The organism is Haloplanus sp. (assembly GCF_028275055.1).
GTDB lineage: Archaea > Halobacteriota > Halobacteria > Halobacteriales > Haloferacaceae > Haloplanus.
The window spans coordinates 1-57671 of sequence record NZ_JAQCNJ010000077.1 but is presented as its reverse complement, the minus strand read 5'-3'; the positions used below and the strand labels follow the sequence as shown (position 1 = coordinate 57671).

The window sequence follows — 57671 nt, the reverse complement described above, 5'->3', positions numbered from 1 at the left end:
CGTGCCGTCATCTGCGACGTAGAACCCACCTGACAACCTGCCGACAGTGATCGTAACGCCACCTTCCCGGGCCGCCTCCTCGCTTCGACCACGAGACCGGTCCTGGGCCTTCGGAGTTCGTTCCCCCCGATTTTCGTCCGTGTTCGGCGGGGGCGATTCCGCGTCTCGTTCGACCGATTTTCGGGGTCGTGTTTGTGCGTCCGTAGCGTCGCGCCCCGCGTTGTCACCGGGCCGTGTTCCGTTGTCGGCGGCGTTGTGTTCGACACTGTTTCGGAGCAGATTCTCAAACAGCCTTCGAACGCGGTCGGCGTCGGCGGTGACGGTCGGGAGTGATCCGGTGAGTTCCAGCGTTGCCCCATCGGTGTCGACCGATTGCCATGCGTCCGTCGCTGCGGTTTCGATCGAGACCTGCTCCGATGGGTCAACGACGGTATCCCCTCGTGTGAGAGTGAGCACGTCGCGAATGATTCGCTCCATCCGATCGTGTGCGCCGGCGACCGACTCGAAATGCTCCGCGTCTCCCGTCTCTCGTGCCGCTCGGAGGTGCGCCTTTGCGACATCCAGCGGGTTCCGAAGGTCGTGACTGATCACGCTACTGACCTGATCGACGGCGGGCATCTCCTCGACAGTGGGACACTGCTGCAGATCCGAAAAAACGAGATAGCCGGCGTCTCCTTCCGAGGGAATCACCCGCACAAAAAACGTCTCCCCGTTTTCGGCCCAATCGAGGTAAATCCCGACACGGTCGCCCCGAACGAGGTGGGTTATCGGATCCTGATCGCCGGTCGTAACACTACGACTGAACTGTTCGAACACCGTCGAGACGAACGCGTCGGGTAAGCTGTCCCCGAATCGTCGCTTGAAGACCTCGTTCGTCGTCGTGATGCGGGCGTCGCGACCGTCTACGGTGTATGCGAGAACGGGATCCGGAAACGCGTCTACCGGGATCGCCGCGGTACACTCGTCGGTCATCGATCCTCCGTAGTCCTCCCGTACGGTCGTCGCGGGATCACCGGCCCAAATGGCCGGTGGGGGCCCCCCCGGTGGGAACGGAGTCGAACGCGACTCATACGTTTCCATTGGTTCGGACACGTGTTTATTATTCCCCCTTGCCTCTGACTCAGAAACATCTCCGTGGACTCTCGCGGCCCCCGCTTCCGAGGTTCTACGACGTATCCAAACACGAGACACACCGATGTTGTGCCTCGGGCGATGCGTCTTCTTTCGTGTTCTTCATGTGTGCGGGGGGCAGTACTGTGTACGTCGCCCGTTTTCGGGTGGGGTTCGGGGCCTGAAGGTTTTGGCGACCATGGAGCGTCCGTTCGACTTGAGGTGTGCTTTCTCCACCTATCCGAAAAATAACACCCGGAAAACCGGGTTCGAATCCGCTGTCGCGCGAAGGGTGTAGGGCTTTGGGATGCAGGCGTTGCGGGCGTGAACACAACGCCATCGTAATGAAAAACCGGAGTCTGTTTATAGGTTCCCCCCAAATTATCACGATTGGTTTTTCATTTGGCATCCGAAGCCCTGGACACCCTTGTCAGGATCGCTGTGAAGTGAGGGGTGTCGGGCTTTGAGATGCAGGCGTCGCGAGTACAAGCACAACGCCACGGAAACGAAAGGTAAGTGGACTATTATACGTTTCCCTCGGATTATCAGAAGTGGTTCCGTCTCAACTGGCCTGCCGAACCGGGCTCGGGAGGGCGGCGATGATCGCCTTGCTCCGTACGAACGCACACTCGAGTTAGCGTCGGTCGGTTACGTCCTCAAGAATGCCTTCGAGGTAGCTGCGTTCCCCCTCCTCGGTCAGTGTAATCGTCGCCCGAACGGACCGCCGGTTCCCATCCAAGGTTTCGAACGCGAGTAACTCGTTTTCCACCCGCCCTGTCTCCCGAAGGCGGTCGAGTAGGTCGTTACGGTCCGACTCGTCGATGTACAGTTCCTCTACACCCACGCTCCGGAGTTGCGCACGGGACTCCACCCCGAAGATATCCGTCGCCGCCTCGTTCGTATCGATGATCTCTCCGTCCATCGTCGTTCTGAAAACACCGACAGGGAGGTTCTCGACGAGTCGCTCGTACCGTTTGAGTTCCAGTTCGCGTTCCTTCCGCTCGGTGATGTTTTCTGACACCGCCATCACGTGGGTGGGTTCCCCACCGCCCGTTCGGACGGGAACCGTCTGGACCCGATAACACTCGTCGTTGTACTCCTGTTCGAACGCCCGCCTCTCCCCGGCAAGCGCACACTCGAGATGACAAACGAGTTCGTCGGTGATTTCGGGTGGATACCGGTCGTGCGGCGTCGTCCCCCGCAGTTCATCGGACGACAGTCCGACGTTTGGCAGTTCGCTTCCCCCGGCACGGACGACCCGCAGATCCGTATCGTACAGAAACATCGCCCCATTCGGGAAGTTGTCCACAAGTGCTTGGTACTGACCGTCGACCTCCCTGAGTTCCCGTTTGCGCTCCTCCTGTTCGGTAATATCCTCGAACTTCGAAATGATCGTTTGCACGCTGCCGTCCGCATCGGTCACCACACGATTGTGCCACTTACAGAGTCTCGTCTCGCCGTCCTGCCGGACGTTTCTGTTGACGGCGTGGGTGCCACCATCAGCGTCGAGGAGGTTCTCCACGACCGTCCCCACGTACTCACGGTCCTCCTCGGCGACGATGGTCTCCCACGGTTCGCCGCGTAACGTCGCTTCCTCGTATCCGAGGATCTCTTCTGCCCGTTCGTTCAGACGCTCGAAGCGGAACTCATCGTCCCACTGAACGGCCCCGAGCGGTGATTCGTCGAAAAACAACTCGAGTTGCCGTTGCTGCCGGCTAACGGTCCGCTCGCTTTCGATCCGGTCGAGTGCTGCCACGAGGTTCCCCGCCAGCAGTTCGCCGACCGTGAGATCCTGTTTGTCGAACGCGGCCTGTTTTTCTGAACCGGCGATCAAAACGCCGTAATCGGCAAGCGGGAGGTAGACGTGCCCTCTGAGATCGGTTTCTAGGTCGTGGGCGTCCGGGTCCTGACGTGCGTCTTCGACGACGGTCGGCTCCCCACGCCGATAGACGCGCCCGGCGATGCTGTTGGCCACAGACAACGAGGGCACCTCATCGAGGAGTGCTGTGAGGTCGTCGGTCTGTGCCACTGGCGTCAACGTGTCGTCGGCCCCACGGAGGTGGACGGCATTCGCCCGGAAGCCCAGAACGTCCTTGGCGGCCCTGACGCCGATGTCGGCAACCTCCTGTCGGGTTTCCGCTGTCAAAAGCTTTTGTAGGGCCCGGTTCAGTTCGGTCAACCGCAGTTCGCGGGTTTTCTTCTCGGTGATGTCCTGTATGTATCCGCGAACGACGCCATCGGATTCGGCCCCGTCTACCCGCTCGCCCCGTGCGGTAACCCACCGTTGTGCCCCTTCGGGCGTGATGAGTCTCACGTCAACCTCGTACGGCGTGCCCGTTTCGAGACAGTCGGTGAATCGGTCGGTGAGTCGGTCACGATCCTCCGGGTGGAAGCGCTCGAACGCTTGCTCCGGAGTTGGCTTCACGTCCGGTTCGAGCCCGAAGATTCGATTGGCTCCGTCGGTCACGAGCGTTTCGGCGTCCGAGTCGTACTCCCACGCGCCCACGTCGGCCAACTGTTCCATGTCCGTCATGAGGTCACGGGTTTGTGACAGCGTTCGTTCACGCCTTCTCCGCTCGGTAACGTCTTCCTGTGTCCCGAGATACCGGACGAGTTCGCCCTCGTCGTCGTAGATGGGGGTGATGGTCAGCCGGTTCCAGAACTCTGTGCCGTCCTTTCGATAGTTGCGCAACTCCACCGAAATCGGCTCCGCGGCATCGATGGCCTCGCGGAGTGCGGTAACCTTCTCGGGGTCGGTGTTCTCGCCTTGGAGAAACCGACAGTTGCGTCCGAGCACTTCCTCGGAGCGATAGCCGGTCATTTCCTCGAACGCGGCGTTGACATAGACCAACGGCTGGTCAGGCCGTTCCGGGTCGGCCAGCGTGATTGCGACGTTTGCGTCGTCGACGGCCTGCCGGAGACGGCCGAGTTCGCGTTCGCGTTCCCGACGGCTGGTGATGTCGCGGATAGCCCCACGGATCGCCGTCGTGTCCCCGTCGGTCGTCGCCGGCGTGTACGTTATGTTCAACAGCCGTTGCTCGTCAGCATCCGGGTGCCGGTAGCGCCAGGTTCCTTGTGTCTGCTCGCCCGTCCGGAGTGCTCGCTCGATGGCCCGTTGAATACCCTCCCGGTCGTCCGGGTGGTAGTACTCCAAGCCCTTCTGATGATCGTAGCTCTCCTGTTCCGGAACGTTCAGTATCCGACGGGCGCCGTCGGTCAGGATAACCTCATCAGCCTCAACGTCGAGTTCGAACCCGCCGGTGTCGCCGAGAACCTCGGTAAGACGCATCAACTCGTCTTTTCTGTCGGCTCGTTCTGCCTCGCGCCGTGCTCGGACGGCATTCCGGATCCGGTTGGCCAGCAGTTCGTACTGTTCGGTACCGGTCTGTTTCTGGAGGTAATCCGTGACCCCCGCGGAGATAGCGTCGCTGGCGACGGCCTCACTGCCCTTGCCGGTAAACAGGATAAACGGGAGGTCTGGGAACTCCCGTCTGACAGCCTGCAGGAATTCGATCCCATCCATGCCGGGCATGTTGTAGTCCGAGACAACGCAGTCGGGTTGGCGGTCGTCGATGCACCGTAACCCCTCGTCGGCGCTGACTGCAGTCTCGACACGGAAGCGGTCGTCCTCGCGTTCGAGAAACGTCCCCGCCAAGTCGGTGAACCCCGGTTCGTCGTCGACGTGGAGAACGTGGATCTGCTGTCGCGAACCGGACGACATAGTAGACATGTGTGTAACTGTAATCAAAAAGCTGTTGTACCGGAATCAGAACTGAAATTGGATTTAACTGCCCCGGGTGAACGACTCGGAACTGACCGTCCGGGGTGTGCGAGTGACCCCACTCACACCGCCGTCCATCGAACCGGCAGAGACGGGTGGCGTCGGACCGGTCTTCTCGGCACCGTATGGCCCCGTTAGGACGGCTCCCGCGGGTCGGGGTGTGTGACCGCTCTCGTTGTCGCCGGCGCTGTCTCCGCACGCGGCGACGCGGTTACGGGCCCCGCAGGCCGGTGTCAACGAGGGCGGCCCGGTTCGCGCCGGTCGGGCACCGTGATACGGACGGTCGTTCCCGCCGCCGTCTCGAACGACAGGTCTCCGTTGAGGTTGTCCACACACCACCGGAGTTGCCACAGACCGAGCCCTCTCCCGTGCCGAAGACGGTTCTCCGTCTCGATCTCGATGGGGATGAGTTCCTCCTCCGGAATCCCGCTCCCGTCGTCGGCGACCGTAATAACGCACCCGTTCGGTTCGTTCTCGACGGTGACACTCACCGCCGATGTCGCGTGTTCGAGCGCGTTCTCCAGCGCGCTCTCGACGGCCATGACCACGCTTTCCTTGTCGGTTTGCAGGCGCATCTCTCTCGGAAGTTCGGTCGTCACCGTTACATCGCTTTGCTCCGGTTTCATCGCCTCGACGGTCTCCCCGAGTGTCTCGGCAACGTCGATTTCCGTCGGCGTCTCATCCTTCGACAGGATCCGGTCCACCTGTCGTGCGCGTCTCCCGATCTCGGCCAGGTCGTCGACCGTTGTGATGATTCGCTCGGCGCGGCCGTCGGTCGCCCGGTCCGCGAGCTTCTCTGCGTGGCTTCGGATCACGTCGAGTTGGTTGCGGAGGTTGTGGCGCAAAATCCGGTTGAACACCTCCAGACGCTGTTCCCGGCGCCTCCGCCCGGTGATGTCCCGTTGAATCGAGATGGTTCGTTGTTCGCCACCGATGACGGCCGGGGTAACCTTGACCTCGAGCCAGACACGCTTGCCCCCGCTGGTCTCGCCCTGCCACTCCAGTGTCTCCGGCTGGCCGCTCTCTGCGACCCGCTGGTGAATCTCGCGGCCCCGTTGTTCCGTGTATCCCTCCTCGGTGATGCTGAGCCCCGAGACGCCCCGCTCGCGAAGTTCGCTGACGCTTTCGTGGCCGAACATCTCCAGATAGGCCTCGTTGGCATCGAGATACTCCAACGTATCCGGGTCGAACACCGCTATCGCGTCCTGCACACCGTTGAATATCTGCTCGAACTCCTGTTCGCGACGCCTGCGCTCGGTGATATCGCGGTTGATGGCGACGTAGCGAAGGTCGCCACCGAGTTCTACGGTCGTGCCGGTGACTTCGAGTTGCCGGCGTTCACCGTCGGCTGTCTCGACGGCCCACTCGGTCCGTTTCGGTTCACCCGTCTCGACCACCTCCCGGATGAACGCCATCCCTTTCTCGACGGTGTACCCCTGTCCACTCGGGGTGTACTCCATAACACCGTTCTCGATGATCTCCTCGCGGTCGTGTCCCAGTAGCTCACAGAACGCGTCGTTGGCGTCGAGTAGCTCTCCGGTCTTTGGATCGTGGACGCTGATCGTTTCGTTGACCCCGTTGAAGATCTGTTCGTACTCCCGTTCCCGGCGCTTGCGCTCGGTGATGTCCCGATTGATCGAGATGATCCGTTCCGCTCCGCCGATCGTGCCTTTCGTTGTCACGACCTCGGTGGTCCGGCGTTCGCCGTCTTTCGTCTCCACCATCCACTCGTATGGGCCCTTCTGACCCTCACTCATCACCTCCGCGATAATCCTCTCCGCGTACTCCTCGGTGTAGCCCTCCTCCTCGACGCTGACACCCGGCGTCCCCATCTCGAGTATCGTTTCGCGGTCGTATCCCACCAGTTCACAGAACGTGTCGTTGACGTCAACCATCTCGCCGGTCCGGGGATCATGGACGGTGATGGCATCTTGGACGCTGTTAAATATCTGTTCGTACTCCCGTTCGCGACGCTTGCGCTCGGTGATGTCCCGGACGCTTGCGAGGACGCGTTCCCTGCCGTCAAGTTCGATCACCGCGAGATCGACCTCAACGGGGAACGTCTCACCAGTCCGGTGTCGGTTACGCCACTCGAAATGTTGTGGACCTTCGGTACGCCCTCGCCGGATCATCTCTTTGGCCGCCTCGGGCCCGTAGGCGTCCTTCTCGGTCATCACGGTCCCGATCGGTTCGCCGAGCAGTTCCGACCGCTCGTAGCCGTTCATCTCGCAGAACCGCTCGTTCACGTCGACGATGGTGCCGGTCTCCGGGTCGTGGACGACCAGCCCCTCCGAAACCTTCTCGAACAGGGTCCGGTAGGCCTCCCCGTGATCGGACCCTTTTTCTCGGGTCCCCGCTGGGGTGCCCTCGGTGCTGAGCCGTTCGACGGCGAGTTCGCACTGCGCGCTCGCTGTGGTCCGTGGAAAGACATCGACCGCCCCTGCCTCGATAGCGCGGGCAACCGTGCCGTCGTCCTTTGTCGCCTCGCTCAGGACGACGACCGGAAGACCCGCCCGCTCGGTGAGACGCTCAACGACGGCTGCCGCGTCGGCCGTCCGGCCGTCGACGACAGCCCCGTCGAAACCGTCGGTGTCGCGCTGTATCGGACCATCGGTGACCGGTTCGACGCGCTCCGCGCTCGACACTACCCCCGTTCCCTCGACTGCATCAACGACCGCACTGCCAAATGACTGGTCCGTTGTTGCAACCAGTAGTTCAAGCTTGCTCCCCCCGCGGCTTCCGTTCATGCAAACAACCTGTTAAGTGTTGCGAACGTAATTAATACCACGGGACAGAACGCCCCCGACCGGACGATATGCCACGGGAGACGGGGGGATGAACCGTGTCGGACGGCGTCGTCGACCGTTCAGGTCTCGTCGGGTGTGGCCTCCTCGAAGACTACCGCGAGGGCGCCAGCCAGCAACGCCAACACCAGCCAACGCGCAACCGCGCGGGCGTCACGACGGCGGGCGCTAACGACCACCGCGGTCGTAAACCCGCCGGTGCAGGCGCCGGCCAAATACGCGACCGTACGGCGCGGATGGAGCGACATACACGTTTGTTCCGGCGCCGGCGACATATGGTCGTCGGGTGGCTTGTGACTCGTGACCCTCCTCCCTCGGTCCGAGTCGCCGGCGGACCAAGCGAGCGGCGAGACCGTCTCGACTGTGAGTTTCAAGCCTTTGGGCCTCGTCGTTTGTGATTCCGGGGCTGTCGCCGGGATCCAGGCGCCGCGTTCGCGCTACCCGGCCGCGATCACAGAACCCACCCTCGCGACCGACAGTTACAACGGTCTTTTCGCTCCGTGGTCGCGTTGTCTGCCGGTCGTAGCGAGGCGTCGCGCTCCGTGTCCCCGCGCCCTGAGCGGCGTCGCCCGTCGACGGATAGATCACGCCGATTTTACCACCGAAGCCCTTTCGCTCGGTCGTGAACCACGTTCCAGACGCGGCGCTCGACGCCATCGATGACTTCGGCGAGGGAGTGCTCACCGGGACGCCACCGCCGTTTGCCGTCCGACTGCGGTCCGACCTTCGCCTTCGTGTTCGTCCACAAGCCGACGGCACCGCCTGCTGTCGGTACGAGACGGAACATACGGAGGCGCCATCGACGTTGCGTGACCGGGGATCGTTCGTGACAACCATTCTCGACGGGATCGACGGGCGATTCCGAGCGTGGGGGATCGACCCCCCCGACGCCTACGTGTACGCGGAGACGGTCGACGGCTGGCACCGCTACGAAGGGGTGCTCCGGTGTCCGTGATCGGCGTTCCGGCGCCGGGAACCGAGTCGGGCGGGGCGGTTCGCACCGACGGCCGCCCCCGTGTCGTCGCCCGCCCATCGCTCGGCCGGGTAGCGTTAGCCTCGGCTACGGACGAACCCAACACCTTTGTAACGGGTCCGGATCTCTCACCCCGTGAAACATCCGCGAATCGGCAACGCTCTTCCGATTCCGGCAGCGTTTAGCCCGTCAAGCCCGTGGCTCACATAGACGTGGAACCCTCCGACGCGGAGTCAATCGACACTGCAAGCGCGACTGTTACGGTCGGCGACGGATTGTACGACACCGAACACGACCGGGTTCTGTGGGTGTCACGGATCGACGGGTCGGGAGTGACGATCGAGCCGGCGACCGAGTACGAAACCGAAACGCAGGTCGGCTGGCCGCCCGGCGGGCGCTCACGGATTATTACCGCCGGAACGACACTCGCCCCGGCGGAATTCATCGAACTCATCGATACAGGTCGATTCGAAGTTGCACCCCGGTGAGCCACGGACAAGCCACGAACGGGGCACCACCGACCCACCGTGACACCCTGTGAGACAGACAACGGGTGACGAGACCGGACCGGACCGGATCGGGCTCTGAAACGGGACAGGATTGTGGGATACCCGCGGTGACACCGGCTCCGTGGCCGGTCACGACAGAGCGCTGCGAGAACACGATAGACTCACTCCAACTGCCGGTGTGGCCGCCGAGCGAGTTCGTGTGCACGGCGGTTGCGTGCGCGGGGAACCGTCCGATAGCTCACCTGTGGGATCGGATCGACCATCGTCTGGACCGTCTCAACGCGCCGTCGGAGGATGCCGTCGTTCGGCTCCGTTGGATGGTCAGGATCGACCGCCTCAACCGGTGCAACAGCATCACCGCGAACGTGTAGGCTGGCAACCGTCCGATGGTCTGAAACGTTTGTTACCGCACGAGCGCCCGCGACGAGGGCCCGGTACTCGACGTGAGTGCTAGAGACGAACGTCGACAGCGACCGCGATCCCTCGACGATCGGTTCGTGGGCCGAGATCACGTAGCCGATTGCCGCGGTGGCAGGGGTTGCGTTCGCCGGCCCGTACAGAACGCTCCCATCGAACGAGAGAACGAGCGAAAGGCCGAGATCAGCCATCGGTTGGACCGTCTCAGCAACCCGACAAAGCGGGTTTGAAACCCTGTCGCTGAGTCGCAAGCCAAGAGGGTCGCACCGGTTTCTGTTGCGGATGCATACCGGACGTTACGGTGCCAGTCGGATAATCACCGTGGCGTGGAGTGCACCCTCCCGACATCGGTTCGTCGCGCTCCCGAGCCCCGTCCCACGCCGACCGGCGGTGTCCGGATGTGGCCGGACCTGACGCTACACGCCGGGGCCCAGGGCCGCGATATCGGCACACACCGTCGCCAGCGCGTCGGCGGGATTCGGATCGCTGTCGGCTAGGTGTGTGTAACTGTGGTCCGGAATGGCCGCCAGTGCCGACGCGACAGCCTCACTGTGTGTCTCGACACCCGGCTCTGTCGGGTCGGCCCCACACCAGACGTCTCGAACGACCGTCATCGAATCGATTCGCACCTCCAACCTGTGCGGCTCGTATCGGGCTAGCAACTCGGAGAGGCCAAGCCGGAGCGCGACGTACTCGGCGGCGTTGTTCCCCGTTCGAGACCCGACGGGCCGTCCCAGACGGGCGAGTCGGTCACCTGCAGCGTCCACGATAACAGCACCCGCACCCGCGGGGCCGGGGTTGCCACGCGAACTGCCATCGACGTAGAGAACGAGTGGGCCGTCCGCCGGTTCCGGAACAGGCGGCCGCCCGAGGTCCGAGGCCAACACCTGCTTGAGTGCACGCCGCAGTTCGTCTCGGGTAGTCGTCGGCTCGAACAGGCCGCCATGACCGGAAACAGCGCCGTCGATAGCGTCGGTCGCGGCCGTTATCTCGTACCCGACGGTCCCGAGTACGTCGTCGACGAGCACCGCCAGCGGCGACAACCGCTCGCGTGCGAGGGTGTCGTCGGTCATGTGCCTTCCACGTTCGGCGCTCGGGTCCGGCCACCCCCGTCTCCGTTCGACTCCCCTCGGTGGTTGTACACCGACATACTCGTTCTCGGTGGGGGAGGGAAATAATACCTGCCACCAAGACGGAGCACCGCCTGGTTACTGGCGCGTGGATACCACTCCCGACACGGTCTACCGCCGGGCACGGTCAGCTACGCCGTGGTGTCCCGCCACCGTAACGAGTTCTCGTTCAGTTTCTCGACGACCGGCCGCCCGTTTTCTAGCATCCGGTTTGCGATTTCGATGGCCTCTCTCAGCTCCTCGGCAGACAGGTTCTCGTAGGCCGGACGCCCGTCGACGTGGCTGTACCACTCGTCGTTGAACAGATTATCGAGGACAACACGTCCGAAACAATGGTCGAGATGGATCGGCCACCCGTCACTGTTCCGTGCCTCCTCGGGTAGTTTCTCGTTCACCAGCCGGTCGTACGTCTCACGAAGCGCGGAGATGTCCGTTCCGTCCAGCCTTTCTTGAGTCATATTGTGGTTTGGATACGGACTCGAACCGTTTTATCACTTCGTCGCCCGCCGACCGGTCGGGAACACGATCAGTGCCGGTGTCCGGTGAGCGCCGCCGGCCGTAGTACCCCCACCGCCGCACGGACACCCGTCGCGAGCGGCTGATTGCGAGGGTTGTGCGAGTGGTGTCATCGGATCGAACCGTGTCTCGATCGTATCGGTACGACACGGCAGTTATCAGACGAACCGTTCATCGGCGAGGACATCGACCTCAACAGCCTCCTCCGAGAGAGTTAGCTCCTCACAGAATGTCACGAGATCCCGGTACATTCCGATGTCCTGTGAGAGGTCGGGTGTGAAGCAGTTACACGTCGCCGCTGCGGTCTTGTCCATCAGATCCGGGTTCTCGTCCCGAAGCCCGGGATATCGCTCGAAAAACAGGTCCACTGCCGTTTCGCTGTTCTCGACAGTGTCCTCGACACCGCGTTGTGTAGCGTCGACGAACCGCTGCACCTCGTCGGTGTTGTTCTCGATTTTCCTATCGGCGGCGGTGAGAATGAGTTGATTGAAGTCGGGAACCCCGTAGTCAGCAAGTTCCCACAGGGCAGCATCGAAGCCACGGTGACGACTCTCGACGATCTCGAAGTTGTAAAACGCGAGAAAGGCGATATCGGCGTCGTCAGTCATCAACGCATCGGTGTGGTAGAAGCCGTTGTCGATCGGCTCGATCGCATCGGCCGTCAGGTCGCCACCTGCTTGTCGAGCCATGTACGCGACCATCTTCCGACCGCCGGGACCCGGCGCTCCGGGATAGTTGAGTCGGACACCAGGCGTAAGATCGGCCGGTGACTCCCACCCACGATCGGTCGGATACTGGATCCCACCCCGAGTGTGCAGAAAGGTCGCGATGCCCGTGACAGGGACGCCCTCCGAGCGCTCGGGCACCAGGTGAATCGGCTCGGTGATGGCGTAGTCGAGTTCATCTTCGGCCAGCATCTCCAACGTGTCGTAGTGTTCTGGCGGCTCCCAGATGTCGAGTTCCAACCCCACATCCTCGTAGTAGCCACGCTCGTCCGCGACAACGAACGGAATGTGGTCCGGATTGAGAAACCACTCGAGTCCCAGCGTGATTGTGTCCATATTCGAACTCCGTATTACAGAGTAATATAAGTTGGTCATAACAGCAGACAACCCCATGACCGTCGTAGGGGTCAATCCCGCACCCACGCGGTGAGTTACAGCGGTTCAAGGAGAAAGCCCACGGCTTCAGCCGTGGGATGAATCCGACAACAACCGAAACAACTACGCCGGTTCATATCGTCGGTTGTGCTACCGAGTCTCGGGTAAGGATATGCACGCCAGCGGGGCGGTAAATGAAGCCCGCTATCCGAGTCGGGGGCCGTACTGGCACGGCCCACAACCCCACCGAACGACGCGAGTGGGGAACCTTCCGAAGTCGGGGCACGGTCTGTGACCGTGGAACCCCGCGACTTCAGTCGTGGGAGGATGTCAGACGAGCGGTGGAGCCGTCGATAACGCCACCGGGGCACGACGCTGAATCTGCCACGATCACCGGTCGCTTGACTTTCCGATTCGGATTCGGTGCTTCGCTCACCCCGGTGGAACCTGTAATAGCACACCGCGTCCGGCACGAACCACCACCGGAGTCGTCTGTGGACAGGGCTACCGACTGCTCACCCGCGCCTGTCGACCCGGAAATCCGTGTCGTGTGTTGTCCGGGACACCGGGTGTGATGGCTCGGCAGATTGGCGGTGACCGCGCTGTGCGGTGACAGGCCGGCCGCCACGGGGGCGACCGGGAGGACGGGATCAGGACTCGTCCGACCGAGACGCGGTCGGAACGTGTCCAGCCGCCCCCGGTGTGTCGACGTGGAAGTCGGGGTCGGCCCGTACCCCGATGCGAGAGAACTGGTCGCGGATGTGTGACTTGGCAGCGGCGACCGCCCGCTTGCGTTTCTCGAATCCACGCACCGTCGGTCGCTCGAAGGCGACCCGTATCGTCCCCCGGTCGGTTTCGAGTCGTTGTCCGCCGGACTCCACCTGATAGAACGCGTCACACACCCACACGTAGGGAGCATCGACCGTCGGCGCGCCGTCGTACGACGGCGGGCTCTCGTCCGGTTCGTACAGCGTTCCCGTCGTTCCGGTGCCGCCGGCCAGCCCACAGATGAGCAACATGATCCGTCTCTGTCCCCAAACGGGATACTCGTCCCACGGAGTTGTGGCTGTCGACTCGGTCCGATCGAGGGACTCTCGCCCGGAGGCGGCTCCGCCGTTTGTCGGGGGTAGAGAACGGGTCGTTCGGCCGCCCCCCGGTTCGCCGAGACGGATATGTCCACAGAGAACCAACGCCGACGCGCATGCGCGATGCCATCACGGTGGAGATTTCTGCCCATGGGGCCGGACGGCTGAAGCAGTTCGGCATCCGAAACGTCGCCCGATTCCGCCGATTCATCCGCGACGCCGACGGGGACCTTTTCGACCGGAAACACGAATCGAAACTCATCATCATCGACGACCACGGACACGCCGTGGCTGTCGCGGACGACGCCGGGGTCCGTACAGTCATAACCGTACTCCCGCCTCCGGAGACGTCGTGGTCGGACCGTGTCAGCACTCACCCGGACCGCTACGACACCCTCGACCCGGACTGAGCGCCGCGTTGTTCCACCCACGGACCGGTCGCAGGAAGCGACACCGGCACACGCACGCCACCTCTCCGACCCCGACCCAACACCCCCCTCGACGCCGAGCCGTGCCTACCACTCTCGACGGGCCTACGCCGTCTCTGATCCGCTTTCGCCAGAGAACCGCCGGGTAGCTCCGTCTCGACTGCCCGAACCGTCTTCGCCGTCGGGTGGGTGGCTTCTTCCCCGTCGGTCGGCCGGTTCGTGAGGTTTTGGACGCGACGGACACGCCTTGGAATCGGCTGACGGTCGTGGTCGAACGTCTCATCCACGGACTGGACGGGGGACTGACGCCCGGCCGGCCGCGGACGGGTAGGGCCACCGTTCCCCGTCACGGACGGGCGATACTTGTCCGTCGGCCGCTATGTTTCGTCATGCCCCTTTCGAAGACGTACGTTCACGTTCTATCGACGGACGCCGACGAACTCATCGACTTTATCGAGGACGCCGAATCGTCGTTTCTGGAGTTGGGACTCGCTCCGGACGTGAGTCGACCGACCGAACTCCGGTTTTCCGACGCGGATGACTGGGCACGGACACGGCCGGCGACGACGTCCGGGGACGGATGGCTTCCGTATCTCACCCACGATCTGCTCGATGCCGTCGGTGCCACGGCACCCGCAATGCTGCAGTACGCCGGCATCGCCGGGAGTGCCGTTGTCGGTCGTGTCCTCAGGGAGACGACCGACGCACATACCGGTATCGTTCTCCAGTCACACACGTACACACAGGCACCGGCAGAGTACACGGTCTACCGGTACGAGACAACGGCAGACGAGTACACACGCGCCGCACACGGCACCTACGGGTAGCCGGTTCGTGGTCGGTATGCAGTCCCGGGGACGACCCGCTCCCGACTTCTCGATCCCGTCGGTCTCCGATCGGCCCGCTGTCGGGTTCGGCGAACGTCAGTCACCGACGCCGTCGCTCAGAGGTCGGTCCCGCTCCCAGCCACCCGGGTCATCGGACCTCCCGGCGAAACCTCTCGCTGATGACTCACGTGGACCGTATCAGAGGTCGCCGTCCGCGGCCATCTCGCGGAGATCGGTAACACGGTCCCGGATGTCGTCCATATCACCGGACTCCTGCTTGTTGTCGACGTGGCTGTACATCAGCCCCATCCGATGATTCGAACGAAGAAGCTCCTCGTTGCGGTCGAGAAAGTCCCAGTACAACGCGTTGAACGGACAGGCCCGGTCGCCGGTGTCTTTGGTCTTGAAGTAGTGACAGTCGCTACAGTAGTCCGACATGCGATCGATGTAGTTGGCAGAGGAGACGTACGGCTTCGTCGCAAAGACACCGTGGCCGTACTGACCCATTTCGACGACGTTGGGCGTCGTCACCCAGTGGTAGGCGTCGACGTACGTCGCGTGGAACCAGTCGTTGAGTTCGGTCGGCTCGACACCCCACAGCGTCGCGAAATTGGCCAACACCATCAGCCGTTGGATGTGGTGTGAGTAGCCCCGGGTGTGGACATCGTCGACGGTCTCGGATAAACACTCCATGTCGGTGTCGCCGGTCCAGTACAGGTCCGGAAGCTCGTGTGTGGCGTCGAGTTGGTTCGTCGTCGTCAGTTCCGGCATCGCGTGCCGGTAGACGTGACGCATGAACTCCCGCCAGCCCAGAAGCTGTCGGATCGACCCCTCGACGGAATTAAGCGCGACCCCATCCCGTTCGTGGGCCGTCTCGATTTGCTGGATAACCTCCACAGGGTGGAGCAGTCCGAGGTTGATCGCGGCCCCGATCAGCGCGTGCGACATCGCCCACTCCTCGCTCCGCATTGCGTCCTGGTACGGCCCGAACTCCGGGAGCCGCTCGGTAATAAAGTGTTCAAGCTGTCGGCAGGCCTGTCGTCGGGTGATCGGCCACGGGAACTCGCTCATCTCGGTGCCGCCCCACGTATCGAACTCCTCTGTAACCCACGCCGCCGTCTCGACGGTGGTGTCGGCGTAGTCGTGGTCCAACACCGGTGGAGCGTCCCAGTCGTCCGGCGGAAACTCCTGGTTCTCGTCGTCGTAGTTCCACTCGCCGCCGACCGGGTCGTCGCCGGTCATCAGGACGCCGCTCTCGCGGCGCATCCAGCGATAGAACTGCTCGTGTCTGAACGATTCGGTCGTCTCGGACGGATCGGCATCCGCCCACCCGTCGAACGCCGCTCGGGTGCTAACGAACAGTTCGTTGTCGACGAACCGTACGTCACCCCCTGCCTCCCCGATCAGTTCGCGAAACCGTTCCGCGGAACGGTAACTCGGCGACCGCATCGAAACGAGCGTCGTCTCAGGATTGCCGGCAAAAAACTCTGCGAGGCCCGCTCCGAATCGGTCGGTCTTGATGTACGTCACGTCGTACCCCTCTCGGCGGAGCCGGTCTCGGAACCGGCGCATCCCGGCAAACACCAGCGTGAGTTTGTGGTGATGGTACGGCATGCGCCGCGCGAAGTCGTGTGCCTCGATCATCAGCACCTGCGATCCCTCCGGCGCACGAGCGAGTGGCCCCGACCTCGTGGTGAGCTGTGTCCCGAGGATCCACGGCACCTCGTTCTCGGCTATCGTGTATGTCGGGGGGTCCCCGACGATTGGCTGATCCATACGACGCGTTCGCACCAAGCACACAAATGCCTCACCACCACACCCGACGTAGCCTACCGAGAAAACGCCTCACGGATCGACGCCGTCTAAGGGACCGATAGCCGCCGTCGGCGTTGTTCTCGAGCGTTCTCGCCTCTGTCGGACGAGACGTTCTCTCGATGGCCGTCGGCCGAGACGACACGACACACTCGAAACGGCCCACCGCACGCGGCCCTTTTGTATACGCCGGCCCCACAAACCGGTGTGGCTGACGACATTAGAGCGTTACACCGAGCCCTCATCGAACTCCACGGACAGCCAAACCGCGCACACGTCAGAGACGGTGTCAGACAACTGCTCACGACCGTGCTCAGCCAGAACGTCGCGGACGAACAGACCGCACAGGCCGCCGAGGACCTGTTCGATTCGTACCCGGACTACCGGTCCATCGAGACGGCGGCTCACGACGAACTCGCGGAGACCATCGCCGTTGCTGGACTCAAAAACCGGAAGGCCGCCCGGATCCAGCGGGTGCTAGCGAAAACGCGTGAACACACGGGCGGAGAGTACAGCCTCGCCTTTCTCGAGAAACTGTCGACCGACGACGCACAGGCGTGGCTCACCGACATCAAAGGCATCGGCCCGAAAACGGCAAACGTGGTTTTGAATTTCGGGTTCGAAAAGCCGACGTTTGCGGTCGACACCCACATCGAACGGCTGTCGAAGCGGTTCGGGCTGATAGACGCCGCCGTGACCACCGACCGTGCACACGAGATTCTCAACGACCGCGTCCCGGACGACCTGAAGTACTCGCTACACGTGCTCATGATCACACACGGCAAGGAGTACTGTACGGCGCAGTCACCGGACTGCTCGAACCCGGTGTGTGCGACCTACTGCCGGTGTGATGCGTGTCCCGAGACGGCCTGATCGTCGTCGACGTTCACACCGGCCCGGTGTGTCCGCCGCCACCGGTGCCTTCGGCCACGTAGATTTGGGTGCCGGTCGCGCTCCCGCATGTGGCCGCCCGGTTGGCGTCCCGTGCCCGTCCCCGCTGGCTCGGACCGTCCGAATCCCACGAGGCCGCCTCAGACGGAGTCCGCGTCCGACGCCGAAAACGATGTCAATGATACCTGTTTGTCGGCCCCCGACTCGGGAGTCTCCTCGGGGGCCTCCAACGGTTGTGACCGCGAGGATAGCGACGCTCGTCGGGCGATTTCGGGATCCTCCAGCGCCGCGAGGGCGTCCGGTTTGAGTCGTTCGTACTTTTTTACGGCGCGCCTGCGAGCGGCCTCGTACTCGACGACCGGGTACGGATAGTCGTCACCGATAACGACACCCGACGACTCCTGGACGTGAACCGGGGTTTTCTCGGGTCGAGCGAGGTGTTCGGCGGCCAGCGGGCGGAGTTCGGGGACGTATCGCTTGATAAACGTCCCGTCAGGGTCGTTGTCCCGGACCTGCTTGATCGGATTGTAGATCCGCATCAGGTTCGTCCCGACGGTGCCGGCCTGTGACTGCCACTGGGTGTAGTTGATCGCCGGATCCGAGTCGACGAGATGGTAATGGTAGAAGTCCGCGCCGATCCACCACGGTTGCTGGAGAAGGTCGGCAAAAACACTCGCACACATCGCGCGCATCCGGAAGTTGAGCCACCCGGTTTCGGTGAGACACCGCATCGAGGCATCCACCATGGGAAACCCCGTTTCGCCACGCTTCCACGCCGTGACCAACTCGGGGTCGTGGCTCTCCGACCGAATCCCCCGCAGCACCGGATTGACCGCCTCGGTCATCCAGCCGCTCCAGTCCTCGAGTTTCTGGTGGTAATGTTTGTTCCAGAACAGCCGCGAGACGAACATCTCCTTGCCGGCACCGTCCGGGGCGTGTTCCTGAACGTACCGGTACACCTCCCGCACCGAGAGCGACCCGAACCGCAGATACGGCGAAAGCTGGCTCGTCCCGGTGCGGGCGTCGGTCGGGGCCGAAATGTTACTGGGGTAGGCTTCGACGTGGTCGACAAAGGCTCGTAGCTTTCGAACCGCCGGACCCCGACCGCCGGTCGGGACGTTCGATTTTGTCGGCATCACGTCGTATGCGTCCGCAACCGCATCGATGGTAACCTGTTGTCCGGGGGATTCGAAAGCAACCGTCTCGGGGTTCCACGTCGGTGGGTCGGCCTCAAGCCACGTCTCGACGCGGTCACTCCAGTTCTCACGGGTCCAACTCTGTCCCCTGACGAGACCGTCACCGTCGACGAACGTCGCGTCGCACCGACTCGCGGCACGGTCGTCTCGCTCCGCGCCGTACGCGGCCGTCGGGTCGGCGGTGGCGACGACATCCCAGCCGGCGTCGTGAAGTCGGCCGAGAACCGCCACCGCATCGCCGTGTGCGAGCCCGAGCGACCCCCCAACCGCCTCGTAGAGCCGCCGAAGGCTCGCAAGCGACTCGTGGAGCACCTGAATGCGGGAATCGCACGCGAGTCCGTCTGGCCCGTAGAACGCGGGGTCGAAAACGAACACCGGCATCACCGTGTCGTACTCGCGGGCGGCGTACGCGAGGGCCGGATGATCCGTTATCCGAAGGTTGCGACGGTGCCAGAGCACACACCCCGTCTCGTCTGGCGGGGCGGACACGGCATCCGCCGCCGGAACGGTCGGTATCGGCGGGGAAGGCACGGTGGACAGTATCGCCTCCACCAGAAAAACAGTTCCTGTCCGCCCCACCCCGTGTCCGTCCCGAACCGGCCGAGACCGGCCCCTCGTCAGCGAACCCGAGCCACGGCGTCTTCCTTGCCCCCGGCCTCGATTACCACGTCCGACCGCCGACGGAGCCACGCCGGCAGGTCGGCGACGTATTCGGCGTGTGCCTGTGGTCTGGTGGCCTCGTTTCGAAGACACGCCGGTTCGGAGTAGTGTGTCGCCGGCCGCACCTCGCCCCAGGTTTCGGCGGCCAGTTCGAAGCCCTCCCGGTATGTCAACTCCCGGTCGGTGAAAGAGTGGTGGTGGTAGTCGAACAGAACCGGAACGCCGGTTCCCTCGACGGCGTCGACGAGTTCGGGCACTCCCCAGAGCCCGGATGTGTCGTCGTTCTCGACTGTGAGGTGCTTGCGTGCACGCACGGAGAGGTCGTCGATGGCCGCCCGAAATCGCTCGGCTGTCGCCTCCTTGTCGCCGTAGGTCGCCCCGATGTGGACGTTGATGCCGTAGTACGGCGTTGCATCGAGACCCAGCAGTTCGAACCAATCGGCGTGGTACTCGATGGCGGTGATAGAAGACGCCCGGGTTTCCGCGTCGTCGCTGGCGAGCCGACACCAGTAGTCGGGATGAAAGGTGAGTCGCATGTCGTGGTCTTCGATCACCGCCCCGCAACGGCGTGCGGCCTCTCGGAGGGCCTCGTAGTCCGGGAGCGCTTCGAGTTCGAACTGTGAGTTCCACGGCACCAGCTTCGACGGACACCGATAAAATCGGATCCCGTTGTCCGTGTTCCACTCCAACACCGTGTGGAGGTCCCGCATGTTCTGAAGCGCAAGCTCCGAGGCGTACGAGAGTCCTCGTTCCTCGAAGGTGGCTTTCCGCATGCTTCGGTTACACCGAACCGGCGGGTCACGGTCACGGAGGGTGTGGTTCATGCCTGGATATCCCAACATCAGCGATCAGCGCTCGCAAGGGTGGACGGTATCATGAGCGTTGGAATCGGATTCGTCACGACCGGAGTTGCCGTCGCCATCCGTTCCGACATCGGACTGTCGGGGTGGTTTGGGGTTAAACATTTCTCCACGTCGAACGACAGTACGCAGATGCCCGGCCTCACGGTCACCTCGCGGCGCGCCGCGAACCCGGAGTCCGCTCACGCCAAATTCCCGACTCCGTACAACGGGGCTGTCGTCTCCACCGCCGGGAACTGCAGCGCACCTGTTCCGGCGGTCCGTAGCAACGGATGTCGGTCGTAACGGACACCGCGAACGGGGTGGCCTCCGGACCGATGGTCACTCCACGGCGGCGGTATCCAATCAGAACCGTTGGCTCGGTCGGAAAGCGCCTCCCGACCGTCGTTCGAAGGCCGGTTGGGGTGGCTTACTCGCGACGACCGAGTGTCGGTCACGGATGACGAGGGACCGAAAATTCGGCTCTGCACAAGATTTACGCCCACCCCGCGTTCTATCCCGAGTCGGAGGGGACTTGTCACACGCTCCCTTCCTTCCGTGACGACCGACGATCCGGTGTTCGAAACCCACAGCGGTGATGATACCGACCCCGTCGGTGGTTCATATGGTTCCGCTCCTGACCACCGGCCGTCTGTCGGTCGATTGCCGATCCGCGTCGACCGGTGTGGCCCCGGCGGGCAGGACGGGGCAGTCGTCAGACCGGTGGTCGCAGACACAGACGAGGCCGTAAGAAAGACCCACGCCGACGATCATCAGACATCCTCCGGGGCATGGAGACGCGTACGGCGAGGTCGACCGATTCGACCGCGGCGCGTTCCTGCCGACCCGCGGTTCGGACGCGATCTACGCCGAACTCCGCGAGGAGACCGGCGCCACGGACCTGCCACCTGGTGTCGGCACGACGATCACCGGCCAGCCGGTGTTCGAGAACGCCGCGTTCGGACTGATGTTGCCCGAGATGATCATCCTGTTCGCCGGCGCGTTCTCGCTCATTTTCCGTGTTGTCTACCTCGTGATGCGCGGACGCCTCGCCCGTGGCCGGGAGGTGGTATAACCGGCCGCCCAGCACCGACCGATACCGGGTTCGGATCCGAACGACCGGCGAGTGCATGGTAGCGGATCGCTCGGTGTGGAACGCCCAGTTGAGGCCTCCATGCCCGGGGGCGTGACCGGTCCACGGAGACAGCCCACACAGGCGGGCCACCGGCTGCTGGTCGCCCGATCATGGCCGTCCACACGAGAACCCCAGGCTCCGTGGCGCGGCCGGAAACTCCACGAGTTTATTTCACGCTATGGCTGGTCGGAAGTCTTGAGGGGCATACTCAATGCTACTCGACCACGCTGAGCGACCCGGAACCCTGTTCTTTCCGTCCGAGAGCCATCCTTGGCGGGAAACGTGAGACCGGACCAGGGTCACCTGTCGGCGGTCGAAACCGAGGTTTCCGACCGTTCGTACTTGTCCTCGAACTCCTGGATGAGTTGGCCCATCTTGGCGTACCAGTCGTTGAGCATCCGTTGCATATCGTCCGCAATCTGGGATGGATCCGTTGGCAAGTAGACGTGGTAGTACCCACCCTGATCGTAGTTGATCTGATTTTTCTCGATAAATCCCGTTTTCAGCAGCCGCTGAACGGCCCGATAAGCGGTCGAGCGCTCCCGATCGACCCTGTCGGCGATTTCGTCGACGGTTAATGGGTCGTCGGCCTCGACGAGCACCCGGAAGCACTCCTTGTCGAGTTCCTTGAGGCCGTGGAAACATTCCAGCAGCCCCTCACACCGCATATCCTGGCGGAGCTGCTCGGACATCGAATCCGGCATTATGCACGTGTATACACCCCGAGCCGATAAAAACATTTTTGTACAGGTTGCACAACTCCGTGGCGGACCCACCCGCCGAAGGACGAGAAGGTCAGACGACCGGGTTGTTCATCCATCTTGACCTCGGCTCTCGACGGTGGGTCGATGCTCGTTTCGCTCCGGACCGAGCGGCACGGCACTCGTTCGCCTCGGTGCAGCGATCGGTACGACGGCCCGCGTTACATCTCCGGCGATGATCGGTCTCGGCCGACGATCACCTGCGTGATGAACTGCCGTCGACCGTCGATGCCACGGTCCGAGCCCGGGCTTGGACCGAGGGCCGGCAGCTCCGGCGGAGCCTTGACACGGCCACCGCCAACGTCACCGACGATCACACGAGGGTCATGACGATCGGTGGCCCGGAAGCCCGGTGGCTTGCTCTCACGAGCCAACCGCCCCGTTTCTCGCATCGGTTCTCTGCGAGCCGTCGATGGACCTGTCGGACTGCCGAACCACCGTATCGGTCTCTATTACGCCGGCGTTTGCGTGGCTGACACGCCAACCCGTGACCTCGGTGACGAATCGACCGCCGTCCGAACAACGCGAGGAAACGTTCGCGGTGAACCGAACCGATATACGCGCGTCCCGTCGAGTGATATCACGGAACATGGAGGGACCCCCTTTTCCCGCAATCGTGGGGCAAGAGGAGCTGAAGTCGGCGTTGTTGCTGAACGCGGTCAACCGCGACCTCGGCGGCGTTCTGATCCGGGGCGAACGCGGCACCGGCAAGAGCTCGGCGGTCCGGGGACTCCGGCGTGTTCTGCCCGAGATTCGCGTCGTCGCGGACTGTCCGTTCAACTGTCACCCGGACGACCCAGACCGACAGTGCGAGGCGTGTCGAGAACGGACCACTCCCGAGGTGGGACGGATACCGACGCCGGTCGTCGACCTACCGTTGGGTGCGACGGAGGACCGCATCGTCGGGACGCTCGATGTCGAACGCGCCGTCACCGAGGGTGTTCAAGAACTCGACCCAGGGTTGCTTGCCCGCGCCAACCGCGGCGTATTGTACGTCGACGAGGTGAACCTGCTTGACGACCACCTCGTCGATCTGTTGCTCGACGCCGCCGCGAGCGGCGTCAACCGAGTCGAACGCGAAGGGTTGGCGGTCGAACACCCCGCGGAGTTCGTTCTCGTCGGGACGATGAACCCCGAGGAGGGCCGGCTCCGACCACAGTTTCTGGATCGGTTCGGTCTGCGGGTCGACGCGAGTGCGCCGACCGACCCTGAGGCCCGGGCGACGATAATCGAGGTGGCCGAAGCGGTCGACCGCAATCCCGAGCAGGTACGCGACCGGTACCGGGACGAGGAGCGCCGCCTGCGCGAGCGGATCGTCGCCGCCCGGGAGCGATACGACGACGTGACTCTCGGAGCGGAACATCGGCGGAAGATAGCGGAACTCTGTGTCGCGGCCGGCATCGAAGGGAACCGCGGCGACATCGCAACCGCACGGTGTGCGCGGGCGATGGCCGCGCTCGACGGCCGAACGAGGGTAACGGAGACGGACCTCCGGCGGTCTGCCGAACTCGCCCTCGCACACCGCGTCCCCGACGGCCCGTTCGGCGACGATGTCGACCTAGACGACCTCGCCGGCGATCAGTTCGGCAGACCGGAAGCGGGTAGCGACGGCGACGACGGCGACGACGACGAGGACGGCGAGCCTCGGAACGCCTCGGAGCCGTCGAGTCGCCGTCGAGGCGGAAGCGAGAGCCGTCAGGAAACCGGCACCTCATTGGCGGGACGACTCCGCGATTTTTTGTAACGGCGGCCGACGGAGACGAGACCGAGGGCGAGAACGAGGAGGACGCAAGCGACGACGAGGACTCGCCGGGGAACCCCGAGGGCCGCGATGCGGACGACGCAGACGACACAGAGAGCGCCGACGGCACCTACCTCGACCCCATCGGCACGGAGACGGCGGGAGCGGCCGAAACCGACCTGCTTGGTTCCGACCCGGAGGTGCCGTTCCTCGACGGTGACACGGCGCGTATCGGCGGCGACGACGGTGCACCGACCTCGACCGGCCGGTACGTGCGGGCGCGGCGGCGACACCCTGGGGACTGTGGCAACGATATCGCAGTCGACGCCTCGCTTCGGGCCGCGGCGCGGCGCGGCGAGACGGTGATCGGGACACAGGATCTGCGGGTGAAAGGACGGGACAGCGAGACACCGGCGCTGGTGACCTTCGTCGTCGACTCGTCGATGAGCATGCGCGCCCACGGCGACATCCGGACGGCGACGGAGCTGGCGACGGCGGTCCTCCGGCGGGCGAACCGACGGGACGACTACGTCGCCGTCGTCGCCTTCCGCGACGAACAGGCCGACGAGGTCGTCCCACCGACGGACGACCCCGCGGTCGCCACGCGTCAACTTGAGGACATTCCGGTCGGGAACCGGACGCCCCTACCCGCCGGTCTCCTGGCCGCCTACCGACTCGTTGAGCGTGAGCGTGAATCCATCCCGGCTCTGCCGGCGGTCGTCGTTGTTCTCACGGACGGCCGGCCGACGGTTGGAATCGCCGGCGACCCCGTCGATGAGACCGAACGTCTCACCCGACGGCTCGGCGCCGCGGATGTCGACCTTCTCGTTCTCGACCTGGATCGTGGCACCTCCGGCACCGACATCTGCCGAACGATGGCGGCCAAAGCCGGCGGCGAACACGTCCGGATCGCCGAGGTACCCCCGCCCGACCGCGCCCGTCTCGTCGCCGAGACGGTCGATTCGCTCCGTCGATGACCGGGGAGTACGCCGCCCGGACCGAACGAAGACCGCCCGAGCCGACCAGCGGAGTCGTTCCACCCCCGACTCGGACGCCCCGAACGCACAGCCCGTTCGAGCGACCCCCTGTGTCGGGCACCGACGTCATGAGACCGGCCCGAACGACGTAACCTGTGCCGGACGGAACCACCGACCCCCGCTCACTCCCTCGTTGAGTCCAACCATCTTGCGGAGACCGGCTCTCTCACCGGGGCTGCGACCAACCGATAACACCCCTACTATCGGGACAGGTTGGACGCTCCGACAGGACGACAGGAGGCGGTCGTCGGACCGCTCCGACCACCCGGCGCCCGTGGCGGTCCGGGGGAGTCACCGTTCTCGGTGGTCCGAACCGTCGGGGTTGGCGACTCACACGGGCTCGTAGATGCGGATCTCGTCGGGGGTCATGACCGTCGGATGATCCTAGATAATGGTCGATACCCGGCATAGCTTTTCCGAGTGGAACATGCTCATGTTGATCGGGCAGTCCTTTGTCCAATCTTCGAGCGTCGTTCCCTGCTCGTAAACGTCGATCCCAATCGCTCCGAACGCGTCCGTTATGGCCTCATAGATCGTCCCATCGGCCTCGATCCGGTATGTGGTGAGCGGTACCAGTTGTTCGGAAATGTGAGGTAGCTTCATACTGCCGTCTCGGTTTGACACCGCACTAACGGTGGTGCTGATTCCCACTCCTCGGTAACGCGTCGGAAAACCCCTACCGGCGGAACCGGTGTTCAACGTTTATTTCCACTACACGCCCCGTCCGACAGACATCGGGTACGCCTTCGATGCGTACCGCCGATGAACTGCCGGCGACGCTCCGGGCACAATGACCACACACCGTGACGGAGTGTTCCGGAACCAGTCGTTCTACACGGAGACTACCGGCGGGACGGTGGTTCGATCCCGCCTCGACACCGTTGCCGCCTTCCGAACTTCTCGACCGGCGCCTGCAGGGGCGACCACCGTGTCGCTTCGATCGTTTCGGCGGTCGGTCGGGTCGGCCGCCGTGACCCACCGACCGTCGAATTTACCATCCCGCGTCGTCTGTGTCATCATGACTCTGGATGGCGATATCCGTCCCGTGGCCGGCAGTCGTGGCGGCGACGCTGACCGTTTTCGTAGCCGGTGCTACCAACGGCCTCGCGGGCTTTGGCTTCGCCGTCGTCGGTACGATGGCGCTTGCCACGGCGGTCGATCCCGCGGCGGCCGTCGTGTTTATGATCGTCCCCATCTTCGCGGTGAACCTCTCGCTGGTGCGTGACCTTTCGCCGGAGGAGTTACGCACCTGTAGCCGGCGGTTCGCGCCGCTGATCGGCGCGGCGCTGGTCGGCACGGTTCTTGGCATGGTGGTCCTCGACAGCGCTCCATCCGGACCGCTCCGGATCGGCCTCGGACTGCTGACGCTCGGATTCGTCGCGACCGCACAACGGTTCGTCCCCTTTCGCTCCCTCGGCGACGGTCGACGCGGCGCCGTTGTCAGGAGCCGCCCCGGGATGGTCGGCGTCGGCGGTGTCTCGGGGGTCCTGTTTGGCGGCACCAACGTCGGCGTCCAACTCATCGCGTATCTCCGGAGCTTCGACCTTTCTCACGGCCTGTTCGTCGGCGTTGTGGCGCTGGTGTTTCTGGTTCTCAACGGGATCCGCGTCGTCGTTGCCGGGGCGTTCGGCCTGTATCCGAGCGTGTCGGTCGCCGTCGCGTCCGTTCTCGCGGCGGCTCCGGCCGTTGCCGGCGTCGCCGTCGGCAAACGCCTCCGGACGGCCGCCGATGAGCGCGCCCGCAGGGGCGTCGTTCTCTCACTGTTGACCGTCGTCGGCGTCCGGCTCGTCGCCGGTGGCATCGGGGTTGTGTAGGCGGCGGCACGGCCGAGACACGGATCGGTGAGTCCCTTTCGAGTGTCTCCGTGGAACGGACGCCCGACGTCTGTCTCCCCGTTTTCCCGAGGCGGCCCGGCCGTGCGAGATACGATCGGAACCCGGGTCAACCCTGCCTGTCCGGCGACCGGCGTGTACGGATGAGAGGGGTTGCCGGACCGTCGCACGGTCGGCGTAGGATTATACGTTCCCGTGGTGTCCGTACACCTATCTCATGTCAACCGACGGATTCGACCTCGGTAGTCCTGCTCTCACCGCAGAGGACCTCCTCGTCATCGACGACCCACACTTCGGCCCCGAGACGGTCGCCGTCGTGACCGGCGCGGCGTCGGGCATCGGCCAAGCGACCGCGGTCGCACTCGCGGCAAACGGCCTCACCGTCGTCGGTGCCGACATCGACGAGAACGGTCTCGACGACACCGTCTCCCTCGCCGACGAGGTGGACGTCCCCGGGTCCGTCCACCCGGTCCCGACCGACCTCACCGACGGAGACGAGGTGGCGGCGGCCGTTGATGCGGCGGCCGAACGGGGCGACCTGCGTTACGTCGCGAACATCGCTGGGATGCAACACATCTCCTCTATCGCGGGGTTCCCGACGGCGAAGTACGACCTCCTCCTCGACGTCATGCTTCGGGGCCCTTTTCTCACCGCGAAACACGCCATGCCCCACGTCCACGCGACCGACGATGGCGTGGGGGCCATCGGCAACATGTCCTCGATCCACGGCCACTACGCCACCCAGGACAAGGCCGCGTACATCACGGCCAAACACGGACTCAACGGACTGACGAAGGCCATCGCGGCCGAGGGGGAGGGCACTCTCCGTGGCTTTTCGGTCAGCGTCGGCTACGTTCTCACACCGCTGATGGTGAATCAGATCGAGGACACGGCCGAGAAGCGGGGCATCTCCGAGCAGGAGGTCGTCCAGAACGTGATGCTCGGACAGGCACGCACAACGGAGATGATGGCACCCGCCGAGGTGGCCAACCTCTTTGTCTTTGGCTTCTCCGGACACAGCAACCATCTCAACGGCGGCGATATGCTTCACGACGGCGGTTACACCACCACCTATGAGTGACGACCCCACAGAGGTGGCCATCGCCTGTCAGGGCGGGGGCAGTCACACGGCGTTCACCGCCGGCGTGTTACAGGAACTGCTCCGTGGGTGGGACGACGGGCAGGAGCTGGTCGAAATCAGCGGTACGTTGTGCGGGGCGGTCACCGCCTTGACGACGTGGTACGGCCTCGTCACCGCCGACGCGGAGCGGTCCATCGAACTGCTTGACGCGAGCCGGGACGACCTGTCGGCGTCCGACCTCCCGGATCAGTTTATGAACGAGTTCGTTGTCGGTCTGTCGCGGCTCACGAACGCCGGCATCCCGGTGTTCAAGCTCAGCCCGTGCGATGTGCCCGGCGCCGAAGTGGGCAAGACCGCGATTCGAGAGACGCTCAAACGGCATATCGACTTCGCGGAGGTTTCGGTTCTCTGCCGGCGTGACGTGCCCGAACTCGTCGTCGGAACGGTCAACGTCAACGCCGGCACCTTCGAGACGCTCCCCAACGGGGATGTGACTCCGGAGGCCGTACTCGCATCCGCCGCCGTGCCAACCCCGTTCAATGCCGTCGAAATCAACGGCCACTACCACTGGGACGGGCTGTTCTCGCAGAACCCACCCCTTGACGACCTGATGACGGTTGAGCTGTCGCGCAAACGTTGTGGGTGATCCAGATCAATCCGCAGACACGAGAGGGAGAACCGTCGTCGACCGAGGAAATCGCCGACCATCGCAACGAACTCTCGAGACACAGCTCGTTGAATCAGGAACTGCGGGCGATCAAACGGGTAAACGATTGGATCGAGCAGGGGCATCCCCCCGAAAGCGAGTTCTCGAATACGACGATCCATCGGATCGAGATGGGCGAGGCGTACCACTGTTCGACCAAGGTCGACCGTCGTCCGTCGTTTATCAGGGAGCTGATGGAACTGGGTGAACGCCGGGCGGTCGAGTTCAGGGAGCGACGGTGACCGGGAGACGGACGTCGCTTCGGTCGATGTCGTCGGAGTAATGACTCATCTTCGCCCAGTCGTCGAGGCGGTAACATGGCTTTCGTGGACGGGTTGGTGTCCTGTCACGCATGGCATATCGCGAAGGCGGGTGCTACCCGCCCCCAGTGCCCGTCAACCCCGACCGCCTCAGTTACGAATCTACCCAGATAAACAAAAATATTGAGTATAGACGAACTATATATCCATTATAATCCTGAAAAGTTTGAAGAAAAGACACACGATTCGGATTTAAGCAAACACGGCTGCTGTGCGAGACGGATCGGTTTCGGTGGTTCGAAAGATTGAGGACTATTCCACACTCTTGGGTGTGGGAACGGCTCCACGCCCGTGAGCTGTTGCCACACCGGAGCCACCACGTCACCCTTCCGCGTCCAGCACGACATAACATTCGTATGACAGCAAACTTCGAGTCGCGTTTCGATATCGAGTACGACGGGGAGATACCGCCCAGCGTCGACGAGGCAGCGCTTCACCGGATGGAAGCCGTCGCGCACGCACTGGACGAGAGCATCCGGATTCCGGGAACAAACGCCAGCATCGGTATCGACCCGATTCTCGGCCTCCTCCCGGTCGTCGGTGATCTGGCCAGCGCGGGCATCGCGCTCTACATCGTCGTCGAATCTGCCAATCTGGGCGTCTCCTATACGACCTTACTACGGATGATCGCCAACATCAGCATCGACGTGGTTGGTGGCTCAGTTCCGCACATCGGCACCGTTTTCGACCCGTTCTGGAAGGCGAACAAACGCAACATCGGGTACACCCTTGCGGAACTCGCGGAACCACTCACCGAGCGCTCCGACGACGTGGACGACACGGAGGCGGCTGTCGACATCCCGGTTCAGGCCGACTGAGCGTTCACACGACAGGTAGCACTCCGGAGACATCCCACAACGCCACCGACTCGTGAACGCTCGGTCCGTCGCAAAGACCGAAACGGTCCGTGCGTTCGGCCCAGCCACACTACCGCACCCCGCCGCCGACACCGACGGTATCGAGGCGACATCGAGTCGTCGGCACCGGTCCCGTCCGACTGCCCTACCGTCCCAGATCACGGGACAACGGTCCCGGTATCGCCGGACTCGTTGATGCCGGGAGCGTCGGAGTGGAGTGTGTCACACACGGTGGATCGCCGTGACCGGCGGACCGCGCCCGCCTGTCCGGATCTACGTTCGCCGGCCGAGTCCGAATGCGGCCGCCCCCACGACGAGCGTGGAGACGTTCCGGATGAAACGCCACGCTTGCGGCCAGGTCACCCCGACGCACGCTGGTCGGGTGCCGGCAGGTCCGTCTCAACGTCGACATCGTGCCCCGCAACGTAGCCGTTCAACTTTGCCGCGATGGGGGACTCGCGAATATCCGCGTCGGTGTACCCGGCCTCCTCGAAGGCACCGAGAACCGACGACACCGACCGAAGCTTGTACTTCTGGTGGTAGTCTTCCGCCGGATAAAACCGTGAGAGGTCTTCGACACGCGTGGCGACATCATCGACGGTGTGGTCGAGTTCCGCGAGCACCGTGTCGACCGCCCTCTGTCGGGTGGCCGTCGACGCGAACACGACGTTCTGATACTGCGTTTTCGGTGGTTGTGCGAGTGGGTCGTGTTGCCGGAAGACGTCCTCAACGAGATCGCGGTACGTGAGAACGTCCGGATCGAAGTCGACCTGAACCACCTCCGTATGATCGCCCAACGAGTGATAGGATGGGGTGGGCCGTGTCCCACCGGCGTACCCGACACGCGTGCGGACCACGCCGTCCATGGCACCGAACCGTGCATCGGGGCCCCAAAAGCATCCGAGGCCGAACGTTGCCGTGTCGGTCGCTTCTCGATCGGTCGCCTGCGCGTCGTACTCGCGTACTGTGGCCGGTTCGAGTGTCATTGGATTTATCTGTCTGTAGAGTCCGCGGACCGTCCGTCCTGGACTGAGTCGCATCTCACCACACGTTATATGCCCACACACTAATGTTGGGCGTTGCCGTGGGTTGCCGGAGCCATACGGTGATGGCTCTGATACCGATCCAGGGGTCCGGTATCGGCCACGGAAGATCCGTGACGGAGGGAGAGCCACCGGCACTCCTCGGCCGGTGCGTTCGGCAGGGCAACTTTTTTCAACCCACTTTCACCGGTTCCAGGCCGCCTTTCAACTACACCGCGTCGTCCGGACGGTTCTCTGCCCTGGCACACGTTCTATACGAGTCCGAACCGGGTGAGCTGTTACGATCACGCCGTCGCGGGCGCTCCGGAGACAGGATGATGTCCCACACGGACATGTGCTAACCACCCGTTTTCGCTGCGGGTGCGAGACGACTCACGTGCCCATCCCGGCTACCAAACACACGGTGACCGGGGGCCGGATCGCACGCCTACAGCAACAACTCTTTTACCCATCTCATCGAATGAACTGGTATGACCACGGACGAAGCCGAAATCCTCAGACAGGAACTGGAGTCGGTCTTTGGTAACGCGGACTTCCCCGTCGAGGAACCGATGGAGTTGGTGCCGGCGCTTCCGGACGGCCCAGCAACGACGTTTGAAGCCGGTGACGTGACGGTCGGGGTGATGGACTTCGGATCCAAATACGGCGACTATCAGGAGTATCCCTACGAGACGGCGGCTGATCTCGTCGATGATCTAATGACCGGCTTCCACGAAGAAGGGCTGTTCGAGTAGCGAGCCGACTGTGACTCCTGACCGCTAATCTAGCACAGTGTCTGCCTGTCGGCTCCCGACAGGTCATCGGATATGGGCCCGGTTGTGCGGTTCGGTCTCGGGTCGTATCTGCACAGCACCACCGCCGCGTTGTTACCCGAACGGGGTGGCCCGAAGGCGGCGTCTACGACAGCCGAGCCCACGTGACACAAGAACGGACAACACCCCACCCCCGTCGGCGACAACGGGACGGACCCCGTCGAGCGGGTCGGTATCGACACGAGCCCTCCGGGGCAGAACCCGGCCGCACTCAACGCTCCGGCGGTCGTTGTGGCGGTCATGTCTGGATCAGCGTGTCCCTACTAGCAGTTCTCGGGTGTGGTGGGTACGCGGCCTGAGAGACAGTTTTACCCGAACGTCGTTCCCAATCGAACACCTATCGGTAGACGTTGTTAAGGTGGTGATCGACGGACCGGTCCGGATCGACGGTTCGAACACCACGATATCCCGTGGACTGTGATGGAGCCGGTGGGTAGCGTACGCGTGTCGATCGGGACCCGGTCTGCGGTGCCGACTCTCCCGCTTCGACGGGCCGTGTGTCCGCGGCGAGTGGACCATCCCGACCGACGCTCAACGATGGTCGACACCGACTGTCGGTCGCTCCCGTGGCTTCGGGCACACGACGGTATCACAACAGTATTACATCGACCCGACCAACACGTGAACACGCCGTTGTTCTGGCGGCTACACACCCAGATGAGTGTCTCCTCCTGTCCTCTCATATGCTGAGAGACCGACTCGGCGTCGATCCTCAGGTACTGGCGCTCTCGCTGGCCCGTCTGTCCGAGTCGGTTGGCAACTCGTTTCTCATCGTCGTCCTGCCGTTGTTTATCGCCAGTGACTTCATCACCGGCAACAGCCTCGGGCTGACCGAGGTGTTCATCACGGGACTCGTGCTCTCGATTTTCGGCTTTGTCAACAGCCCCCTCCAGCCGTTCACCGGCCGACTCTCCGACCGAACCGGGCGACGCAAGGTGTTTGTCCTGTTCGGACTGGTTCTTATCGCGGTGGCGAGTTTCTCCTACTCGCTGGCGTCGGTGTACTGGCATCTGGTCGGCCTTCGCGTCTTCCAAGGCGTCGCCGGGGCGTTTATCATTCCGACGACCGTCGCGCTGGTCAACGACCTCGCAGAGAAAGGGAATCGGGGCGGCAGTATGGGGACGTACAACACGTTCCGCTTGATCGGGTTCGGTGTCGGTCCGGTCGCCGCCGGCGGTGTCATCGCTGCCGGGCCGTACTCGCTGTCGTTCTCCCCGATGGCGACAACGCTCTCGCTGACGGGATTCGACGCCGCGTTTTATCTGGCCGCCTCGACCGCGACACTGGCGTTCGTGCTGGTGTCGGTACTCATCCATGACCCGGACGTCGACCCCGGCGGATCCGGCCGGTCGGACCCGACGGGTATCGCGGTTTTCGACCGGACCGGCGGCCAACTGCTCGACCCCGTGTTCGCGCTCGGGGTCGTCTCGTTTTTTATGGCCGTCGGCATTGCGGTGTTCGCCACGCTCGGGGGAATCGTCAACGCCGAACTCGGACAGGGTCCCGAGATGTTCGGCCTCCAGTTCGCGGCGTTTATACTCGCTCAGGTGCTGCTTCAGGTGCCAATCGGGCGGGCAACCGACTTCTACGGTCGAAAGCGCTTCATCCTCGTCGGGATGGTGTTACTGGTGCCGACCACGCTCGTTCAAGGGCTCATCCCCGACGCTACGCTTCTCTCCGGGATCATCTCGGGGTCGTGGTCGATGTTTCTCGCGCGGTTTCTCCAAGGGGTCGCCGGGGCGATGGTGTTTGCCCCCGCGCTGGCGCTTGCGGGTGATATCGCCCGTGACGGCCAGTCCGGGTCAACGCTGTCGGTCCTGACGATGGCGTTCGGTCTCGGTGTCGCCGTTGGACCGCTGTTGTCCGGTGTTCTGGTCGCTTGGGGATTCGTGGTCCCCTTTGCGTTCGCGGCGAGTCTCGCGGCGGTGGGCGTTCTCGTCGTTCTGACCCAGGTCGAAGAGGTCATCACCCCCAGCCGGTCGCTCCCGCTGATCGACGCGTGACCCGAACAGGTTGGGCCGACGTCGTGTGTATCTCGCACGCGGGTTCTACAGCCCATCGTATCGCCGTCACAGCAACCAAGCGGGTCCCCGCCGAGGTTCGAAACGAGCCGGTTCGTGACCGCTCGTTCCCGGACCTACCTGATTCGGTGTCGTCGAACCGAGCTCCCCGGTATCGGGCGTGGTCTCGGAGACCGCAGAACGCACACACGGCACAACCCCGGTTTCAGCACGATGGCTGTCCTCGCCCGCGTGGGGTCACCCGTGCTATCATACGCTCGCAGTGCTATTTACCACCATGACGGAGAAACGTGTGTCCCGGCGCCGTCTGCTTGCAGCAGTCGCCCTCTCCAGCCCGGTGACGGGTTGTGCTGGCGTGCTTGAGGAACCCCAATCGGGCGATACGACACCACGCAGGACATCGACAACGACCGCAGAAGGCTCTCCCGGTTCGGCCTCGACCACCAGCGTCGCCGCCACCGAGGCGGTAACCGGTGTCTCGAACCCCTGGGGGCTCGCCGTTCTGCCCGATGAGGCTGGGTTGTTGGTGACCGAACAGGCCGGGCGGCTCCTGTTGGCGGACGTAGCAACCGGCGACCGAACCGAACTGGCGGGAGTCCCCGAGGTCCATGCTCGGGGCCAAGGGGGGCTGCTAGACGTGACGCTCCACCCCAACTTCGACTCGAATCGATTTGTCTACCTCACCTACTCCGTGTCCGGCGAGGGTGGGTCGACCACGCGGATCGGTCGGGGGCAACTCGAGCGCGACCGGAGTCGACTCGCCGACTTCGAACCGGTCTACACCGCTCGCCCGTTCGTCGCGTCGAACGGTCATTACGGGTCACGAGCGGTCTTCGATACCGAGGGGTATCTCTATATTAGTGTGGGTGACCGGCAGTTCAAGAATTTCGGCCCGGGCCACGTCGCACAACAACTGGACAACGACCTCGGTTCGGTGCTGCGACTTCAGGACGATGGCTCTCCTCCCGACTCGAACCCGTTTGTCGACGATCCGGACGCCTCGGACGCGGTGTTCACCTACGGGAACCGGAATCCCCAAGGACTCACCATACATCCCGAAACGGGCGCGGTGTGGGAGACGGAGTACGGCGAACGCGACGGCGACGAGATAAATGTTCTCGCGAAAGGGAAAAATTACGGCTGGCCGGTCGCGGACAACTCCTGTGAGTACGGTACAGAGACTCCGGTCGGCGTCTCGCATCAGGAACGCGAGGACGTGGTTGGCCCCGTCTACGGGTGGGCCTGCGGGAGCGGTGGGTTTCCGCCGAGCGGGACCACCTTCTACGACGGGGACGCGTTCCCCGACTGGCGTGGCGACCTGTTCGTCGCCGGGCTGGCAAAACAGTACCTCGCACACTTTACCGTCGACGGCCGCGAGGTGACCGAGGCGGAGCCGCTGTTGGCCGATCAGGGCCAGCGTATCCGTGATGTGACCGTGTCACCGGCCTCGGGCTACCTCTACGCGGCGGTTGATGCCGACAACGCGCCGATATACCGTATCGCACCCGACGGGTGAGTTCGACGTTGCCCGTTCTCCGGCCGGTTCCGCTCCCGTCAGGTCTCGGTCCGGAGCGTCACGGTCACCCGAGTCAGCCGTTCGGCAACAGCACTCGGTAGACGGGGTGTTACGCCCGACAGGTTCGCCGGTGGTGTCTGTCCGACCAACCGGTAAGTTAGGAGTTACGATCGGAAGCGGTTTGCTTGCTACATGCCACCGTCGTATCACACGGTCGTGCCCTGCCCCCAGTGTGGGGATTCGCTCGGGTGCTGTGACACGGAGGGTGCGTACCGGTCGACGGGTGCCGACACAGCCGGCACAAACGGCCGCCATGGGTGGAGTCGGACACCCTCGGATGCCCCCGAGACACGGGATAGCCTTCGAGAAAGGAGCAGCCGTGAGACGGTGCGATGTTCGAGTGCGATTTCTCGACACGGCGTGTCTCGGGGACGGTGACGGCCGGTTCGAGAAAGGCCACGGAGCGAGAGTCGACGCCCGAACCGGCGAGACACCGCGATTCAACCCACCGCTGAGCGATATCTGCCGTCCCCCGCCGTCGATTCTGACACCACTCGCCCGCCCCGCGTGGACGTGTTCAAACGACGAGATGATCACACCGGTTCATTTTCAAACACATCCGGCCCCCGAGCAGAGCGCCGTCGCAGACCGGTTGCAGGTGTCTGCCCTCGCAGAGAACCGGCCGACCTGTACACACCCACGCCGCTCCGGATGTCTCTACCAGCATACCGGCTGTGTCTTTTTTACTTCTCCGACGTGGGCGTGGGCGTATGACCGACGATGACGACCTCGTGGCGGAGGTCCGAGAACTCAGTTCGGAGGTCGACGCTCTCCACCACCGTGTCGACAGGCTTGAGTCGACAGTGGACAACGAGACACCCTCCGAGGACCACCGACCGAACGAGAACGACCCAACACGCACTCACCCGCCGAACCGACAGGTCAGCGACACAAAGACTGTGACGACCCCCCACGCCGGCCCCGAACAGCCAAACGGCGATGCGGCCGCCACGGCAACCGGATCCGACTCGGCCGGTGAGAACGGGACGGACGATCACAGCAGAAACTGGGAGCGAGACATCGGGATCAGGTGGCTGGGACGTGCCGGCAGCGTCGCACTCGTTCTCGGCATCGTCTTTTTTATTCGAGTGGCCATCGAAGCCGGGCTTCTCGGCCCACTCGGTCGAGTCGTCGCGGGTACCGTCGGCGGAGCCACACTGCTTGCCGGAGGGCGCCACGCCACCCGCTATCGGGGGTACCGGCGGTGGGGACGTATCACTGCTGGCACCGGTCTCGCGATCACGTTTTTCAGCGTCTACTCTGCATACGGGTTCGAGTCGTACCGCACTGCGATCGGCACACCGGTGTGGGCGGTCCTTCTGGGGCTAACGGCGCTCGTCGCAGGGACGATACTCGTCTCCGTCTCCGACGGCAATCCACTGGTGGCTGGCGAGGCGTTTCTGCTGGGCTATGTGACCGCGTATCTCGGCCTCGACTCCGGCAGTTTCGTCGTGACGCCTGCGTACGCACTCCTGCTCACCCTCGGGCTGGTCGCCATCGCCGCGACCCGCCCGTGGAGCCGGTATGTGACGATCAGCATTCCCTTGACGTACGGGCTCGTCGTTGTGTGGTTGGCCGATCTCGACCCCGGGTGGGGGGCCGTGGCCGGCGTCACCGTGGCTGTGTGTGCCGTCTACCTCGCTGGAAGTGCCGTACTCAGGTGGGAACCTCACACCGACGAACGGCACCGTCGCTCGCTACAGGCACTGACGCCTCTCAACGCCGTGTTCGCGGCGGCGCTTCTGGAGTGGACCGTCCGCGAGTGGGTCCCGGAACTGCCGGTTGATGGCGTCGCCGTTGGGGTGATCGCACTCGCGCTGGTCGGGGTCTACGCGGCTACGGCCCATCGGTCCGTCTCGCGGGACGACACGGCCGGGGTAACTGCCGTTGTTCTTTTCGGCGTGAGCGCGGTGTTCGCGGCCGGAACGTTCGCCGCCACGGTCTGGCTCCTCGCGATCGTCTGTGGCGCGGTCGCGGCCGCTCGGTACGGTGCCGGCGGCGCGACCCGGATCGGCGCACACCTCGTCGCGGTGGGGACCGGTATCAAACTTCTCGCCGTCGACACGAGGGAGCTGGCCGAACTCACACTCGCGGAACCGCTCGGAACCGCGACCGGGCGGCCGGCCGCGTTTCTCCTCGTGATCGGGGTCTTCTACGGACTCGCATGGTGGTTCCGTGACGAGACACTCGCTGTGCCAGGCTGGGACGAGCACGTCACGCTGGCACTCCCGTACGTTCTGACCGCCACCGCGCTCACCGGCATTGGGCTCGGTCTCGAACTGTCCGGATTCGGTCTCTCCGTCGCGTGGACAACGTTCGGTGCGGCGCTTTTCGGCGGTGGGCTCCGCACGGACAGGCGTCTGTTCCGGCTCCAAGGTGTGATCGTGTTCGGCGTGACAACGGTCAAGGTGTTTTTGCTCGATACGCAGGGACTCGACACGACCGCCCGGACGATCTCGTTTCTCGTTCTTGGAACCTTTCTGCTGGCAGCGTCGTACGCGTACGCCCGCTGGCAGGGTGACCGTCCGCTCGACCGCCTCGTCGAGTTCTGACCGCGTGAGGCCGTCTTTCGGTGTGGGTGGAACGGAGACTGTGCTCGATCAAACAGGCCCGGCAGCGACCGGATCGGTCCGGCGCGTCATGATAGCCCCCACAACCTCGCCGCCGACACAGCCGGACCCCACAGCCCAACGTGGACGGCAGACGGGCGTCGAATATAGCCGGGCTGACGGTTATACCGAGGCCCCTGCCAGCCTGATGTCGCCGGTCGTCGTCTCGATGGCGAGGTCGTGGGTCCCCTCACCCAACGTCCCGGAGAGGCCGTTATCGCCCCGTGACAGTCCGAGCCCACCCTCGGCGGTCACCGAACCCTCCGTGGTCGTCGCTGTCACGTCGGCGCTGAGGGACGGCCCCAGTCTCGCAGTAATCGCCCCGTTGGTGGAGTCGATTCTCGTGTCGGTGTTTATGGCTGGGACTGTGACGTCGATGTCACCGTTCGCCGTGGTGGTGTCGCCGACCGCCTCGAGACCGTTGGCCTCGACTGCCCCGTTCGTCGTCTGCAAGGACACCGTCCCGGCGACATCCCGAGCCGTGATATCGCCGTTGGCTGTCGCAACCTGATCGACGACAACACCGGCGGGACACCGGATTGTCAACGCGACGGTGGCTACACGAGGGACCGCTGTGTCGGATTCGTCCGCCTCCGTCGTGAGTTCAAGCCGTCCGTTCTCGCGGGTCGTTGCGACGGCCACGTCGTCGAGTGCCCGCTCGGTACCGGTGCGTTCGATTTTCACGGTCATCTCCTCACCGGTGGTCGCCTCGACGGTGACTGCTCCGTTGACGTTGTCGACTGCGAGTGTCGTCTCCGCCGAGACATCGAAACGGCGTACCTCCGTTTCGGTGATCTCTTTGCCACCGGCCGATGTAACACACCCCGGAATCGTGGCGAGGATGGCTCCGGTTCCGGCAAGCATCTTCCGTCTGGACAGTGTGTCTGTTCCCATACTCCGGTGTACATCGTGCCTTTGTAAACCAGCCTCCGCACCGTTTCCGAAGCGGAAACTGGTTTGACAGGCACTCGCCGAGAGGAATCGGTCGTCCGTTTCGTGCGCCTCCGACGGATTCCAACGGCCACACGGTGTCCCGTCGCACGCTTGTGGGCACGTCGGCGGACCGAAGCACAACGACGGCCGACGGTGATATTCGGGTCCGACGGCTCCCTCGCTTGTGGTGGCTCCGAGCGACGGCCCGTAACCTCGAACCGGTGGCTGGCGGCAGTGCACCCGGTGTCCGTGTGGTCGCGGCGACGCAACGAGAACGCCGTGAGTGTCGCCGCTTGGGCACTCCGACATGCGTATTCTTTATTATTGTCTCGATACCACACGATGGTGCCATCGCACATGCCCTCCGAGACACACAGAGTGAACCGGACGAACCCGGGATACGTCGCGACCGTCGCCAGCGTTCTCGCCACCGGTGCAGTGGTGTTTTTCGCCGCGCTCACTCGATCCGGCCCGACGGTCAACGACGTGATCTTCGTCGCGTTGAGTATCACCGTTCCGGCGACTCTCGCATACGAACTTGCCCGTCGGTTGTGATGAGCGCCGGCCGTCCGTGCGAGCTGTCATGATACCAAACGAGAACTCGCGTCCACGACTCGGCTGATACATGCACGTCCGCCCCCCCACGGAGTTGGAAACACGTCGTGTCGGGAGCGTCGCGGCCGTCGCCAACCTCGTTCCGCTGGTCGGCGTCCTGACCCTCGGGTGGGACGTCTACTCGCTTCTGTTGCTCTACTGGCTCGAAAGCCTGGTCACGGTGCTGCTGGCCGCGGCGAAGGCACTGTTCGCCGAGCGTGGCTCGCCGGGGGTTCCGGATATCGAGCCACTCCACGAACTCCGCGAGAAGCGCGGCGGCTGGCGTCTCACCTCCCGGATACCGGCGGTCTATCCACGGAACGTTCCGTTCGCGGCGTCGATACTCGGGTTCTGGATCGTCGCCGTCTTTCCGGTGAGTCTTCTCTACTGGCTGACGGCGGGACCGGCGATACGTCCCTCGCTGGACCTGCTCGTCGCCGGTATCGGACTGTTGATCACACAGGTCGACGAGTTCCGGTCAGACTACCTCGCCGGTCGAGCGTACACCGAGGTCTCCGCACAGGAGATCCTGCGTGAACCTGTACAGCTCGGCCTTGTGCTTCTCGTGTTGGGGTTTGTCGCCGGCATCGGCGACCGACCCGATGGGCTGTTCCTGCTTACCGGCATCGTCATCGCCAAGACCGCGGCCTCCGTCTATCGGATCGTCACCGAACATACGGACCTTCCGGTGCCGGCCGTTATCGAAGGGGCAGTCGACGGGAACCACACCGAGCCGCTTCCGGATGTCGATGCTCCCGAGGGACCCGTTCTCGGACGGGCTTCCGTCGACACGGCACCGGTTCTTCTCGGGAGCCTCCCGATGGTCGCGTTCGGGTTTGTCCACCGATCCACGCTCGCCATCCTCGCCGCACTCACACTCGCCGCGCTCACCGGTGGACCGGTCTGGGTTGGGCTGTGGGTGGCGTTCGTCCTCGTCGTTGCCGGCGCGCGTATCGGGAGTTACTATCTGCGGTACGGAACGATCGAGTATCGTCGGTACGAGCGCCGACTCGTGGCCTACGACACCGTGCTCGGGGCCGTCCAGTGGACCGCCCCGGTGAACACGACCACGTTCTCGACCCGCAACGCGATACCCGATCGACTGCTCGACACCGGGACACTAGAGGTATCCGGGGCAGCCCCCGGCGACCGTGATGTCCAACTCGGCCCGGTCGCCGACCTCGACGCCACAGTCGAGACGCTCGACCTCCCCGTATCGGACTCTACCCGTCCCGAGCGGGATGTGGCCGTTATCGTGTCCGCGGTGCTGCTTGCGCTTTCGTTTCTCGCCGTGCCGGCCGGTCTCGCGTTCAGTCCAGCGCTGAACACCGCACAGCTGGTCGGTCTCGCCATCAGCGTCGGGCCGATCTTTCTGCTACCGGTGGTGCTGATGTTGTGGGCGGCGCTCAGACGAATCTGAGAACGACCGCCTGTCGGTGTCAAACCGGGCGAGCCGGAGCGACCCTGCGGTCGGTGGCTCGATGGTCCGGTAAAAGTCGGGAGTGAGAGCCGACACCTACCACACGTGGTCGAAAAGCACTACTCGGCAGGAATCCGAACACGGGTGCGATGGGAGCCACAACGCTGGCCTGGCGTCTTTGTCGAAGCTTTGTAGCCCCGTCCGGAATACGAACCTGGCGAGACGAGGGAACCTCTACGACAATGGCCACTACCGAGCAAAGCGCCGCGGACTCGGCTGTCACGTGGGCCGTGTTCCCGGACCGCGACACCGACCGGATTCGACTCACGGTGTTACATCTCGCCGCCGGTATCCCCGGACTGCTCGGGGTTGCGCTGCTTGGGGCGCTCGTGTTCGTCATCGTGGACGGAACCGCCGGCGAAAACGTCGGATCGACGGTTCTCGTCGTCGTTCTCCTGTTTATCGGTGGACCGGCGTCGCTGGTGTACATTCTGCTTGCGGTCGGGTATGTGACCGAGCGTGAGGTGGCGAGGCTTGCACCACCGGTGGGATGGGTTCGTCTCCGCTATCTCCCAATCACCTTGCTCGGCGCCGGTATCGTGCTCTTGCTGCCGGCGATTCGGCCGGAACTGTTACTTGTGTATGTGGGCGCTCTCGTTGCCTGTAAGGTGGTTGTCGACCTCCGATACACGGTTGGCCGACTCGACCCGGAGACGGCCTCGCTCTGGCAGGTGAGCGGCGCGGCAGCCGCCGACTACACCGGTAATGCGAGGCTTGACCCGGACGACAGGCAGGTTCGGACGTTCGATATCTCGCCGCTTGAGCGCGTCCACGAGCGACAGGTGGGTAACTACACGATCTTTTTCCCCGGTACCGCTCCCGGGGATGGTGGGGTCGACCGCTCATGTTCGTTGTCCCGAACGACACCGCCGCCGAGGTTGAGACGGCCCTCGACACCGTGATCCGGACACACGACTGGACGCCCGGCGACGGACTAACCAGGGCCGTTCGGGTCGTTCTCGGGGGTCTTGGGGTCGTTTTTCTCGGGGCGACGGGCGGATTCGTCGTCGTCGGGGCCGACGTTCTCCCTATCGTTGCATACGTGGCCGCGACCCTCGGGACGTTCGGGGCGGCGATGCTCTATCTTGCGATCCGTGGATGAGAACGGGCGTGTCGGATACAACCTTGTGTGCTCGGTAGCCTCTTCCCAGGATTCTGCGGGAACTCGACCCACAGCCGAGGCTGCTACTCGAATCGCTCGGGTTCGATACCGGCCGGTCGGAGCGCGTTCGCCGTCGCGCCGAGACGCATCCACATGTTGTCGACGACCCGACGACCGATAGAAAAGAGGTTAGCCCGAGGCGACGAATTCACCGATGAATGCAGGCAAACGAATGGCTCCGTCGACACCAAGTCCTCGTGTACGCGGCCGCGGTCGCACTGTCGGTCGCCGTCGGAGCAGGCCGGCCGGCGTGGGCCACCCACATCGAAAACGGTATCAATCCCATTCTGGCCGTTCTGTTGTACGTGACCTTTCTCGAGATTCCGTTCGTACGCTTCCGCCATGCGTTCACCAACGGACGGTTCATCGGGGCCGCACTCGGGCTGAACTTTCTCGTCGTCCCGGTCGTGGTGTGGGGGCTCACCCGCGCTCTGCCGTCCGATCGGGTTATCCTCGTCGGCGTGTTGCTGGTGCTGTTGACGCCGTGTATCGACTACGTCATCACCTTTACCGATCTTGCTGATGGTGACGCCGAACAACTCACCGCGACGACGCCGGTGCTGATGCTGGCACAACTGCTCCTGCTTCCGGTGTATCTCTGGCTGTTCGTCGGCCCGGAGTTCGCGGCGGTCGTTGAAGCCGGTCCGTTCGTTGAGGCGTTTGTGCTGCTCATCGCCCTGCCGCTGGGACTGGCGTGGCTTACAGAGGCCGGAGCGGAGCAATCGCCCCGAATCGAGTCGGTACAGGAGGCGCTGGGGTGGTTCCCCGTGCCGATGATGGGGATGACACTGTTCGTGGTGATCGCCTCGCAGTTCCCTCGCGTACAGGGCGCGTTCGACCGGATTGCAGTGGTCGTGCCCGTCTACGTCGCGTTTCTGCTCATCATGCCGTTGCTCGGGCGACTGTCGGGCGGTCTGCTCGGGATGGCGGTCGGTGAGCGGCGGGCACTGGTGTTCACCTCCGTGACGCGGAACTCGCTGGTCGTTCTGCCGTTGGCGTTGGCGCTGCCGGCCGGCTACGAATTGGTACCGGCAATCGTCGTCACACAGACACTGGTCGAGTTGAGCGGGATGGTCGTCCTCACGCGGGTTGTTCCGACGGTACTGCTTCCGGCCTCGTCGGCGGACGACGATCAGCCGACTGCCCCGGGTGGTGAGTAATTCCCGGCCGTAACCGAGACACGCCCTGCATGCGACACTGTCGTTTGAATCACGTGGCGTTTATGCGTAACCGCGTGACCGATGTAGAGAACGTCTGCGGCGGCCGGTCGTCGTTTTTAATCCCATTAGCGATGAAAAATCGAGTAAACGTGCGAGCTAACTGTCCCGACACACGACGTTCGAACTCCCGGATTCCCCGAGGATAGAAAACATCCACACCCCTATTCGTACGCCGTTAGCGGTGGGTGTTGAGCAGTGCGACGGTGGCTCCGAGAATCATACCGGAGAGATGTGCGACACCGGAGGCTTGTCGTGAGAACTCTCGGTCGGCCCACACGACCCGATCCGAGTCGGGTTGTCCGGCGCTCGATGGGGTAGTTCGACCCGTTCCGATAGACGGTGTGTCAGGTGACCGACATTGGTGCTCAGGCGTCCGATCAGCCACCAGTTCAGCCCCGCTGTCATCGATGCGCCGGCGAGTGTGTCCCGCGCTGTCGACGGAACCGACCACGGCGCGTCGGAACCGGTCACGCGACTCCGGCGTCGTTATCGACGGTGGTCGTGTTCCCTTGGTCGTCGGTAACCGTTCTGATCGTGTTCTCACGGGTCGCGTTGTCGATGAGTTTGAGCCTCCCGGTGTCCGCACCGACGAAGTATATCTCCAGCGGATCGTCGCCGTCGAAGTTGCCCGCCGCGATGGGTGCCTTCGCCGCCGTGCCGCTGCTGGTCAGCGCCGTGGTGTCACCGTTTTCGTCGGTGAGCTTGATGTTGTTACCCCCATCGACGTAGGGCACACGGACCGTTCCGTCACCGTTGAAATCGGCCGGTTCGCCGAGACCGATGCCGTTGTTGGTACCGTACCCCACACCGGTGCCGACGACCGTCCCGTCGTCGTCGATGTAGATGACCGAGTTGCTCGTCCCGTCCGGACCGTTGCCGCCGTAGATCAGTTCGACGGCCCCATCGCCGTCGATGTCGCCGATTCCGGCGACTCCCTGTGCTTCTATACTCGATTCCGCATCGATCGGTGTGGTCGTTCCGTCGCTGGTCACCCGGACGATGTGTGACGTGCCGTTGACATAGAAGATAGACGGATCGCTACCCTGCCAACGGCCCGCCGAGAGCCGGGTGAACCCGGTTCGTGCGTCGGTTGCGAGAACGACCCGATTCCCCGTCTCGGTCGCGACAGTCACGTTCCCACCGCTGGTGACCGACGGGAGTTCATTGACCTTCTGGGTGAGGAAGTTCGATATCGGAGGGCCGACCGCTGTCGCCGTTCCCGGGTAGTTCGTGTACCGATCGTCGCGTCCGTACGACCGGAGGGAGTCGGTGTCGTCGGTAAACGCGACGTTCGCCGTCTGTCTGAAGACATCGACCGGCACCCTCGATGCGACGCCGTACTCGGTGACGACCTTCACGTAGGTGGGAGGCGGGGCGTCGACACGGAATTCGAGCGTCTCCCCCTGTGCCCACACGCCGGTGTTGCGTTCCCCGACGACGGTGCTGTCCCTACTCTCCGCCGTGATATACCGCCCGTCGACGAGGATGTCGGTCGCGGAGACGGACAGTTCCGTCGCCCCCGTGTTTTTCACACTGAGCCGAAGCGTGCCGGCGGCATAGTCCGCACCGACGACCGTGATGTCGGTCTTCCGAAGTTCATCGGAGTGTGTCCGCTCGTCTTCCAGCGAATCGCTCGTTCGTTCGGCCGCGTTCCAGACCGATCCGTACATGATCCCTACGGACATGAAGAGTGCAAAAGCCAGAATCCCGTACGAAGCGCTGACCTCGAGTCCCATGCCATCGTACATGACAACCCCCGAATATTAAGAACTGTCGGTCGTTGCCCACCTCACCGACGCCTCGGATCCGTTATACACCCAGACCAGACGGGGTTCCCGTGTCGCTCCGGGCGGGTCAGTTCGGGTCCGTCCGAGACGGGCCCGATGACCGTTTACTCTGGAGGTATGTACCCGACCACACGTCTCTCGCGTACGCCGCCAACCCCGCTACACCCTCTATCACCCGGTGTACCGGTAGTTGCCGAATCCGAGTACGGGGAAGCAAATCGGACCGAGAAAGGCCAGTCCGAGGCCGAAGCCGATTCCTTTGCCGAAGGCGCGGGCGACACCCGCGTGAATCCGGTACAGCGCGTAGATATTCACCAGCGGGACGAGTAGAACCGGCAGCCACCACCACGCGTTGTCGCCGATCTGAAGCATGACATAAAGGTTGTAGACCGGGATGATGGCCGCCCATCCCGCGCGATCCGCCTTTTTGAACACTGCCCACATCCCGGCCAACTGAGCGATCCCGATAACGAGTTGAACCACGACGACACCGAGGCTTCCGTCGCCGGTCTGGAGGGCGGTTACGGCACCGTTCGCTAAAACCATACGGCGGGGTTCCGCGGCGACGAACAAAAACCGTCCGGCTCGCCGGGGCGATGCGATCCGTGTCCCGAGGAGCCGGCACATCAGCCGTCGCCATCGTCGGGGGCCTCGGTCAGGAGGTCCACGCCGGTGCCATCCCCGGGCGATGGGTCGAGAAGCTGTTTGGCCGCGATCACGATCGGGCTGATGACGGAGGTTGCGCCGGCGTCTTCCAGCTTTCGCACGTTCTCGCGGTTGGTCGCGACGGCGCGGATCTCCACGTCGGGGTTGAGCTGCCGGACGGTCAGGATGGTCAGTGCGTCGGCGGCGTCGTCACCGGTCGCGACGATGGCCAGTCGGGCGCGTTCGACGCCGGCCTCGTGGAGCGACGACTCGTCGTCGGGGTCGGCGGCGAGGGCGCCGATGTCCCGGTCGGTAAGGCTCTGTATCACCTCGCGGTCGGGTGTAACGACCACCACGTCGGAGTCGGGGTCGGGGTTCTCGTCGAGGATGGCAGCGACGATGTCGCTGTAACCGAGCACGAGTACGTGGTCGTCGAGCCGTTTGAGGTCGGTGTCTGACATACGTCCGAGTGCCCTCGCGAACCGCGCTTGAATGACCGGCCCTAAGAGTGTTCCGAGGGCGACCGCGAAACTGGCCGTCCCGATAACGACCACCGACATACCGAACAGCCGTGCGACCTGCGAGGTGGGCGTCACGTCGCCGTAGCCGACCGTGCTCGCGGTAACGAGCGTGTAGTAGAATGCGTCGACGAGCGTCGAGACGCCGGCGAAGTCCTCGCGGAGCGCGTACGTACCGACGGTGCCGTAGATCTGTGTCCCGGCGATTGCCACGCCCGCGGCGAGCTGTGCCGGCGTCAATTCGGCTGTCCGGTCAAATCGCCGCCGGGTGTACAACACCTTCGGCAGCGTTACGACCGAGAGAGCGACAAGCGGGAGCGAAAGCGGACTCGATTGCAACACGCCTTGGATGGTCGTGACGGGCAACAGCACCACCGTCGAATACCACGCTACCCGAAGCCGACGCCGGAGACCGTACGCGCTCGCGATCATGAGAAAGCCGGTCAGCGCTCCGGTGAACCCCGCGGTCCGCTGGATCGACCGCGGGATAACCTCGGCAAGCGGACCGACAACCGACTGCGCGCCGATGTTCGCGATACCGGTCGCAACGGAGAGCAAGGCGACGACGGCGGTGAGCGCGACGGTCAGCCGAAGCCCGAACGCATGCCAGCCGACCCAGCGATCCAACAGGTGGGACGGGAGCGACGGAGTCATTCGTTCGCGGACCCGGCAACTGTGACCACGTCGGCTCGGTGCCCCGTCCCACCCCCAGCGACTCGTCCGTCGTCTCTCATCGGTTCGAGAGCCGTCATGACCACACCTGCACCCCACACCGAGAGGTCGGGAACACCCGACGGAGTGACCGCATCACGCACCGATACACGTGGTGTCTGCACGCGCCGGGGTGTGTCCCGCCGATTCAGACGAGGCGCTCGGACGCGGGCGCTTCTGCTGACGCCCGCCCCGCGTCGGCGCGGCGGATGCGGATGCGGACGCGGCCCGTCGGTGTCTCGACCGCAGACACACGCTCCGCCGCCGTATGCGGTCCGATGACCTCCATCCCGCCGGATATGTCGTCCGCCGAGCGGTCCCGGTCGGTGGTGTCTCACATCGTCCGGTGTTCGGCGGACGTGATTGTAAACACCACCGCCGTGGTGTGGCGGAGCCGCAATCACCACCGGTCCGCGCGGTCTTTGTAGCGTTTGAACCGCGCCCGCCCGGCCCGCCTCGTCGACACTCGTCGCGGTCCGGTCGTTCTCCCGTTGGAGAAAGGGTGTGGCCGTATCGACGGACGTCCCGTCGTCGTTCACGTGGAGGACATGGAAGATGTCGTCGGAGGCTGTCATTGATCTACGCCCGTCGCATCCACATGGCTGGTGGCTCCCTGATCGGTAGCCATGGTGACAACGAGCCAACCGCACACCGTTGGGCGAGTTGCGGCGACCCTCTGGAGGATGGGTGGATTATACGCCGAGCCACTCGTCGTTTCGGATTTCGTACCCCCTCGCTCGGCAGAACTTCGCCGCCTGCCGGCGAACGTCCCGGGAGCCCGGGAGCGTCTCCTTCTCGTGGATCCAGCCGACGATCCAGTCGCCGATCACCTCGATCCCCTCGTCCTCGTCGACGGCGTCGATCGATCGCAGTTCGCGAAACGTTCTCTCGTAGCCCGTGTGCTGTGATCGGCCGAGCGTCTCGTTGGTGAGAGTCGCGGCGGCCTCGACGACCCGCTTCATCGCCGCCGCGACCGTCGGCCGCTGAACCCGCACGCTCACGGCCGTGGGAGCGTCGAACGTCTCGTCGGCCGTCTCGGAGATGAGATCCGCAACGGTGTAGCTTCCGTCGGCCGACTCGATCGGGTAGTCACCGACCGAAGCGACGACATCGGCCCCCGTCACCGGGAACGTCAGCGCGCCGAGTTCGGCCTCGAACTCGTCGAGTGTCGCCGTTTCGACCGGCGGCTTTGTCTCGTCCATCCGTTCCAGTTCCTCGACGAGGGCGCGTGCCTGCCGTCGACCCTCGGCGTCGTGGGCCTGCTTGTCTCGCCCGCTCTTGTCATCTGACATTCACGAACGCACGGCGGCGACGCTGATAACCCTGTTGTCGGGGACAAAAAACCGGCGGGTGGCCGTCGCCTCGACCGTGTCCGAGACCGGTTTAGGCGGGCGAACCCCGATCAATACATATATACGTGACTCCGATGAAGTCAAGAACGTAATCTTGTCCCGATAGGGTAGTGGACTATCCTCTTGGCTTCCGGAGCCAGGGACCGGCGTTCAAATCGCCGTCGGGACGCTCACCTCGGTCACGATCCGACGAGCGAAGCGACCGGCCGGGGGATGTAGTGAGTTTTATCGGGATGTAGAGGCGACCACAGCCAAGAAATGCTTCGATCCATCGAACGTGCGCTGATCGACGGGCTGGCCGGGGCGGTCACAGAGGCGGGACACGACCGCACCGTCGACCCCTCGGCGCTCGAACTCGAGGACTTCGACGACGACGAGAAAGGCGAGTTTTCCTCCGCGATTTCGTTTGCTATCGCCGCCGACGAGGGGTCGAACCCGATGTCGGTCGCGTCGTCCATCGCCGACGCGCACGAGGCGGCCGGTCTCCCCGAGGGAATCGGTGCCGTCACCGTCGAGAACGGTCATATCAACTACCACCTCGACGTCGAGACGATGGCCCGACGGACGTTGTCGGCCATCGGCGACGAGGCGGCGTCCTACGGTGCCCGCGAGCACGCGGCCCCCGAAACCATCATTGCGGACGTCTCCTCGCCGAACATCGCCAAGCCACTCCACGTTGGCCATCTCCGGAACACGATCCTCAGCGACGCTCTCATGAACGTTCTCGAGGCGTTGGGCCACGACGTGGCTCGGGACAACCACCTCGGCGACTGGGGGGTGCAGTTCGGCAATCTCCTCCACGAGTACGTCGAGTTCGGTGACGAGGACGCCTTCGAGGAGGACCCTATCGCTCACCTCCTCGACCTCTACCAGCAGTTCGAACAACGCGATTCGATGCTTGAGGATGTCGAGGCGTTCGAAGCGCTCACCGGGTCGTTCGAGGAGGCGGTTGCGGCGGAGCGCGACCACCACACCGCCGCCGGCAAGGAGTGGTTCGCCCGCTTAGAGGACGGCGACGAGGCGGCGGTCGAGCGCTGGGAACGGTTCCGCGAGGCCAGCATCGAACGCTTCGAGGCCGTTTACGAGGAACTCGGTGTGGACTTCGACCTCTGGATCGGCGAGAGCTTCTACGCCCGAGAAGGGTGGAACGACCGGATCGTCGATCGGGCCCTCGAAGAAGGCGTGGCGATGCGTGCGGCGGACGGATCGGCCTTCATCCCGATCTACCCCGACGAGTACGAGGACGCGGGTGACCCGGAACGGGTCGATGTCGACCCCTCGCTGGCCCGTGCCCGCGAGGCCCTCGATGCGGCCGGGAACGTCGAGGATGCCGACTTCGACCCCTTCTACATCGTCAAGTCGGACGGGTCGACCGTCTACGGGACGCGGGATCTGGCGACCATCGCCTACCGGATCGAGGAGTTCGACGCCGACCGGTCGGTGTACGTCGTCGCCAGCGAACAGGACCACTACTTCTCGCAACTGTTCGTCGCCGCCCGAAAAATGGGGTTCACCGACCTGCGGTTACAACACGTCAACTACGGGATGATCAGCCTCCCCGAGGGGAGCATGTCGACCCGTGGCGGCCAGATCGTCACCGTCCGCGAGGTACTCGACGCCGCCCGGGATCGTGCCCGCGACATCGTCGAGGAGAAGGGCCGCGGTGTCGACGACGACGAGGTCGCTGTGATCGCCCGGAAGATCGCGCTCGCGACGGTCAAATACGGAATGGTCGCCTCGAACCGGGGCAAGGATATCACCTTCGACATCGACGAGGCGGTGTCGCTTGACGGCGACACGGGGCCGTACGTCCAGTACGCCACGACCCGGGCGTACAGCATTCTCGACGACGCCGAGTCGGTGCCGGAAGCGGACGCCATCGACCCCGGAGCGTTCAACGACACCGATCACCGACTGATCTACCATCTCGGTCGCTATCCGCTGGTCCTCAACCTGTGCGAGGAGCGATACGACGCCGCACCGCTCGCGCGCTACCTGCTGGATCTGGCACACGTGTTCAACTCCTTCTATCACAAGAACCGCGTGCTTGACGCGGAGTCGGCGGCCGGTGAGCGCCTCGCATTGACCGCGGCCACCGCACAGGTGTTCGAGAACGGACTCGGGCTTCTCGGGGTCGACACCCTCGCGGAGATGTAGGTCCGGGTGCTTATGACCCCGTGGACCGGCCGGACGCCCGTGATCCGACGCGACTGGGCGCGGCTTCTGCCCGTCCTGATTCTGTTCGTGACCGCTGGGTGTGTCGGGACGACCCCGGACGCCTCCACACCGACGACACCCGAGGATGCGGTGACCGTTCGTGTGACCCACGTGGTCGACGGCGACACGGTCGACGTCCGTTTTCCGAACGGTGGTGAGGACACGGTCCGACTGCTCGGCGTCGACACTCCGGAGGTCCGAGCCGAGAACGATCCGACGGAGTTCGAGGGTGTCCCCGACACCACGGCGGGTCGTGATTGTCTCCGGCGGCACGGCGAGGAGGCAAGCGCCTACGCGGAGAACATGCTCGCCGGCCGTGCGGTGACGCTCCGTTTTGACACCGCCGCAGGGCGACGAGGCGGTTACGGCCGCCTTCTCGCGTACGTCGTCGTCGACGGTCGCTCGTTCAACACGGCGTTGCTTGAACGCGGCCACGCCCGCCTCTACGACGCCACCTTCCGCGAACGCGACCGGTACGCGTCGCTCGAAACAACGGCACGAGAAAACCGACGTGGCGTCTGGTCGTGTGCGGCGTAACGCCGTGAACGGCACCGAAATGAGTGTTGAAACGGTCCCACGAGCCTACCTCGCGGCGGCGTCAAGGACGCCATGCGCCCGAATAATTACCCCGACGTATCCAAAAAAACTTTAGTATTACCGGAGAATATGTGCTGACACGCATGACGCCACTGAACGTCCGCGGGGTCGAGACGGCGGACGGGCGGACGGCGTGGACCGACGCGATGGAGGGGCGATGACGGCGACAAAGGCCGATCTCGCGGGACAGTTGGCGGTCGTCGCCGGCTTCGAGAACCCGCAGGCCGCCCTCGAACAGTATCCGACGCCGCCGGAACTCGCGGCTCACGTGGTCCACATCGCGGACCTGAACGACGACATCGAGGGCCGGACGGTCGTCGATCTGGGCGCGGGGACGGGGATGTTCACGCTCGGCGCGGCGCTCCGTGGCCCCAGTCGAGCGATCGGCGTCGAAATCGACCGTGACGCGCTCCTGATCGCCCGGGAGAACCGACGGCGGGTCGGCACCCGCACGGAGATCCATTGGGTCCACGCCGACGCCACGGACGCGCCCGTCCGGCCATCCGGTCCCACGACGGTCGTCATGAACCCTCCGTTCGGCGCACAGAACGGAAACGAACACGCCGACCGCGCGTTTCTGTCGACCGCCGTCGACATCGCCGACATCTCCTACTCGGTACACAACGCCGGGAGCCGGGCGTTCGTTGAGTCGTTCGCGGCCGACAACGCTGGCGAGGTGACACACGCCTTCGCCGCGGAGTTCGATCTCGACAACCAGTTCGACCACCACGCCACCGACCGGACCGAAATCGACACCGAGGTGTTTCGGATCGAGTGGCCGTCGTAACAGATGCTTATGAGCTTTCGTCCCTTGTGGCTCACTCGTAGGTTTCCCGTCGAGCGACGCGAACCTGCGTCGACCCGTCGATGGCGTAGATCCGGCCGTCGGCGTTGGTGAACTCCAAGCCACCGGCCGACACCGTCTCGTTGACCGCGGGGACGGGTGTCGTCTCCGATCGGTTACCGACCGAGACGTTGAGTCGGAACCGGTCCGAGCCGCTGACGACGGAGACGTTCCGGCCGGCGATCACGGGGCCGGCCCGGGCCGGCGGAGCGGTGTAGGCCGTCACGTTTTCACCCCGGTGGGAGAGTCGCACCCGGTAGGTCGTGCCACCGCCGACGGCGCTCCACCCCTGTCGCTGGACGCGAACCGACTCCCGCCAGCCGACACCGCCGACCCTGACGCGGGTCGTTCCCGTGAATGCGAGTCGGCCGGCCGGTACGGCGGTCATCCAGATACCACGCTCGCGGTTCCTGACGATCACCCCCGAGGTGTTGACCCGTGTCGTCTCTCCGAACGCCTCGATATCGACGACCGACACCATCCCATTGGGGACGTTCTCGGCGTACGCTACCTCGTATCCGCGCACCGTCACCGGGTCGGCGTCGCCGGGCAGGTCGCCCCCGGCCGAAGTCGTCAGATTCACCGGCACCGCGGGGCCGGCGATGGCGGCCGTACACAACACCAGCACGGTCGCCCCGACCTGCCACCGGGGAAGCGACCTGAAGGCGTCGGTGTCCGCGGGTGTCGACAACAACGGGCGTGCCGACGCCGCGACGGTGGCGGCCACCAGCGTCGCCAACAACACGACGAGTGCGAGGCCGGCCGCCCGGTAGAGGACGTACGTCTCGCCACCGCGGAACCAGTACACCGCCCACAACGACTGTGCAACGCCGAACAGGGCGACACCGGTTGCGACCCGGGCGGCCGACGGTCGGTCATCGCCGCGGGCACGAGCCAGCCACACGCCGAGGAGAACGCCCGCGAGAAGGCCGATTGCGTGGCCTTGGATCGCGATGTCGGCCCACCACGGCGACGAGTACGACGGGCCGGCGCTTGCGGTCAGCGTCGGCTGCTGAAACGCCCGGTACAGCGTCCGGACCCCGTTGCTCGCCGCGAGTGCGACGACGGTCGTGATCGGGTAGTGAACGAGCGCGAAGCCCGCGAACGCGAACACGACTCCGGAGAATCCGATCACCGGGCCGACGGCGAACACCGACGTGAACAGGCCAACACCGACAACCGCCGCCGGAACGACGACTAACGCCCGCACGTAAGGGTTGGTCAGCGGCGAGGTGAACGTCTGGGTGCCTCGCTCGCGGGGGAAATGTCCCCACGCATACTCGGCTATCGGGGCGAGTGCGACCGTCCCGACCAGGTTGCCGATCAGGTGTGCAGGCCCGAAGTGTGAGAACGCCGCCGCCGCGACACCCAATGGGTACAAATACGACCACGCTCGGAACGGGATGGTGACCGGCGAGTACCAACCGGACCAGCCACCCTGGATGAAAAGATACACCCCGAGAACGAACCCTAACACCACCAGCGTTCCCCAAGGCACGCCGGCGAGAAACCGAGACCGGAGCCGAGCGCCCCACCGACCTCGTGGGCGGTCGAGGGAAACGACGACGAGGACCGAAACAAGGAGTGCGAGGCCCAGCGCCAGCCGGAACAGGGTCGCCGCATCCGGGAGACCGAGCATGTCTCCTGTTGTCGACCGGGCGGTAATGAATCCGGTGGGGGCGTGTCGTCGAGACGCGCGGGCCGTCCCGGCCGGTTACAGTTTGCTCTCGGCGTCTTCGGCGAGTTCGGCCATGCGCTTGCCGACCCGGCCGGCGCCGGAGAACTCGTCTTCGCTCATCGCCGTCGCTAAGGCGTTGCCGAGAACGAACACCGCGTGTTTGTGTTCGCTTTTCGACTTGTGGACGTGTGAAGGGTCGACACTCAGCGATTCGTACGGGTCGAAAATACTGTCGTCGACCGACTCCTGGCTACGGAAATAGTTCATGATCGTCACCATCTGTTCATGCAGCTCGAGGAGTTCTTCCTTGTGCATACCCCCGTGTACGACCGTATACGGGTTAAGGATTATTGCGGCGGGCTCCCACGCTCAGAAGACGTACTCGTCCTCGTGACCCATCATGCCCTCCTCCTCAAAGCTTGGCTCTTCCTCTTCGATCGGGCCACTCGTCTTGTAGGCACGAAGACCGGTCGAGAGCAGTTCTTGAATGGCCTCCTCCCGACTGACGAACTCCCCTTGTTCGACCAACTGAGCGATCTGCATCTCCAGATGTTCGGGGACGGTTATTTGCACGTTCGGCATTTGGACGCTTGACGCTTTGCGAGGGGCGTATTTAAATTCTATGGGGTGATTCGTACTTCGACAATCCCGCGCCTTGACGGACAAGTAATTTCACGTGGATAGTAAACTCGAGTTAACGAATCGAGTATCGGACCGGTACGCATAGGTGAGTCGCCGCCTGAAACAGGATATGGATCGGGACGCCACCGACATATACCGCGAGTTTGGCGACGAGCGTCTCCCGCCGGGACAACACCGCACCGACTCCTTTCCCGTTCTCTCGAAAGGATCGACCCCACGGGTCACACGGGAGGAGTGGACGCTCTCGGTGAGCGGCGCGGTAGCGGAGGCGGTGACACTCGACTGGGACGCGTTCACATCACTGGGCGTGGAGACACAACGCCAGGACTTTCACTGTGTCACCGGTTGGAGCCGGTTCGATTGTGAGTTCACCGGCCTGCCGTTTACCACGCTTGCCGAACGCGTCGGCGTCGGGTCGGAGGCGGTCCACGTCCTCTTTCACGCCGCGGACGACTACACGACTGACCTCCCGTTGGACGCCTGCCTGCGCCCGGAGACGCTCCTTGCGTTCGAGTTCGACGGCAACCCCTTGCCGCGGGACCACGGCGGTCCCGTCCGCGTCGTCACGCCCCACCGGTACGCCTACAAGGGCGCAAAGTGGGTAACCGGCATCGAGTTCCTCACCGAACCGCAACGCGGATTCTGGGAGAAACGGGGGTATTCGGTCACCGCCGACCCCTGGGCCGAGGAGCGTTACAGCGATAGTTAGGTAAAAGCGTACGGCGCACGCAAGAGTTTATAATGGGTATCCCCCGAAACGACGAGACGGAGACCGGTCTCGTCAGTCGGTCGGTCCGGGGATCGGTGCCGTCGCTCCGTGCTGCCCTCGATGCGATGCCGGCACCCCGGACGTTCTGGACCGGTCCCGACGAGGCGACTGTCGTCGCGGGCGGTGTCGCCGCGGCCGTTACAGCCGACGGTCGCGACCGGTTCACGTCGGTCCGCGACGACATCGACCGGCTACTGCGCTCCGGCGACGTCCACGCCGGAACAGAGGCCGCCTGTCCCCGCCTGTTCGGCGGGTTCGCCTTCCACGACGAGGCCAGCGACAACAACGGCACGTGGGCCGACTTTCCCGGGGCGCGGTTCGTTCTGCCGCGTGTCCAGGTCACCGACACCGACCGCGGAACGTGGGTGACGGTCAACGCCGTCGGCGCGGATGCGACGCCAGAGGCCGTCGAGCGTCGTCTCGAGGAGGCACGCGAGCGACTCGCCGCCGTCGAGGAGGCCGGCCCCCGCCGCGGGTCACACATCGTCTCGCGAACGCGGACGACGCCACGCGAGACGTGGCGGGAGTCGGTCGCGGCGGCCGTCGATCGGATCGAGGACGGCGACCTTCGGAAGGTCGTTCTCGCACAGGCACTCGCCGTGACGCTCGATGACCCTCTGTCCGTGCCGGACGTGCTTGCCGACCTCGGCGAGACGTACCCCGACTGTTATCGATTCCTTGTCGAACCGACCGCCGGCCTGGACCGACCGAGCCTTTTGGGCGCGACGCCCGAACGGCTGGTCAGCCGTCACGGGCGGACGGTCACGACCGGTGCGCTCGCCGGTACGACCGGCCGGGGGGATACGCCGACCGAGGACGACTGGCTGGCCGCCGAACTCCTTGACGACGAAAAAAACGCCCACGAACACGACCTCGTCGCCGAAACCATCCGCGAACAGCTCTCGCCGTTTGCGTCGTCGGTCACCGCAGGCGGACGACGGGTCCGACGACTAGAGACCGTCCAGCATCTGTTTACCCCCATCACCGCGACGCTCGATCACGACACACACGTTCTCGAGTTGGTGGAGGCGCTTCACCCCACACCGGCGGTCGGAGGACTCCCCCCGGAGCGTGCGCTCGCAACCATTCGTGAGACGGAGCCGTTCGACCGCGGGTGGTACGCCGCGCCCGTCGGCTGGGTCGACGCCGCCGGCAACGGCTCTTTCGCAGTCGCCATTCGCTCCGCGCTCGCCCGCGAGACGACAGCCACGCTCTTTGCCGGCGTCGGCATCGTCGCCGACTCCGACCCCGACCGCGAGTGGGACGAGGTGCAACTTAAATATCGGCCGATCCTCGACGAACTGGAATGAGCGCACCCAACCGCAACGTGCTCTGGGCGCGGGCACTCGTGGACGAACTCGCCCGGGGCGGCGTCGATGCCGTCGTCGTCTCGCCCGGAAGCCGGTCGACGCCGCTCGTCACCGCCGTCGCCGAGTCCGAGGAGCTGACCGCCTACTCCGTTCTCGACGAGCGCTCGGCCGCCTACTTCGCGCTTGGCCGCGCCCGCCGAACCGGCGACGTGACGCCCCTGATCTGTACCTCCGGTACCGCAGCCGCGAACTATCATCCCGCGGTCGTCGAAGCGGACGAGGGTCGTGTGCCGCTCCTTCTCCTCACCGCCGACCGCCCCCCGGAGCTCCGCGAAAGCGGCGCGAACCAGACGGTCGATCAGGAGAAGTTGTACGGCGACGCCGTCCGAGGGTATCGCGACCTGCCCGAACCGGAGGCCGACGCCCGCAAACTCCGGTCGCTCCGGACGACCGTCGGCCGGGTGCTCGCCGAGGCGACGGGCACTCCCTCGGGGCCGGTCCACCTGAACTGTCCGTTTCGAAAGCCGCTGGAACCGACACCCGTCGAGGACGACGTGCCAACCGACCGCAACTCCCTCGCCGTCGCCGGTCGCGACGACGACCGGCCGTTCGTGTCGACAACCGCCGGCGTCCCGCGACTGGATCGTTCCGACAGGCGCGCGTTCTCGGAGGCGTTGTCGGTCGGTCGGGGGCTGATCGTCGCCGGACCGCCGGACCCGCCGGGTGCCGATCCGCAGGCGGTGACGGCGCTCGCCCACGCGACCGGCTTCCCGATCCTCGCGGACCCGCTTTCGGGCCTGCGCTTTGGCGGCCACACCCGTGTGACGACGACCGTCGGCGGCTACGACGGCTACCTCGACCCGCGGGTGACGGCCGACTGGCCGGATCCGGAGGTCGTCGTGCGTATCGGCGCGTCGCCCACCTCGAAGCGTCTCCGAAAGTATCTCGCCCGAACCGGGGCTCGCCAGTTCGTCGTCGATCCGGCGGGCGGGTGGCGCGAGGCGGAGTTCCGGGCGACCGACCTCGTGGTCGCCGACCCATCGCGCCTGCTCGCCACCCTCGCGGAGACGGTTGGCGGCCCGGATGCCCCCGAGTGGCGCGAGCGGTGGACGGCCGCCGAACGCACCCACCGCGAGGTGGTAGCCGGCGCGAACGACGACGGCGCGGGCGGCTACTTCGAGGGAGCCATCCTCGCCGACGTGACCGACCTCGCCCCTCAGCCTGCCACACTCGTCGTCTCGAACTCGACGCCCGTTCGCGACGCCGACCGATACGCCGCCCCGGATTTGGCCGCCTACACCGTTCTCGGAAACCGCGGCGCGTCGGGCATCGACGGCATCGTCTCCACCGCGCTTGGGGCGGGCAGCGCCACCACCGACCACCTGACACTCGTTATCGGCGACTTGGCCTTCTACCACGACGGCAACGGCCTCCTGTCGGCGCTTCGCTGCGGCGTCGACGCGACGGTGGTGCTGATCAACAACGACGGCGGCGGCATCTTCCACCGCCTCCCGATCGAATCGTTCGACCCGCCGTTCACCGAGTCGTTCAAAACGCCACACGGGATGGAGTTCGAACCGACGGCCGACCTCTACGACCTCGA

General features: G+C 64.3%; 49 protein-coding genes, 1 tRNA gene and 1 pseudogene (1 of these 51 running past the window's edge). 28 read left to right on the top strand and 23 right to left on the bottom strand.

The window, feature by feature from the left end; translation table 11 throughout:
* The 4 genes from Q0925_RS10260 to Q0925_RS10245 all read right to left on the bottom strand — a co-directional run.
* Positions 1-972, bottom strand: partial view of a sensor histidine kinase gene (locus Q0925_RS10260; RefSeq protein ID WP_299335037.1) — the 5' portion only. Its footprint begins 171 nt before the window's first position; 972 of the gene's 1143 nt are visible here — the first part of the coding sequence; it begins with the start codon at positions 970-972; its stop codon lies off the left edge, out of view.
* Between the two features lie 772 nt (positions 973-1744).
* Complete coding sequence (locus Q0925_RS10255; protein ID WP_299335034.1) at positions 1745-4831, bottom strand: PAS domain S-box protein; 3087 nt, start codon at positions 4829-4831, stop codon at positions 1745-1747.
* A 293-nt stretch (positions 4832-5124) separates the two neighbouring features.
* The gene (locus Q0925_RS10250; RefSeq protein WP_299335032.1) at positions 5125-7638 is read right to left on the bottom strand and encodes a PAS domain S-box protein; all 2514 of its coding nucleotides are present in this window, start codon (positions 7636-7638) and stop codon (positions 5125-5127) included.
* Positions 7639-7757: 119 nt separating this feature from the next.
* A complete protein-coding gene (locus Q0925_RS10245) occupies positions 7758-7943 on the bottom strand; it encodes a hypothetical protein (protein WP_299335030.1) in 186 nt (61 codons plus the stop codon).
* Between the two features lie 374 nt (positions 7944-8317).
* Between Q0925_RS10245 and Q0925_RS10240 the strand changes: the two genes are divergently transcribed.
* Positions 8318-8650, top strand: a complete 333-nt coding sequence (locus tag Q0925_RS10240) for a hypothetical protein (protein ID WP_299335028.1) — start codon at positions 8318-8320, stop codon at positions 8648-8650.
* Between the two features lie 230 nt (positions 8651-8880).
* The gene (locus Q0925_RS10235; protein ID WP_299335024.1) at positions 8881-9156 is read left to right on the top strand and encodes a hypothetical protein; all 276 of its coding nucleotides are present in this window, start codon (positions 8881-8883) and stop codon (positions 9154-9156) included.
* 182 nt (positions 9157-9338) lie between these two features.
* Here Q0925_RS10235 and Q0925_RS10230 read toward each other — a convergent pair whose 3' ends face one another.
* The 5 genes from Q0925_RS10230 to Q0925_RS10210 form a co-directional block, all read right to left on the bottom strand.
* On the bottom strand, positions 9339-9785 hold the full coding sequence (locus tag Q0925_RS10230) for a reverse transcriptase-like protein (protein ID WP_299335021.1): 447 nt from the start codon (positions 9783-9785) through the stop codon (positions 9339-9341).
* Positions 9786-10010: 225 nt separating this feature from the next.
* The gene (locus tag Q0925_RS10225; RefSeq protein ID WP_299335019.1) at positions 10011-10667 is read right to left on the bottom strand and encodes a ribonuclease HI family protein; all 657 of its coding nucleotides are present in this window, start codon (positions 10665-10667) and stop codon (positions 10011-10013) included.
* Between the two features lie 188 nt (positions 10668-10855).
* Complete coding sequence (locus Q0925_RS10220) at positions 10856-11182, bottom strand: hypothetical protein (protein ID WP_299335017.1); 327 nt, start codon at positions 11180-11182, stop codon at positions 10856-10858.
* A 216-nt stretch (positions 11183-11398) separates the two neighbouring features.
* Entirely contained in the window at positions 11399-12301 is a 903-nt protein-coding gene (locus tag Q0925_RS10215) for an ABC transporter substrate-binding protein (protein WP_299335014.1), read from the bottom strand.
* A gap of 689 nt (positions 12302-12990) precedes the next feature.
* Complete coding sequence (locus tag Q0925_RS10210) at positions 12991-13359, bottom strand: DUF7113 family protein (protein WP_299335011.1); 369 nt, start codon at positions 13357-13359, stop codon at positions 12991-12993.
* 182 nt (positions 13360-13541) lie between these two features.
* On the opposite strand from Q0925_RS10210, the gene Q0925_RS10205 reads away from it, so the two are divergent.
* Together Q0925_RS10205 and Q0925_RS10200 are read left to right on the top strand one after the other, a co-directional pair.
* Positions 13542-13835, top strand: a complete 294-nt coding sequence (locus Q0925_RS10205; protein WP_299335008.1) for a hypothetical protein — start codon at positions 13542-13544, stop codon at positions 13833-13835.
* A gap of 407 nt (positions 13836-14242) precedes the next feature.
* Positions 14243-14680: a hypothetical protein gene (locus Q0925_RS10200; RefSeq protein WP_299335005.1), complete on the top strand. Its 438-nt coding sequence runs from the start codon at positions 14243-14245 to the stop codon at positions 14678-14680.
* A 198-nt stretch (positions 14681-14878) separates the two neighbouring features.
* Here the strand turns inward: Q0925_RS10200 and Q0925_RS10195 are convergent, their stop codons facing one another.
* Complete coding sequence (locus tag Q0925_RS10195) at positions 14879-16456, bottom strand: cryptochrome/photolyase family protein (protein WP_299335002.1); 1578 nt, start codon at positions 16454-16456, stop codon at positions 14879-14881.
* Between the two features lie 243 nt (positions 16457-16699).
* Between Q0925_RS10195 and Q0925_RS10190 the strand changes: the two genes are divergently transcribed.
* A complete protein-coding gene (locus tag Q0925_RS10190) occupies positions 16700-17365 on the top strand; it encodes an endonuclease III domain-containing protein (RefSeq protein WP_414652107.1) in 666 nt (221 codons plus the stop codon).
* 158 nt (positions 17366-17523) lie between these two features.
* Here the strand turns inward: Q0925_RS10190 and Q0925_RS10185 are convergent, their stop codons facing one another.
* The 3 genes from Q0925_RS10185 to Q0925_RS10175 form a co-directional block, all read right to left on the bottom strand.
* Complete coding sequence (locus tag Q0925_RS10185; protein WP_414652108.1) at positions 17524-19119, bottom strand: FAD-binding domain-containing protein; 1596 nt, start codon at positions 19117-19119, stop codon at positions 17524-17526.
* 77 nt (positions 19120-19196) lie between these two features.
* Positions 19197-20081, bottom strand: a complete 885-nt coding sequence (gene uvsE, locus Q0925_RS10180) for a UV DNA damage repair endonuclease UvsE (RefSeq protein WP_299334997.1) — start codon at positions 20079-20081, stop codon at positions 19197-19199.
* A 1431-nt stretch (positions 20082-21512) separates the two neighbouring features.
* Complete coding sequence (locus tag Q0925_RS10175; protein ID WP_299334993.1) at positions 21513-21917, bottom strand: helix-turn-helix domain-containing protein; 405 nt, start codon at positions 21915-21917, stop codon at positions 21513-21515.
* 646 nt (positions 21918-22563) lie between these two features.
* Here Q0925_RS10175 and Q0925_RS10170 point away from each other — a divergent pair.
* Both Q0925_RS10170 and Q0925_RS10165 read left to right on the top strand, forming a co-directional pair.
* Positions 22564-23718, top strand: a complete 1155-nt coding sequence (locus tag Q0925_RS10170; protein ID WP_299334990.1) for an ATP-binding protein — start codon at positions 22564-22566, stop codon at positions 23716-23718.
* Positions 23719-23915: 197 nt separating this feature from the next.
* Complete coding sequence (locus tag Q0925_RS10165) at positions 23916-24692, top strand: VWA domain-containing protein (RefSeq protein WP_299334987.1); 777 nt, start codon at positions 23916-23918, stop codon at positions 24690-24692.
* A 444-nt stretch (positions 24693-25136) separates the two neighbouring features.
* Here the strand turns inward: Q0925_RS10165 and Q0925_RS10160 are convergent, their stop codons facing one another.
* Positions 25137-25355, bottom strand: coding sequence for a hypothetical protein (locus Q0925_RS10160; protein WP_299334984.1), 219 nt, complete (start codon positions 25353-25355; stop codon positions 25137-25139).
* 425 nt (positions 25356-25780) lie between these two features.
* On the opposite strand from Q0925_RS10160, the gene Q0925_RS10155 reads away from it, so the two are divergent.
* The 5 genes from Q0925_RS10155 to Q0925_RS10135 all read left to right on the top strand — a co-directional run bounded on the left by Q0925_RS10155 (position 25781) and on the right by Q0925_RS10135 (position 29509).
* Positions 25781-26566, top strand: coding sequence for a TSUP family transporter (locus Q0925_RS10155; RefSeq protein WP_299334981.1), 786 nt, complete (start codon positions 25781-25783; stop codon positions 26564-26566).
* A 235-nt stretch (positions 26567-26801) separates the two neighbouring features.
* Complete coding sequence (locus Q0925_RS10150; protein WP_299334978.1) at positions 26802-27665, top strand: SDR family oxidoreductase; 864 nt, start codon at positions 26802-26804, stop codon at positions 27663-27665.
* Positions 27658-28311, top strand: a complete 654-nt coding sequence (locus Q0925_RS10145; protein WP_299334976.1) for a patatin-like phospholipase family protein — start codon at positions 27658-27660, stop codon at positions 28309-28311. The genes Q0925_RS10150 and Q0925_RS10145 overlap by 8 nt, the downstream gene beginning before the upstream one ends.
* An 89-nt stretch (positions 28312-28400) precedes the next feature.
* Positions 28401-28613, top strand: a complete 213-nt coding sequence (locus Q0925_RS10140) for a hypothetical protein (protein WP_299334974.1) — start codon at positions 28401-28403, stop codon at positions 28611-28613.
* A gap of 434 nt (positions 28614-29047) precedes the next feature.
* Positions 29048-29509 (top strand): DUF4112 domain-containing protein, encoded by a 462-nt coding sequence (locus tag Q0925_RS10135; protein WP_299334972.1) that lies wholly within the window; start codon positions 29048-29050, stop codon positions 29507-29509.
* Between the two features lie 398 nt (positions 29510-29907).
* Here the strand turns inward: Q0925_RS10135 and Q0925_RS10130 are convergent, their stop codons facing one another.
* Positions 29908-30534 carry a peptide-methionine (S)-S-oxide reductase MsrA gene (locus Q0925_RS10130; protein WP_299335057.1) on the bottom strand — a complete coding sequence of 209 codons (627 nt, stop codon included), beginning with the start codon at positions 30532-30534 and terminating at the stop codon, positions 29908-29910.
* Positions 30535-31061: 527 nt separating this feature from the next.
* On the opposite strand from Q0925_RS10130, the gene Q0925_RS10125 reads away from it, so the two are divergent.
* From Q0925_RS10125 to Q0925_RS10110, 4 genes are all read left to right on the top strand, one after another.
* Positions 31062-31325, top strand: a complete 264-nt coding sequence (locus Q0925_RS10125) for an MTH865 family protein (protein ID WP_299334969.1) — start codon at positions 31062-31064, stop codon at positions 31323-31325.
* A gap of 761 nt (positions 31326-32086) precedes the next feature.
* Positions 32087-33406 (top strand): MFS transporter, encoded by a 1320-nt coding sequence (locus Q0925_RS10120; RefSeq protein ID WP_299334967.1) that lies wholly within the window; start codon positions 32087-32089, stop codon positions 33404-33406.
* 295 nt (positions 33407-33701) lie between these two features.
* Positions 33702-34940 (top strand): PQQ-dependent sugar dehydrogenase, encoded by a 1239-nt coding sequence (locus Q0925_RS10115; protein ID WP_299334964.1) that lies wholly within the window; start codon positions 33702-33704, stop codon positions 34938-34940.
* A 770-nt stretch (positions 34941-35710) separates the two neighbouring features.
* A complete protein-coding gene (locus Q0925_RS10110) occupies positions 35711-37552 on the top strand; it encodes a DUF2339 domain-containing protein (protein WP_299334962.1) in 1842 nt (613 codons plus the stop codon).
* Between the two features lie 180 nt (positions 37553-37732).
* Here Q0925_RS10110 and Q0925_RS10105 read toward each other — a convergent pair whose 3' ends face one another.
* Positions 37733-38503 (bottom strand): DUF4097 family beta strand repeat-containing protein, encoded by a 771-nt coding sequence (locus Q0925_RS10105; protein ID WP_299334961.1) that lies wholly within the window; start codon positions 38501-38503, stop codon positions 37733-37735.
* Positions 38504-38884: 381 nt separating this feature from the next.
* Here Q0925_RS10105 and Q0925_RS10100 point away from each other — a divergent pair, with 381 nt between their 5' ends.
* The 5 genes from Q0925_RS10100 to Q0925_RS10080 all read left to right on the top strand — a co-directional run bounded on the left by Q0925_RS10100 (position 38885) and on the right by Q0925_RS10080 (position 42938).
* On the top strand, positions 38885-39097 hold the full coding sequence (locus tag Q0925_RS10100) for a hypothetical protein (RefSeq protein ID WP_299334959.1): 213 nt from the start codon (positions 38885-38887) through the stop codon (positions 39095-39097).
* Positions 39098-39167: 70 nt separating this feature from the next.
* Complete coding sequence (locus Q0925_RS10095) at positions 39168-40556, top strand: DUF6498-containing protein (RefSeq protein ID WP_299334957.1); 1389 nt, start codon at positions 39168-39170, stop codon at positions 40554-40556.
* 242 nt (positions 40557-40798) lie between these two features.
* Complete coding sequence (locus Q0925_RS10090) at positions 40799-41518, top strand: hypothetical protein (protein WP_299334955.1); 720 nt, start codon at positions 40799-40801, stop codon at positions 41516-41518.
* Positions 41461-41718, top strand: coding sequence for a hypothetical protein (locus Q0925_RS10085; protein WP_299334954.1), 258 nt, complete (start codon positions 41461-41463; stop codon positions 41716-41718). Before Q0925_RS10090 ends, Q0925_RS10085 begins: the two co-directional genes overlap by 58 nt.
* A 218-nt stretch (positions 41719-41936) precedes the next feature.
* Positions 41937-42938 (top strand): arsenic resistance protein, encoded by a 1002-nt coding sequence (locus Q0925_RS10080; protein ID WP_299334951.1) that lies wholly within the window; start codon positions 41937-41939, stop codon positions 42936-42938.
* 527 nt (positions 42939-43465) lie between these two features.
* On the opposite strand, the gene Q0925_RS10075 is transcribed toward Q0925_RS10080, so the two are convergent.
* The 4 genes from Q0925_RS10075 to Q0925_RS10060 form a co-directional block, all read right to left on the bottom strand.
* Positions 43466-44734: a hypothetical protein gene (locus Q0925_RS10075; protein ID WP_299334948.1), complete on the bottom strand. Its 1269-nt coding sequence runs from the start codon at positions 44732-44734 to the stop codon at positions 43466-43468.
* A gap of 222 nt (positions 44735-44956) precedes the next feature.
* Complete coding sequence (locus Q0925_RS10070) at positions 44957-45331, bottom strand: DUF5684 domain-containing protein (protein WP_299334946.1); 375 nt, start codon at positions 45329-45331, stop codon at positions 44957-44959.
* An 80-nt stretch (positions 45332-45411) separates the two neighbouring features.
* Entirely contained in the window at positions 45412-46602 is a 1191-nt protein-coding gene (locus tag Q0925_RS10065) for an NAD-binding protein (protein WP_299334943.1), read from the bottom strand.
* A 749-nt stretch (positions 46603-47351) separates the two neighbouring features.
* Entirely contained in the window at positions 47352-47951 is a 600-nt protein-coding gene (locus tag Q0925_RS10060) for a hypothetical protein (protein ID WP_299334940.1), read from the bottom strand.
* A gap of 156 nt (positions 47952-48107) precedes the next feature.
* Here Q0925_RS10060 and Q0925_RS10055 point away from each other — a divergent pair.
* From Q0925_RS10055 to Q0925_RS10040, 4 genes and pseudogenes are all read left to right on the top strand, one after another.
* Positions 48108-48180 (top strand) — tRNA-Arg (locus Q0925_RS10055).
* 89 nt (positions 48181-48269) lie between these two features.
* The gene (locus Q0925_RS10050; protein ID WP_299334937.1) at positions 48270-50168 is read left to right on the top strand and encodes an arginine--tRNA ligase; all 1899 of its coding nucleotides are present in this window, start codon (positions 48270-48272) and stop codon (positions 50166-50168) included.
* A 39-nt stretch (positions 50169-50207) separates the two neighbouring features.
* A pseudogene (locus Q0925_RS10045) lies at positions 50208-50759 on the top strand (thermonuclease family protein); the annotation flags it as partial.
* Positions 50760-50982: 223 nt separating this feature from the next.
* Positions 50983-51612 (top strand): METTL5 family protein, encoded by a 630-nt coding sequence (locus tag Q0925_RS10040; RefSeq protein ID WP_299335054.1) that lies wholly within the window; start codon positions 50983-50985, stop codon positions 51610-51612.
* Positions 51613-51643: 31 nt separating this feature from the next.
* Here the strand turns inward: Q0925_RS10040 and Q0925_RS10035 are convergent, their stop codons facing one another.
* The 3 genes from Q0925_RS10035 to Q0925_RS10025 all read right to left on the bottom strand — a co-directional run bounded on the left by Q0925_RS10035 (position 51644) and on the right by Q0925_RS10025 (position 53929).
* Positions 51644-53308 (bottom strand): rhomboid family intramembrane serine protease, encoded by a 1665-nt coding sequence (locus Q0925_RS10035; protein WP_299334931.1) that lies wholly within the window; start codon positions 53306-53308, stop codon positions 51644-51646.
* 75 nt (positions 53309-53383) lie between these two features.
* Entirely contained in the window at positions 53384-53662 is a 279-nt protein-coding gene (locus tag Q0925_RS10030; protein WP_299334928.1) for a UPF0058 family protein, read from the bottom strand.
* 54 nt (positions 53663-53716) lie between these two features.
* The gene (locus tag Q0925_RS10025; protein ID WP_299334925.1) at positions 53717-53929 is read right to left on the bottom strand and encodes a ribbon-helix-helix domain-containing protein; all 213 of its coding nucleotides are present in this window, start codon (positions 53927-53929) and stop codon (positions 53717-53719) included.
* A 169-nt stretch (positions 53930-54098) separates the two neighbouring features.
* Here Q0925_RS10025 and Q0925_RS10020 point away from each other — a divergent pair, with 169 nt between their 5' ends.
* From Q0925_RS10020 to menD, 3 genes are all read left to right on the top strand, one after another.
* Positions 54099-54698: a sulfite oxidase-like oxidoreductase gene (locus tag Q0925_RS10020; protein WP_299334923.1), complete on the top strand. Its 600-nt coding sequence runs from the start codon at positions 54099-54101 to the stop codon at positions 54696-54698.
* A 32-nt stretch (positions 54699-54730) separates the two neighbouring features.
* The gene (locus tag Q0925_RS10015; RefSeq protein WP_299334921.1) at positions 54731-56068 is read left to right on the top strand and encodes an isochorismate synthase; all 1338 of its coding nucleotides are present in this window, start codon (positions 54731-54733) and stop codon (positions 56066-56068) included.
* Positions 56065-57671, top strand: a 1607-nt coding sequence (menD, locus tag Q0925_RS10010) for a 2-succinyl-5-enolpyruvyl-6-hydroxy-3-cyclohexene-1-carboxylic-acid synthase (protein ID WP_299334920.1), incomplete at its 3' end; no start/stop codon positions are given. The genes Q0925_RS10015 and menD, both read left to right, overlap by 4 nt.

What these genes read in the sequence shown, in the direction of transcription:
- Q0925_RS10155 (WP_299334981.1), top strand. Translation starts at nt 25,781, where the DNA reads ATGGCGATATCCGTCCCGTGGCCGGCAGTCGTGGCGGCGACGCTGACC.
- Q0925_RS10015 (WP_299334921.1), top strand. Translation starts at nt 54,731, where the DNA reads ATGGGTATCCCCCGAAACGACGAGACGGAGACCGGTCTCGTCAGTCGG.
- Q0925_RS10095 (WP_299334957.1), top strand. Translation starts at nt 39,168, where the DNA reads ATGCACGTCCGCCCCCCCACGGAGTTGGAAACACGTCGTGTCGGGAGC.
- Q0925_RS10230 (WP_299335021.1), bottom strand. Translation starts at nt 9,785, where the DNA reads ATGGCTGATCTCGGCCTTTCGCTCGTTCTCTCGTTCGATGGGAGCGTT.
- Q0925_RS10085 (WP_299334954.1), top strand. Translation starts at nt 41,461, where the DNA reads ATGTTCGTTGTCCCGAACGACACCGCCGCCGAGGTTGAGACGGCCCTC.
- Q0925_RS10210 (WP_299335011.1), bottom strand. Translation starts at nt 13,359, where the DNA reads ATGTTGCTCATCTGTGGGCTGGCCGGCGGCACCGGAACGACGGGAACG.
- Q0925_RS10215 (WP_299335014.1), bottom strand. Translation starts at nt 12,301, where the DNA reads ATGGACACAATCACGCTGGGACTCGAGTGGTTTCTCAATCCGGACCAC.
- Q0925_RS10030 (WP_299334928.1), bottom strand. Translation starts at nt 53,662, where the DNA reads ATGCACAAGGAAGAACTCCTCGAGCTGCATGAACAGATGGTGACGATC.
- Q0925_RS10105 (WP_299334961.1), bottom strand. Translation starts at nt 38,503, where the DNA reads ATGGGAACAGACACACTGTCCAGACGGAAGATGCTTGCCGGAACCGGA.
- Q0925_RS10170 (WP_299334990.1), top strand. Translation starts at nt 22,564, where the DNA reads ATGGAGGGACCCCCTTTTCCCGCAATCGTGGGGCAAGAGGAGCTGAAG.
- Q0925_RS10110 (WP_299334962.1), top strand. Translation starts at nt 35,711, where the DNA reads ATGACCGACGATGACGACCTCGTGGCGGAGGTCCGAGAACTCAGTTCG.
- Q0925_RS10120 (WP_299334967.1), top strand. Translation starts at nt 32,087, where the DNA reads ATGCTGAGAGACCGACTCGGCGTCGATCCTCAGGTACTGGCGCTCTCG.
- Q0925_RS10200 (WP_299335005.1), top strand. Translation starts at nt 14,243, where the DNA reads ATGCCCCTTTCGAAGACGTACGTTCACGTTCTATCGACGGACGCCGAC.
- Q0925_RS10080 (WP_299334951.1), top strand. Translation starts at nt 41,937, where the DNA reads ATGCAGGCAAACGAATGGCTCCGTCGACACCAAGTCCTCGTGTACGCG.
- Q0925_RS10100 (WP_299334959.1), top strand. Translation starts at nt 38,885, where the DNA reads ATGGTGCCATCGCACATGCCCTCCGAGACACACAGAGTGAACCGGACG.
- Q0925_RS10250 (WP_299335032.1), bottom strand. Translation starts at nt 7,638, where the DNA reads ATGAACGGAAGCCGCGGGGGGAGCAAGCTTGAACTACTGGTTGCAACA.
- Q0925_RS10070 (WP_299334946.1), bottom strand. Translation starts at nt 45,331, where the DNA reads ATGGTTTTAGCGAACGGTGCCGTAACCGCCCTCCAGACCGGCGACGGA.
- Q0925_RS10205 (WP_299335008.1), top strand. Translation starts at nt 13,542, where the DNA reads ATGCGCGATGCCATCACGGTGGAGATTTCTGCCCATGGGGCCGGACGG.
- Q0925_RS10130 (WP_299335057.1), bottom strand. Translation starts at nt 30,534, where the DNA reads ATGACACTCGAACCGGCCACAGTACGCGAGTACGACGCGCAGGCGACC.
- Q0925_RS10050 (WP_299334937.1), top strand. Translation starts at nt 48,270, where the DNA reads ATGCTTCGATCCATCGAACGTGCGCTGATCGACGGGCTGGCCGGGGCG.
- Q0925_RS10255 (WP_299335034.1), bottom strand. Translation starts at nt 4,831, where the DNA reads ATGTCGTCCGGTTCGCGACAGCAGATCCACGTTCTCCACGTCGACGAC.
- Q0925_RS10175 (WP_299334993.1), bottom strand. Translation starts at nt 21,917, where the DNA reads ATGCCGGATTCGATGTCCGAGCAGCTCCGCCAGGATATGCGGTGTGAG.
- Q0925_RS10025 (WP_299334925.1), bottom strand. Translation starts at nt 53,929, where the DNA reads ATGCCGAACGTGCAAATAACCGTCCCCGAACATCTGGAGATGCAGATC.
- Q0925_RS10065 (WP_299334943.1), bottom strand. Translation starts at nt 46,602, where the DNA reads ATGACTCCGTCGCTCCCGTCCCACCTGTTGGATCGCTGGGTCGGCTGG.
- Q0925_RS10035 (WP_299334931.1), bottom strand. Translation starts at nt 53,308, where the DNA reads ATGCTCGGTCTCCCGGATGCGGCGACCCTGTTCCGGCTGGCGCTGGGC.
- Q0925_RS10020 (WP_299334923.1), top strand. Translation starts at nt 54,099, where the DNA reads ATGGATCGGGACGCCACCGACATATACCGCGAGTTTGGCGACGAGCGT.
- Q0925_RS10220 (WP_299335017.1), bottom strand. Translation starts at nt 11,182, where the DNA reads ATGACTCAAGAAAGGCTGGACGGAACGGACATCTCCGCGCTTCGTGAG.
- Q0925_RS10125 (WP_299334969.1), top strand. Translation starts at nt 31,062, where the DNA reads ATGACCACGGACGAAGCCGAAATCCTCAGACAGGAACTGGAGTCGGTC.
- Q0925_RS10150 (WP_299334978.1), top strand. Translation starts at nt 26,802, where the DNA reads ATGTCAACCGACGGATTCGACCTCGGTAGTCCTGCTCTCACCGCAGAG.
- Q0925_RS10225 (WP_299335019.1), bottom strand. Translation starts at nt 10,667, where the DNA reads ATGACCGACGACACCCTCGCACGCGAGCGGTTGTCGCCGCTGGCGGTG.
- Q0925_RS10245 (WP_299335030.1), bottom strand. Translation starts at nt 7,943, where the DNA reads ATGTCGCTCCATCCGCGCCGTACGGTCGCGTATTTGGCCGGCGCCTGC.
- Q0925_RS10145 (WP_299334976.1), top strand. Translation starts at nt 27,658, where the DNA reads ATGAGTGACGACCCCACAGAGGTGGCCATCGCCTGTCAGGGCGGGGGC.
- Q0925_RS10060 (WP_299334940.1), bottom strand. Translation starts at nt 47,951, where the DNA reads ATGTCAGATGACAAGAGCGGGCGAGACAAGCAGGCCCACGACGCCGAG.
- Q0925_RS10075 (WP_299334948.1), bottom strand. Translation starts at nt 44,734, where the DNA reads ATGGGACTCGAGGTCAGCGCTTCGTACGGGATTCTGGCTTTTGCACTC.
- uvsE (WP_299334997.1), bottom strand. Translation starts at nt 20,081, where the DNA reads ATGTTGGGATATCCAGGCATGAACCACACCCTCCGTGACCGTGACCCG.
- Q0925_RS10160 (WP_299334984.1), bottom strand. Translation starts at nt 25,355, where the DNA reads ATGAAGCTACCTCACATTTCCGAACAACTGGTACCGCTCACCACATAC.
- Q0925_RS10195 (WP_299335002.1), bottom strand. Translation starts at nt 16,456, where the DNA reads ATGGATCAGCCAATCGTCGGGGACCCCCCGACATACACGATAGCCGAG.
- Q0925_RS10135 (WP_299334972.1), top strand. Translation starts at nt 29,048, where the DNA reads ATGACAGCAAACTTCGAGTCGCGTTTCGATATCGAGTACGACGGGGAG.
- Q0925_RS10115 (WP_299334964.1), top strand. Translation starts at nt 33,702, where the DNA reads ATGACGGAGAAACGTGTGTCCCGGCGCCGTCTGCTTGCAGCAGTCGCC.
- Q0925_RS10090 (WP_299334955.1), top strand. Translation starts at nt 40,799, where the DNA reads ATGGCCACTACCGAGCAAAGCGCCGCGGACTCGGCTGTCACGTGGGCC.
- Q0925_RS10040 (WP_299335054.1), top strand. Translation starts at nt 50,983, where the DNA reads ATGACGGCGACAAAGGCCGATCTCGCGGGACAGTTGGCGGTCGTCGCC.